This is a genomic window from Pseudomonas sp. Irchel 3E13, from assembly GCF_900187455.1.
Lineage (GTDB): Bacteria > Pseudomonadota > Gammaproteobacteria > Pseudomonadales > Pseudomonadaceae > Aquipseudomonas.
Map to the genome: position 1 here is coordinate 342,739 of NZ_FYDX01000004.1, position 57,671 is coordinate 400,409.

A 57,671-nucleotide genomic window follows, 5' to 3' on the forward strand; every position below is an offset into this window, starting at 1 on the left:
CGGCGCCTTGCCGCCCTGGCTCATCAGCGACAGGCGCAGGAACATCAGGGTCTGGTTCTCTTCCTCAGGCTGAGCGTGCACCGGCACTTCCAGGCTCAGCGGGAACTCGGTGTAGTCGACGTTCGGCTGGCGCAGCATGGAGCTGTGGGCGCTGATCAGGCGCAGCAGCGCCCAAGGGCCCTGGTACTGCCATTCGGCTTCCAGGCCGCTGACATGCAGTTGCTGTTGCGAAGGATCGTTGACCGGTCGCTGGGTGCCGTCTCGCGCCCAACGCAGGCGCAGGCTTAACGGCTGGCCAACGCTCCAGTGCAGCACTTGATCCTCGCCAGGGTGGACGATCTCGCGATTACCCGCGCCCAGCGCCCAGGTGATGACCTGATCGGCGCCGCGCTCGCTGTCGCGGTCGGTGCGCCAGCGCACTTCCATGTCGATCCCGGACAGCCCGGCGTTATCCCGCACCAGCATGGCGCCGAGCCACGGCCGCGCCCGCGCCACGCGGTCGAGGAACTCGCTGGCGGCGGCGCGATCGCGGGAAGCCAACAGGCCGAGGCCGTCGCGGGCCTGGGGCAAGCGGTTGTCGATCAGGGTCAGGAAGTACTGCACCCGCGCCGGGTCGGCGTCCGGTGCGCGCTGATCGGTAGCGAACGGGAAACGCCCGGCCAGGTACTGGTTGAAGTAGCCGGCCAGCTCGTTCCAGGCACTGGACACCGCCTGGCGCTGCAAAAACTGGCAGCGCTGCAAAGCGTTCTGCTGCAGGCTGATCCAGCGCTGGGTCAGTTGCCCGGTGGCATGCGGCGCATTGGCCGAGAGCAGGATTTTCAGGCAACTGCTCTGGTCCATGTCGTTGAAGTCGCGAACGATCAATTGGGTGATCAACGCGGGCGAACTGGACGGGTTCTGCGCCTTGTACTTGGTCATCTCCTCGCCCAGCGAATGAAAGCGCGTGACCAGTTCCGACTCGCTCAGGTTGAGGTTGGGCAACTGGGTCATCAGCCATTCCAGCGCCGGCGCGGCCTGCTCGGTAATCACCGTGATGACGCCGAACTGCTGGTCGAGGCTGCTCTTCAGGTCTTGCGCATCGACCGCGCGGAACAGTCGCAGACCGAAGTCCTTCGTGCCGTCCCACTGGTTGATGTCGGCACGGTCACGGAACACCGGTTGCTGAAACACTTCCTCGATGGCTTGCGCCACATCGGCCAGCGCGCTCTGGTTCAGCGCGGTCTGCAAGCCGCCGGCCAGCTCCGGTCGCTGCAACTGCATCAGCGCACGGTGTACCGCCACGGCCTGGTCGGTGCGGACCTGGAACGACGGCAGGCTTTCCAGTTCGCTCAGCGGGGTCTGCCGGTTGAGGCTCAGCCACATGGCATCGGCGGCGGTGTTTTCGGCGGTCTTGAGCAAGGCGTTGCGGTACACCGGCGGGATGCCCGCCATCGACTCATGGGCGTATGTCTTGTAGCTCTCGTAGTAACTCTGGGCCAGGCGCAGGCCTTCGCTGTCGACATGGCTCAACTGATCGCTGTCGCCCGTTCCGTCCTCACGCAGGGCACGGGCAACGAAGTCGCGCTTGAGCAGCAGGTTGATCGCGCTGTGCAGGTGGATGATGCGTTCCTGCAAGGCCAGTTGCCCGGTGGTGGTCTGCACCATCAGGCTTTTGCTCGACGCGCCCTGCGCCACCCACTGCTCCTTGAAATGGAACTGCATCTGCTCGGCGCGACGCTCGATTTCCTCGGCCACCGCCGGGCCCAGCACCTTGCTCTGGCGCACTTGCGCGAGCAGATCGCTGTAGCCGGCGACCAGGTCCTGGCCCTTGCCGCGGCTCCAGTTGGAGTTGGTCAGGTCGATGGAGGCTTGCAGGTCCTCGATCAGCGCGTCCATGTGCTCCAGTTCCTTGAGGGTCTGCGGCGCACCGGCCTCCAGGCGGTCAAGGTAGAGCTTGAGGTAACCAGCCGAGCTGATGAAGCCGTCGGTGCGGAAGTAATGGCCCAGCCAGCTTTCCATCAACTGGTTGAAGTTGGCGGTGATGGTGTTGCGGTGCAGCGACAGGTCCAGCGGCTTGAGCGGCGAAATGCCCTGCGCCACCAGCAGACGGTTGTAGAACCCTTCGCGCGGCAGGGTTCCGGCATTCAGGTTGAGGTCCAGGGTCTGATTGCTCAGCGGGATCAACTGGTCGAGCGGGGTTTTCGGGTTGGCCAGGGCCTGGGTGTAGAGGCTGGCGGCCTGCTCCAGGCGGTTGACCTTCTGCACCAGTTCGCGGGCCTTGAGGTAGCTCGGCCATTGCGCCGGATCGCCGTCCTGCGCCGAACTGCGGCGACTGTTGTCGTTGATCGCCAGGACATCGTTCAGGTCAGCCTGCAACAGGTCGTGGATCGGCTGACGCATATGACTCATGGACGTATGCTGCAACACCTGGTCCAGACGGTCATCCAGCGAGGAGAACCATGAGGTCGGATACGCCAGCGAGGTGAAATGCCAGCGCGGTGCGCGCTCCAGCACAGTCCAGAAGGCCTGCACGTTGTGCCGGGTCAGCTCCTTGCGGTGGCTGTCGTCGCTGAGGGCGACGTAATCGTTCTGCGCGTTCTGCAACAGCCGCGACAACTCGCCGGCATCGCGTACCGAGTCGTTCCAGACCCAGGCCATCGCCAGCACCCAGACCAGCCCCACTACCGCCGCACCGATCGCGACGACCCGCTGCCAACGCTGGCGCAGTTGCAGCAGCCGCGGGATCGGTTGGGCCAGGCCGCGCTCGGCATTGATCCGTTGCTGCCAGAGGCCATGGGCAAAGACGTTTTCCTGCAACGGCTGATCCAGCGCGGTCAACGCCTCGGCGTTGCCCTGGAACGCCTGGGCGCCAGTGAAGTACAGCCCGCGCAGAACCGGTGCCTCGCCGTGGGTATTGCCCTGGAACACCGGCCACAACAGCATCTGCAGGTTGCGGCGCAGGCCATCGATGCGCTGCGGCAGCGCGTCGAGGTCATCGTGCAATTCACCGGACAGGGTGCCCATCTGGATGATCGCCTCGGACAGCGCCTGGCTGACCTGCTGCATGGCGTCTTCGGTCCACTGCGACTGCCAGGTCGCATCGGCGGCATACGGCGACGACCAGCCCAGCATCTGCCGACGGGTTTCTTCCGGCAGGGCATTGGCCAGTTCCTGGAAGCCCGGCACGGCCTCCATGCCGGTGATCACCACATACACCGGCAGGCTCATGCCCAGCCGGTGCAGCAAGTCGATGAAGCGGCGCCGGGCGTCCAGGCCCAGGGTCGCGGCGCGGTCGGCATCCAGCAGGTCGGCGGCGGCGACGGTCCAGATCACGCCGTCCAGCGGCCGACGCGAACGCAGCCGCAGCAACAGGCCGAGCAGGGTCCACCAGCCACCGGCCTGCTTCATGCCCTCACCGGGCAGGAACACCGATTGCGGCACCACCAGCACCGCGCCGGACGGATCGGACCACCAGCGCCCGAACCAGGCCGGCTTGTCGATGGCATTGAGGTTCCAGCTCGCGCACAACTGCGCGCCCTGCACCTCGTCACCGAGCATCAGCATCCACGGTGCCTGATAGCGCCCGCCGACGCCCTGATCGTGCTCCATCTGGCGCACGGCAAAATAGAAGCTGCGCACGGCGGCGCCATTGCGGTTGCGCAGCCAGACCACCAGCAGTACCAGAAGCAGCAGGATGACGACGATGCCGATCACCCAACCCAGCGTCGACAGGCTCATGAAGTTGGCTCCTGGACCTGGAAGGGTGTCGCCAGGTGCAGCACCGGCGACAGCTCGTCGCCGATATCACGCCAGAACAGGTGACCGACGCCGATCAGCAACAAGGTGATGCCCAGCACCAGCAAGCCGAGGCGCAGGCCATCGGGCATCGACTCGCGCACCGGCAACTGCTGCGGCACGACACTGGCCGGCTCGGCCAGCAAGGCACTGACGTTGGCGTAATCCGGGTCACGCTGGCGGGTCAGGTTGAACAGCGCATGCCGCCATTTGGCATGCAGCGCTTCGCCGCCGGGGCCGCGCAGGCGGCCGTGGAAACCGAGGATCAGGCACAACAGGTAAACGTTGCCGAGGTCGCGGCTGGTGGGGGCTTGTTCGTCGAGCAGGCGCTTGATTTCCACCGGCACCCGGTCACCCGCCTGGCGGCTCGAATACAAACGCAGCTCCAGCGGCCGCTCCTGCCATTCGGGCTGGCCCGGCCAGTCGGCGAACAACAGGGTTTCGTCCACCAGCGCGACAAAGGCATAGACCATCGCCTTGATCTGCAAAGGCGCCGAGTCGCCGACGCTGGCGAACGCGGTGCGCCACAGACGGCGGGTGGCTTGGGTGGACAGCTCGACCACCTGTTCGAGCAATTGCCCGGTGTCTTCGGCGCGCTTGTCCAGCTCGTTCCAGGCTGCCAACCACTCCTGCCACGCCTCGCGAAAGGCGTTGGTCAGCGGAGCGTCCTGCACGCCGCGAAAGCGCGATACGGCAATCCCTTCTGGCATAGGTGTCCTTACCGTGTCAGGCGACTTCTTCGTGGTTGTCGTCAATCAACAAAACAATCTGCCAAGGCTTGAAGGTTTCCCCATTCCCCGGCGAAACGATCTGCAACGGCAATTGCGGGTTGAACCAGTGCTCGCCCGTATCGATCTCGAACAGCCGGGTCTCGCTACCCACGCCACTGGCGGCCTGCCGGGCCAGGTCCAGGGCGCTGTGCTTGAGGCCCGGTCGACGCTGGCGAGCGAGGTCAGCGACATTGCCGGCCGAGGCGATGATGGTCCGCCCCAGCCACAGCGAAGCGTCTGGCTCGGGTGCTCCGGGTGGCATGCGCAGGCCGACCAGCAACGGACGGGAGGGATCGAAAGACGGCAACTGGATCTCGTAGACGTTGCCCTTCTGTTCGAACGGCACGCTGCGCAGCCCTTCGCGGACTTTCTTCAGACTGCGTTCCAGCCAGTCGAGGACTTCGTCATAGCCGCGGTACAGGTCAAGAAACTCCAGCGGAGAAAACGCCGGCACGCCGTTGACCGGATCCAGCGCCGCCCAACTTCCGGCCATGCCCAACAGCAGGCCGTGCAGCGCCTGGGGTGTGGCGATGCCGCTGTAGAGCGCGCCCTCGACTTCTGGCAATCGCGCCCACAGCGCCGCCGACTGGCTGCGCAATACCCGGGCGCGGGCGGGGTCGCCTTCGAGCTCGACGCCCTGCAGGCGCACGCCGATCGACCCGCACTTTTCCCGCACCATGGCGCACAACTTCAGCACCCGCTGCCCCAGCACCGATTGCGGCGTAACCCGCGGGCTCGGCGCGACGAAGTCGGGCAAGGCCTTGTACACGCCGTTTTCCTTGCGCACGCGGATCAGCGGCAGGCACACGCTGTCGGCCTTGTCGCGGTCGGTGACCAGGCGCGGCGCGGGCTTCCAGACGGTGACGCGTTCATCGTCCAGGCCGCTGTCGAGATTGGGCACCGGCTCGCTCAGTTCCGACTGCCAACGCCCCTCCATCGGGCGCAGGCGCTGGCCTTGCCAGAGCGGGTTGAACGCCAGGTAGACAGTGACGGTGGAGGTCTCGGAATCCTTCACCGGCTTGGCCAGGTCCAGCTCAAGCTGGGTTTCCTGCGCCGCGCCGAGGCTGACCGGCATGCCGTCGGGCATGGTCGCCTCCAGGCTCAGCAGGCGCAGTTTGCCGGCCACCAGCGCGGCGGGGTCGTGTTCGAAATGCGCTACGCCCCAATACCAGGGGTTGGCAGCCAGTGCCAGGTGGGCCGCCATGGCCTCGGCCCGCAGCCCTTGCAACTGAAAATGCTGGGGCAGCAATTGCATGCCTTCGTACCAGCAGACCACATCAGGTCGCACGCTCATAAAGTCCCTTCACATCCTGTATCTGGCGTATGGCCAAGCGCGGCGGCGGCCGCGGTCAGCGTGTGTTCTGGTCGAGCAGGGTCATTTCACGGCTGTCGAATTTCAAGCGGATGCTGCGCTGGTCTTCAAGGCGCAAGCGATGGGCGCCCGGACTTTGATAATTGGCAAATACCAGAAGTCCAACCGACGGCTTTCCATCAAGCGGGAAAGTTGACGATTCAATCAACTGTCCAGGCACTAGCTCCATGCCCCAAACATGCAAGTACTGACGAAAGTCGCGCTGATATTGTTCACGCGTGGCAAACCATTGTTTTGCTGTCAGCCCGGACAACTTTCCAAGCAGGTCAACATCGTTGGCGGCCACGAAATCCACGGCGATCGGCGAATCATCGTTTGCGCGCAAAGCAACATCCAGGGTGACGCCATCGACACTAACCTTGGATCCAAACAATGAACATCCGGCCATTGCCGAGGCTGTCAAAAGTACCGCCAAAATCTTGATGGATATGAACTTTTTAAGACGCATGATGATCCAAGAAAAGTTTTATTTGCATTTCGGCATGCCTGTTATAGCATCCATGCCAATTCGCCACCATGACGAATTGAGGTGATTGCGGAAAACAGGAACCTCGACAAGAGCGTGTCCACGCCGCGGTCTAGCAAGGGATTGCGATCAGTGGGAAACCGTTGCATTGCGCCCGCCTTCTGCATCGGAGTCAGCCACTATGGTAGAAAGTATTCAGCACAAGCTGGACAGGGTCCGTCCGCCTCGCGTGCAGATCACCTATGACGTAGAAACCGGTAACGCCATCGAGAAAAAGGAATTGCCTCTGGTGGTTGGTGTTCTTGCCGATCTCTCGGGTGCCACGCAGAACCCGGCCAAGCTCAACGAGCGCCGCTTCGTCGACATCGACAGCGATAACTTCGACAAAGTCGTCGAATCCATCGCCCCCAGCGTCACCGTCAACGTCAAGAACACCCTCAACAAAGAAGGCAATCCCCTCAGCGCGAAGCTCAGCTTCAGCAAGATCGAGGACTTCGACCCCGTCAACGTGGTGAAGAAAGTCGAGCCGCTCAAGGTGCTGTTCGAAGCCCGTGAGCGCCTGCGCGACTTGCTGACCAAGCTCGACGGCAACGACAAGCTCGACGAACTGCTCAAGGAAGTGCTCAAGAGCACCGAAGCAGACCTGGAAGCGATCAAGGCCGCCCGCTCCGGCACCACCGCCAGCACTGGCGAAGTCAAGAAAGACGAGACGCCGCCCGGGACAAAAGACGATGACGTAGTGCCTGGCGAGAACACCGAGACCAAGACCGAGTAATCGGTCCAGCCCCTCCTGACTCGCACGTCTGATCCCCCCTCTGCTCCCGGAGACACCACCATGCCCGCGTCAAGCACCGAGAATCAAAGCGAAGGCAGCACCCAGACCCTCACCCTGCTGGAAAAGATCATCAAGGAAGGCCAGATCGTTCATGACGACAGTCAGAAGGTCTATGCCCAGGACATGATCGCCGAGTTCGCCAGCCAGGTTCTGGAAAAGGCCCTCGCCGCCAGCCAGGGTCAAGACACTGACACCCGCGCCCTGATCAACAACCGCATCAGCCAGATCGACAAGCTGATCAGCGACCAGCTCAACGAAATCCTCCACGACGAAGCCTTCCAGAAGCTCGAAGCGTCCTGGCGCGGCCTGCACATGCTGGTGAGCAACACCGAAACCGGCACCCGTCTGAAACTGCGCCTGCTCAACGTCTCGCAGAACGAGCTGAGCAAGGACCTGACCCGCGCCGTCGACTTCGACCAGACCGTCCTGTTCAAGAAGATCTACGAAGAGGAATACGGCACCTTCGGTGGCTACCCGTTCAGCGCCCTGGTTGGCGACTACTACTTCGGCCGTCACCCGCAGGACATCGCCCTGCTGACCAAGCTCTCCGAAGTTGCCGCCGCCGCTCACGCGCCATTCATTGCCGCCGCCAGCCCGCTGCTGTTCGACATGAAGCAGTTCAACGACCTGTCGGTTCCCAAGGACCTGGCCAAAGTCTTCGAAAGCCTGGAACTGGGCCCATGGCGTGATTTCCGCGCCACCGAGGACTCGCGCTACGTGTCCCTGGTGCTGCCGCGCTTCCTCCTGCGCCTGCCTTACGGCAAGGACACCCTGCCGGTCGACGGCATGGACTTCAACGAAGACGTCGCCGGCGCCGACGGCAAGAAATACCTCTGGGGCAACGCCGCCTGGGCCCTGGCCCAACGCCTCACCGACGCCTATGCCAAATACGGCTGGGGCGCGGCGATCCGTGGCGCTGAAAGTGGCGGTGCGGTAACCAACCTGCCGCAGCACACCTTCAAGACCGCCTCCGGCGACCTGACCTTGAAGTGCCCGACCGAAATCGCCATCACCGACCGCCGCGAGAAAGAGCTGAACGACCTCGGCTTCATCTCCCTGTGCCACAAGAAAAACACCGGCACTGCCGTGTTCTTCGGCGGCCAGACCACCAACAAGCCACGCGCCTACAACACCAACGAGGCCAACGCCAACGCGCGCGTCTCGAGCATGTTGCCGTACGTGCTGGCGTCGTCGCGCTTCGCTCATTACCTCAAGGTAATCATGCGCGACAAGGTCGGCAGCTTCATGACCCGCGACAACGTACAGACCTACCTGAACAACTGGATCGCCGACTACGTGCTGATCAACGATAACGCCCCTCAGGAAATCAAGGCCCAGTACCCGTTGCGCGAAGCCCGTGTGGATGTTTCCGAAGTGCCTGGCAAGCCAGGCGCCTACCGTGCCACCGTGTTCCTGCGTCCGCACTTCCAGCTGGAAGAACTGACCGCTTCGATCCGCCTGGTCGCGACCCTGCCGCCTTCGGCAGCCGCCTGACCGTGACTCCCGCGGGTTCGCCCGCGGGAGCCGCTCCCCCTCTTTCATTCCAAATTTCTAGCAGCAGGAGCTTTACGCGATGGATGCGATCATTCTGGACCTGGGCGACGACATCAAAGGTGACAGCCAGCTCGAAGGCTTCACGGACAAGATCGAAATCATGTCCTACAGCCACAACGTCGCCATGCAGGTCACCAACGACGTCAGTAACACCGAGCGGACCTCGGGCAAGCCGCATGTCGGCGAGTTCACCCTGACCAAGTTCGTCGACACGTCCACCCCCAACCTGAACCTGTACTGCACCTCCGGCAAGGCGATTGCCCAGGCCAAGATCACCATCGGCCGTAACGCCGCCGAAGGCAGCGGGCAGATTCTCCCGTTCATCGTCTACACCCTCGACAACGTGGTGTTCTCCAACGTCAGCGTCAGCGGCGGTACCGGTGGCAAGCCGGTGGAAACCATTTCCCTGAACTTCACCAAGATCAAGTGGGAACTGACCACGCAGAAATACGACGGCGTCAAGGAAGGCACGGCCGCCACTACCTGGGACATGAAACTCAACAAGGCAGGCAGCTAAGTCGCGGTAGTCGATCATGTCCTCCACGGGCAACCGCCCGCTGCTGTTCGAACGCCTGGCCGGGGCCGGCGACGCCGCGCCGCAACTCGACCGTCACGCCCTGGCCACGTCGGTCCGCGAAGAACTGCTGCGCCTGCTCAACAGCCGGCGCGCCGGCCCGTCGCGGACCTCGCCGCCAACGGTGCTGGACTACGGCCTCGGCGACTGGAGCGGTCTGCAGGCGAGCAACCCCGACGACCGTCGGCGCATCGCCCGGGAAATCCGTGCCGCGATCACGCACTTCGAACCGCGCCTGCAACTGGGCGAGGTGGACGTGCGGCTGGTGGCCGGGCAACCCCGCAGCCTGAGCATCCTGCTCAGCGGACTGCTGCGCCAGGGCAGCCAGCAATGGCCGGTGGCGTTCGTGGTGGACAAGACCGACACGGGTCTGGAGGTCAGCCATGAGCGACTCGATTGACCCGCTGCTTCTGGATTATTACCAACGTGAACTGACCTGGCTGCGCAACGCTGGCAGCGCCTTCGCCAACCGCTACCCCAAGGTGGCGCGGCGTCTGGAGCTGTCGCCGGGAGAAAGTCAGGACCCGCATGTCGAACGCCTGCTGGAAGGCTTCGCCCTGCTCTCGGCGCGCCTGCAACGGCGCCTCGACGACGACTACGCCGAATTCAGCGACGCCCTGCTCGAACAACTCTACCCGCTGGCCCTGCGGCCCCTGCCCTCCTGCACCATCGTGCGGATCGAACCCGCCGAGGGCAAAGGCAACCTGGACAGCGGCTACACCCTGGCGCGGGACACCTCGCTGTTCGTCACCACCACCCGCGGCGAAAGCATCTATTTCCGCACCGGCGCCGAGGTGACGTTGTGGCCGTTGAAAATCACCGATGCGGTGCTGCTCGACGGCGACGAAGCCCGCAAGCTGACCGGCCAGTACAACGCCGGTTCCGCCCTGCGCCTGCGCATCGACTATCAAGGCAAGGCGGCCTTCAACGCACTGGATGTGCGCCAGTTGCGCCTGCACCTGGACGCCTCGCCGATGGTCAACGCCACCTTGTATGACCTGCTCGGTGCCCACACCATCGGCGTGTTCAACAACGCCCCCGGCGAACGCCCGCAACGCCTGAAGCGCCCGGACAAGCAGGCCCGCCTGCCCGAGGTGGTCGGTTTCGCCGACGACCAGGCCCTGCTGCCCGAGGAAGACGGCGTGCACCCGGGCTTGCGCTTGCTCACCGAGTACTTCGCGTTCCCGGAGAAATTCCACTTCTTCGATGTGCCGCTCGACCCGTCCCGCATCGACGGCAACAGCCTTGACCTGTACCTGGTGTTCGACCGCCCGACGCCGCCGCACCTGCACCTGCAGGCCAGCGATATCGCCCTGGGCTGCGTGCCGGCGATCAACCTGTTCCGCCGCACCTCCGAGCCGCTGCGCCCGGATGGCAAGAACAGCGAGTACCGTCTGGTCGCCGATGCCCACCGCGAAAACAGCGTGGAAATCCACAGCATCCGCGGCATGCGCACCCTGTCCGCCGATGGCGTGGTGCGGCCGGTGGCGCCGTACTACGGCAGCCAGCACAGCAGCAACGCGCAGATGTACTGGCATGCGCGGCGCATCAATGGCCTGACGCCGAACCGGATCGGCAGCGACATACTGGTCAGCCTGGTCGATCCCGGCTTCAATCCGCGTAGCCAAAGCTGGGACTTCAGCCTCAGCGCCGACCTGCTATGCACCAACCGGCACCTGGCGCAGAGTCTGGCGGCCGGCACCGTGCTGGCGTTCGAGCGCCCCGGCGCGCCGGCCACTGCCCGCCTGGTCAACCCGCCCAGCTCGCAAGGCGTGCCTAACCTTGACGGCCAGTCGCGCTGGCGGCTGGTGTCGCAACTGACCCTCAATCACCTGTCGCTGGTCGAAGGCGAGCAGGCGCTCGATGCCCTGCGCGAGATGCTGACCCTGCACAACCTGCGCAACGAGGCCAGCGCCGGCCGGCAGATCGACGGGCTGAAAAGCCTGGCCTGCGAACGTATCGTCGGGCATGTCGGCAAGGACGCCTGGCGCGGCTGGCGCAAGGGCCTGGAAGTGCGGATTCAATTGGACCCGGCGCACTTCGCCGGACACAGCACCGTGCTGTTTTCCGCGGTACTGGCGCAGTTCTTCTCGCTGTACGCCACGGCCAACCGCTTTATCACCACCGTGTTGGTCGATGCCGACGATGCCACCAAGGAGATCAAGACATGGAGCCCGCAAGCCGGCATGCCGCTGTGCCTCTGAGCGAGACGTTGCGCGCACGGCCCGAAGGCTTCGAGCTGCTCCAGGCCTTGCTGATCCTCGAGCACGAGAACCAGAAAGCGACCTCGCTGGGCCGTGGCAGCGTCCCGCAGAACGAAGCGGTGCGCCTGCGCGGCCCGCTGATGCCGGTGTTTCCCGCCAGCCAGATCGAAAAGATCAGCCACGACGCCCATGATCCGCGGCCGATCCTCAGCACGCCGATCTTCGGCCTTGGCGGCCCCGACGGCCCGCTGCCCTACGCGTTCCAGGAGTGGCTGCAACAACGGGCGCTGGAGCGCGACCACGCGCCGGCGGAATTTCTCGACCTGTTCCAGCACCGCCTGCTCAGCCTGCTCTACCGCACCCTGCGCAAGCACCGGGTCGCCCTCGGCTTCGCCGAAGCCCGCGATACCCCGGTGCAACAGCAACTGCGCGCCCTGGCCGGGCTGCTGCCGGCCGGCCTGCAGGATCGCCAGAAACTGCCCGACGCCGCGCTGCTGGCGCGCACCGCGCTGATCACCGGCGGGCGGCGCTCGCTGGCCGGTTTCGCCTCGATCGTCCGCCATCATTTCAACCTGCCGCTGCGTGTCGAAGGCCATGACGGCGCCTGGTGCGACATCCCGCCGGCGAGTCGCAGCGTGCTCAAACGTGGCGGGCGCAACCTGCAACTGGGGCGCACGGCGATCGCCGGCAAACGCATGTGGGACGAGCACGCCGGCATCCGCCTGCACATCGGCCCGCTCAGCGCCGAACAGGCCAAACCGCTGCTGCCCGGTGGCGACACCCACCACCAACTGGCCGATCTTGCCGCCCTGTATTTCGGCCCCGATCTAGACTGCGCATTGACGCTGTTGATCGACGGCGCCCGGCCGATGTTCCTCATGAACGACAACCGTCCGCGGCTGAACTGGAACAACGGGTTGCAGCGCAAGAGCGACCCGACCCGCCGTCAGGTATTCAATACCCGGCTACAACAGCCGGCAGAGGTGTGAACATGGAGCTCGGCAGCCTGATCGGTTGGTTGAACAGCGACACCCACAATGCACTGGAGCGCGCCGCGCAGCGTTGCCTGCAACGCGGTCATCACTTCATCGAGATCGAGCATTTCCTGCTGGAACTGCTGGAGATTCCTGGTGGCGACCTGGCGTGCCTGTTGCCGCCGCTCAAGGTCGAGCGCGATGCCCTGAATGAACAGATCAACCGCACCCTGGAGCTGTTCAAGTCCGGCAATACCCGCACGCCGTCGCTCTCGGCGCAGACCGTCAACCTGCTCAAGGACGCCGTGCTGCAAGCCGGCGTGCGCGAAGAACAGAGCATCCGCTCGGGTCTGTTGCTGCTGGTGCTGCTGGAGCGCGAGGAATACCGCAGCCTGCTGCTCAACAGCGCCGCGCCGCTGCTGGCCATCCCGCTGGATACCCTGCGCGGCAAGTTCCAGGAATGGACCGCCGCCTCCCGCGAACAGCCCGCCGCCAATGCCCCGACCAAACGCGGCAAGGCCGCGGCGAAAAACACCGAAGACCCGGTGCTGGAGCAGTACACCCAGGACCTCACCGCCGACGCCCGGGCCGGGCGCATCGACCCGATCATCGGCCGCGAAGGCGAAATCCGCCAGTGCATCGACATCCTTCTGCGGCGGCGGCAGAACAACCCGATCCTGGTCGGCGCCCCCGGCGTCGGCAAGACCGCGCTGGTGGAAGGCCTCGCCCTGCGCATCGCCGCCGGTGACGTGCCCCCTGCCCTGCAAGACGTCTGCCTGCGGGTTCTCGACCTCGGCCTGTTGCAGGCCGGCGCCGGGGTCAAGGGCGAGTTCGAACAGCGCCTCAAAGGTGTGATCGAGGCGGTGCGCAACGCGCCCAAGCCGACCATCATGTTCATCGACGAAGCCCACACCCTGATCGGTGCCGGCGGCGCCGAGGGCGGCAGCGACGCGGCCAACCTGCTCAAGCCGGCCCTGGCCCGCGGCGAACTGCGCACCCTGGCCGCCACCACCTGGCAGGAATACAAGAAGTACTTCGAGAAAGACCCGGCCCTGGCCCGCCGCTTCCAACTGGTCCAGGTCGAAGAACCCAGCGAAGCCACCTGCGTGCAGATGCTGCGCGGCATCGCCAGCAAACTGGAACAGCACCATGGCGTGCTGGTGCTCGACGCCGCGATCCAGGACGCGGTCAAACTCTCCCATCGCTACATCTCCGGGCGACAACTGCCGGACAAGGCGATCAGCATCCTCGACACCGCCTGCGCCCGGGTCGCCCTCGGCCAGCACGACGTGCCGCCGCCGCTGGAAAACCTGCGCCATCGCCAGCACAGCCTCAACGAAGAAGTCGAACGCCTGCGCCGCGAACAAGCCACCGGCCAGGACCACCGCGACCGCATCACCCGCCTGGAATCCGAACTGACGGTCAACCAGCAGGCCATGCGCGAGCTGGAAACCCGCTGGAGCGAAGAGCGCGAGGCCGTCCGCGAGCTGCTCGACACCCGCCGCGAACTGCTCGCCCTGAGCGAGCGCGCCGACGCCGACACGGCCAAGCGCGACCCCGAGACCGACAGCCGCATCGACCACCTCGCCGCTGAACTGCTGCGCCTGGAAGCCGGGCTGGACGCCATTCGCCAGGACGACCCGCTGGTGCCGGAGCAGGTCGATTCGAAGATCGTCGCCGCGGTGATCGCCGGCTGGACCGGCATCCCGGTGGGCAAGATGCTCGCCGACGAAGCCCACGCCGTGCGCACCCTCGGCCAACGCATGGGCCAGCGGGTGATGGGCCAGAAAACCGCCCTCGACACCATCGCCCAGCGCCTGCAGGCCTACCGCGCCGGGCTGACCGACCCGCAGAAACCGGTGGGGGTGTTCCTGCTGCCCGGCCCGACCGGCGTCGGCAAGACCGAGACCGCCTACGCCCTGGCCGACGCGCTGTACGGTGGCGAGCGCAACCTGATCAGCATCAACCTCTCCGAATACCAGGAAGCCCACACCGTCAGCCAGCTCAAGGGCGCACCGCCCGGCTACGTCGGCTACGGCAGCGGCGGCGTGCTCACCGAAGCGGTGCGGCGCAAGCCCTATTCGGTGGTGCTGCTGGACGAGATCGAAAAGGCCCACCCGGACGTGCTCGAAGCCTTCTACAACGTCTTCGACAAAGGCGTGATGGAAGACGGCAGCGGCCTGATCGTCGACTTCAAGAACACCGTGATGCTCGCCACCAGCAACGTCGGCGCCGAACTGATCCTCGACACGGCCAAGGCCGAGCTGGACGGCGAAGTATTCAACGAGCGCCTGCACAAGGTCTTGCTCAAGGCCTTCCGCCCGGCGTTCCTCGCGCGCATGACCGTGGTGCCCTACCACCCGCTGGACGAGGTGACCCTGGAAGGCATCGTCCTGGCCAAGCTGGAAAAACTCCGCGAGCGCTACAAGGCTGCCACCGGCAAGCAGTTCGACTTCGACCGCGGCATCGTCAAGGCGGTGCTCGCCCAGTGCAGCGGTGCCGGCGCGCGGGACATCGAAAACGTGCTGATGAAGCAGGTCACGGGGAAACTCGCGGAATGGGCGCTGGAGTGAGCAAGACTTCTGCCCTCGCCAGCCTGTAAAGTCCGCCAAGGCCATTGATTGTTCGAGACCCCAGATGCCCCGCGCCACCGACAGCAACACCAGCCTTTCCCTCACCGCCAGCGCCCTCAGCGACCTCTATCCGGAGTCGCTCAGTGGCGGTGAGATGCTCAACGGCCTGGGGCTGCAGGTGCTGCGTGGGTACGCCGACAGCACCCTGACCCTGACCGACGCGGTCGCCAGCCACCTCACCGCCACCCTGCACAACGACAGCAAACTGCGCCCGCTGGACGGCCTGATCGCCGAGGTCCACCAGTTGCCCGCCGACGCCAGTGCGGAGCGGTACCAGGTGGTGCTGCGGCCGTGGCTGTGGTGGCTGAACCTGGCGAGCAACAACCGGGTGTTCCAGAACCTGTCCACCTCCGACATCGTCACCAGCCTGTTCGACGCCCATGGTTTCAGCGACTACAAGCTGTCCCTTACGGGCAGCTACACGCCGCGGGAATACTGCGTGCAATACGGCGAAAGCGACTTCGCCTTCGTCTGCCGCCTGCTCGAAGAAGAAGGGATTTTCTGGTTCTTCACCCATGAAGACGGCGTTCACACCCTGGTGCTGGCCGACAACAACGAAGCCTTCCCGGCCCTGCCCAACGGCGCGGCGGTGAGCTACCTCGGCCAGGGCATGGGCGGCCGCGAACTGCATGGCATCCGCTCCGGGCAACTGGTGCTGCAGGCGGTGGCCGGGGTCTATTCGGCCAGCGACTACGCCTTCACCACCCCGACCACCTCGCTGTACAGCAAGGCCGAGGCCAAGACCGGGCCGCGCACGGCGTATGAGCATCCCGGCGGCTACATCGAGAAATCCCGTGGCGATGCGCTGACCAAGCAGCGCGTCGACGGCCTGCGCACCCAGGAAAAGCGCTTTGTCGGCGATAGCGATTGCCGCTGGCTGGTGCCCGGTCATTACTTCACCCTCAGCGGCCATGACGACGCCAGCCTGAACATCGATTGGGTGGTCACCTCGGTGACCCACGACGTCAGCCACGACAGCTACCGCAACCGCTTCGAAGCGATCCCCAAGGCCACCACCTACCGCCCGCAGCGGGTCACGCCGAAACCGCGCATGCACACCCAGACCGCCACGGTGGTCGGCAAATCCGGCGAGGAAATCTGGACCGACGAATATGGCCGGATCAAGATCCAGTTCCCCTGGGACCGCGACGGCAAGAACAACGAAACCAGCTCCTGCTGGGTCCGCGTGGTACTGCCCTGGACCGGCAAGAGCTTCGGCATGCAGTTCGTACCGCGGGTCGGCCAGGAAGTGATCGTCACCTTCATCGACGGCGACCCCGACCGGCCACTGGTCAGCGGCTGCGTCTACAACGGCGACAACTCGGTGCCCTGGACCCTGCCCGACAACCAGACCCAGTCGGGGATCAAGACCAACTCCTCCAAGGGCGGCGGCGGCTTCAATGCCCTGCGCTTCGAAGACAAAAAGGACGCCGAGGAAGTCTTCCTGCAGGCGCAGAAAGACTTCAACACCAACGTCCTCAACGACGCCACCGTGACCATCGGCCACGACGAAACCCAGACCGTCCAGAACGCCCGCACCCGCACGGTCAAGGAAGGCGACGAAACCATTACCCTGGAAAAGGGCAAGCGCACCGTCGAGATCCAGACCGGCAGTGACAGCCTCGACGTCAAGGACACCCGCACCGTGACCGTCGGCGGCGACCAGACCCACAAGACCGGTGGCAACTTCACCGAGAAGATTACCGGCGACTACGCCCTGACCATCGACGGCGACCTGACCATCAAGGTGACCGGCAAGATCACCCTGCAGAGCGGCGCCAGCTTCACCGTCAAGAGCGGCGCGGACCTTGCCGTGCAGGCCAGCACCTCCATCGCGCAGAAGGCTGGCACCTCGTTCGCCAACCAGGCCGGCACCTCGCTGGAGAACAAGGCCGGCACCACCATGACCAACGATGCCGGCATCAGCCTGACCAACAAGGGCGGCGCCGAACAGACCGTGGATGGCGGCGGCATGCTGACCATCAAGGGCGGCCTGGTGAAGGTCAATTGAAGGGCCCGAACGTGACCAAGGGCGACGCCTTCCGCCTGCAGCGCGGCGACGCGCAGTTGACCGGGCGCCTGCACGAACAGGCGCTCAACGGTCCGTTGCGCATCGAAGAACATGGCCGGCCACAGGCCAACCTCAGTTACGCCGGCGGCCTGTTGCACGGCCTGAGCCAGACGTTTCACCCCAATGGCCGGCTGTCTGCGCAACTGCCCTACCAGAACGATCGCCTCGAAGGCGTTGCCAGCTTCTACTCCACCGAAGGGCAACTGCTGCGCTCGGCCACCTACCGCAAGGGCCTGTTGCAGGGTGAAGCGGTCACCTACTTCCCGGATGGCACGGTGGCCGAGCGCGAGCTGTACAACAATGGCGTCCGCGAGGGCCTGCTGCAGCGCTTTCACCCCAACGGCAAGCTGGCGTTGAAGGCGCAATACCTCAACGGCCAGTTGCTCGATCCGGGGCAGCGCTATGCCGAAGACGGCCGACCGCTGAATGCGGCGGGCAAGCCGGTGTCGCGGTTGAAGTGGTGGTGGACGAATGGAGCGGAAGAGTGAGGTTTGCGGCGCCGCAACCCCCCAAGACAATCTCAGGGAATCAACATCTGCACCTGACCCGGCATGCCAATCTTGATCACCCCTGCCCAGTTGCACATCAACATGCTGTTGGCATCCAGCGCCGGCATGCTGCCCAGCAACACCGTCGGGGCACCGGGCACCCACGGCGCGGCGGTGGCGGGAATGCACGGCATCGGCGTCAACACGCCTAGGGCCGCGGCGGTGGCGGCGGCGACCATCGGATTGGCAATGCTCATGCACGTGCCGAAGGTGGCAATGTTCACCAGCGGGATATGGTCCATGATCGTCGCCGCCGGCATTCCGCCAGCCATCACCCGATTGACCGGTAGCACATTCAGCACGCATGGCGCGGCACCGAAGCTGCATTGCAGCGTGGCGCCAGAGCAGACCTGGGGGCACGACATCCCTTTCTCCCGATAGGTTGAGTGGGGTCGACTTTAGCTGATTTGTAGGAAATTTCCCTAGCTCTTGATGCGCGATAAACACAGGCCGCGCCGCGCCACCCGCGCACCCATTGGCTGCTGCATCACATATTTCTAATTCGAATAAATTTATCTTTATTAAGAATTGGACTGAATATGCATCCCACTCTAAAAATCCCCCGCATCCCGAACAGTGTTCACCCGACAACTGTTCACCCACCAACACTGAATCAACAGTTGCGGCGCCCCGGCAACACAACAGCCGCCTTGAAAATCGCTCAACACCTTGATTCACAACGAATTCAAGAAACTGGAACGGCTCTTGCTCCACCCAGGCATCTCACTCCGCCAAGGAACCTGAATCATGAGCACCGCTTTCAACATCGTCGCTGTTTCCGGTGGGGCCTGGCGCCCTTCCCGCACCCTGGTCCTGACCGAGGCGCTGATCGCCGCGCTGGGCCAGCACCTGGATTTCAACGTGCAGGTCATCGAGCTGGGTGATATCGCCCGTCCGGTCGGTGGTGCCCTGTCCCGCGCCGAGTTGCCGGCTGATGTGGAAGCGCAGTTGCTGGCCATCGAACAGGCCGACCTGTTGATCGTCGCCGCCCCGGTCTATCGCGGTTCGTATCCGGGCCAGTTCAAGCACCTGTTCGACCTGATCGGCCAGGATGCGTTGATCGACACCCCCGTGCTGCTGGCCGCCACCGGCGGCAGCGAACGCCATGCGCTGGTCATCGATCATCAACTGCGCCCGCTGTTCAGCTTCTTCCAGGCCCTGACCCTGCCCATCGGCGTGTACGCCGCCCAGGCCGATTTCACCGACTACCAGATCACCAGCCCGGCGCTGCAGGCGCGTATCGCCCTGGCCGCTGAGCGTGCCGCCGCGACACTGGCCGGCGTGGTCACCGACAGCGCCCTGCGCAAGATCGCCTGAGGCAGATGTCGACCATGAACCTGCCTTCGCGCAACACCCTGCAAACCCCTGTGCAAATCGCCCGCGAGCTGGCCGCGCAATTCGCCGAAACCGCCGTCGAGCGCGATGCCCGTGGCGGCACGCCCAAGGCCGAACGTGACGCGCTGCGCGCCAGCGGCCTGTTGGGCCTGGTGATCCCGACCCAATATGGCGGCCTCGGCGCCACCTGGAGCGAAACCTTCGACGTGGTGCGCCAGTTCGCCCGGGTCGACAGCTCCATCGCCCATGTCTTCGGCTTCCAGCACCTGATGCTCGCCACCGTGCGCCTGTTCTCCCGTCCCGAGCAGTGGGAGCCGTGGTTCGAACTGACCGCGCGCAAGGACTGGTTCTGGGGCAACGCGCTCAATCCGCTGGACACCCGCACCGTGGTCAAGCGCTTCGACGGCTGGTGCGAGTTCTCCGGCAAGAAGAGCTTCTGCTCCGGCGCCAGCGACTCGGAAATGCTGATCGCCTCGGCGGTTGATGAAAGCGCCGGCGGCAAGCTGCTGATCGCCGCCATCCCCAGCGGCCGCACCGGCATCACCCTGCACGGCGACTGGGACAATATCGGCCAGCGCCAGACCGACAGCGGCAGCGCCACCTTCGAGCGCGTACGTGTCGAACACAGCGAACTGCTGCTCGACCCGGGCCCGCTGAGCACGCCGTTCGCCTGCCTGCGGCCGCTGATTGCGCAACTGCATTTCGCCAACATGTTCCTCGGCATCACCGAAGGCGCCTTCGAAGAAGCCCGCCAGTACACCCTCAACGAAAGCCGTCCGTGGTTCCGCTCCACGGCCCGGCACAGCGGCGAAGACCCGCATGTATTGCGCCATTACGGCGAGTTCTGGGTCGGCCTGGAAAGCGTGCGCCTGCTGATCGAACGCGCCGCCGACCTGCTCGACCGCGCCTGGGCCAAGGAACACGCCCTCGGCGCCGAGGAGCGCGCGCAACTGGCGCTGGCCATCGGCACCGCCAAGGTCGCCGCCACCCGCCATGGCCTGGATATCTGCAACCGCCTGTTCGAAGTCACCGGCGCCCGCGCCACCCATGCCTCGCTACGTTTCGACCGGCACTGGCGCAACCTGCGCACCCAGACCCTGCACGACCCGCTGGATTACCGCATCCACGAACTGGGCGAGTGGGCGCTGAACGGTACGCGCCCTACCCCGACCTTCTACTCATAAGGCCCGTCCATGCAACTGCTGACCCTGCCCCCGTCCCCGGCCCTGGCCACCTCGATCCGCGCCACCGCGCAGGTCTTCGAAGACCCGCACTCGCAGGCGCTGCTCGCCCACCTGCAACAAGTCGCGCCCAGCGAAGCCAGCGTGCTGATCATCGGTGAGACCGGGACCGGCAAGGAATTGGTCGCACGGCACATCCACAACCTCAGCGGGCGGCGCAACGGTCCGTTCATGGCGGTCAACTGCGGCGCGTTTTCCGAATCGCTGGTGGAGGCCGAGCTGTTCGGGCATGAGAAAGGCGCCTTCACCGGCGCCCTGGCGGCCAAGGCCGGCTGGTTCGAGGAAGCCAACGGCGGCACCTTGTTCCTCGACGAGATCGGCGACCTGCCGATGCCGATCCAGGTCAAGCTGCTGCGGGTCCTGCAGGAACGTGAAGTGGTGCGCCTGGGCTCGCGCAAAAGCATCCCGATCAACGTGCGGGTGCTGGCGGCGACCAACGTGCACCTGGAAAAGGCCATCAACGCCGGGCATTTCCGCGAAGACCTGTACTACCGGCTCAACGTGGTCAGTCTGCAACTGCACCCGCTGCGCGACCGCCCCGGCGACATCCTGCCGCTGGCCCGCCACTTCATCGCCGAATACAGCCGGCGTCTCGGCTATACCGACGTCAGCCTCAGCGAGGAAGCCCGCCAGCGCCTGGCCAGCTACGACTGGCCGGGGAATATCCGCGAGCTGGAAAACGTCATCCACCACACCCTGCTGATCTGCCGCGACAAGGTGATCCGCGCCGAAGACCTGCACCTGTCCAACCTGCGCATCGAGCGCGAGGCCAGCAACCGCCCACGCGAGGAAAGCGCCGATGAACTGCTGCAACGGGCGCTGCTGCGACTGTTCGAGGAACAGGGTGAAGGGCTGCACGAAAAGGTCGAGGACGCCCTGCTGCGCGCGGCCTACCGCTTCTGTCACTACAACCAGGTCCACACCGCGCAACTGCTGGGCCTGTCGCGCAACATCACCCGCACCCACCTGATCCGCATCGGCGAACTGGTGGTGAACAAGCGTCGTGCCGCCCCGGGCGGCTTCGATGGCCGGGTGATCAACCTGTCGATCTGAATTCCTAGAAACACCGCTGCCACGCGTGCCCCTATCAACGATGGCAATGAGGACAATTTGATGAGTCTCGATATTTTCTGGTTCCTGCCGACTTCCGGCGACACCCGCTACCTCGGTCACTCGGCCAGTGGCCGGCCGGCGACCAACGCCTACATGCGGCAGATCGCCGTGGCCGCCGACCAGCTCGGCTACGACGGCCTGCTGATTCCCACCGGCGCCAGTTGCCTGGACCCGTGGGTCACCGCCGCCAGCCTGGTGCCGGTGACCCAGCGGATCAAACTGCTGGTGGCCCTGCGCACTTCGCTGGGCAACCCCACCGCCTCGGCGCGCCAGGCCGCGAGCCTGGACCAGGCCAGCAACGGCCGCCTGCTGCTCAACGTGGTGCCCGGCGGTGACGCCACCGAGCTGGCCGCCGACGGCGTGTTCCTCAAGCACGACGAGCGCTACGAAGCCTCGGACGAATTCCTGACCATCTGGCGCCGTTTGCTGGAAGGCGAGAACGTCGATTTCGAAGGCAAGCACCTCAAGGTGGAAGGCGCACAGAACTTCTTCCCGCCCGTGCAGAAACCCTACCCGCCGCTGTATTTCGGCGGTTCCTCGCCGGCGGCGCATGAACTGGCGGCCAAGCATGTCGATGCCTACCTGACCTGGGGCGAGCCGCCGGCAGCGGTGGCCGAGAAGATCGCCGATGTCCGCGCCCGCGCCGCCAAACATGGCCGCACCGTGCGCTTCGGTGTGCGCCTGCACGTCATCGTGCGGGAAACCAACGAAGCCGCCTGGGCCGCCGCCGACGAACTGATCAGCCACCTGGACGAAGACACCATCGCCGCGGCACAGGCCAACTACGCCAAGATGGACTCCGAAGGCCAGCGGCGCATGGCCGCGCTGCACGGCGGCGACCGCAACAAACTGGAAGTGGCGCCGAACCTCTGGGCTGGAGTCGGCCTGGTCCGTGGCGGTGCCGGCACCGCGCTGGTCGGCGACCCGGAAACCGTCGCCGCACGCCTGCTCGAATACGCCGACCTGGGCGTGGACAGCTTCGTGCTCTCCGGCTACCCGCACCTGGAAGAAGCCTACCGCTTCGCCGAGCTGGTGTTCCCGCTGCTGCCGGGCAAGGGCAAGGTCACCGTGGACGGCGCCTTCACCGGCGGCGCGTTCGATGTCCGCGCCGGCAAAGGCAAGGAGCAGGCGGCATGAAGATCATCGACCTGCGCTGCCGACCGGCGTTTCTCCACCCGTTCTTCGGCGGCGTACCCGGCTCGCCGGAACACGACACCGCACGCTGGCTGAACCGCCGCGTCGGCACCCGTGGCGCGGACAACCACTTCGAACGCTCACTGACCCACGAAGGCTTCCTCGGCGAGGTGCGCGAGGCCGGGCTGTACAAGGCTGCGGTGGTGGGTCGGCACACGCCGTCCCAGCACCTGTCCAACGACCTGATCCACAGCGTGGTGAACGGCCACGCCGAACTGATCGGTGTGGGCGCGGTAGAGCCGGTGCTGCAAGGTATCGAAGGCGCGATCGCCGAGATCGACCGCGCCATCGACGTCCTCGGCCTGCTGGCCATCGACCTCGAGCCGGGCTTCGCTGAACCGGCGCGGCAGGCCGATGACCCGTTGTACTGGCCGATCTACGAACACCTGCAAACGCGCGGCGTGCCGCTGTTCATCATGAGCGGCCCGACCACCCCGGACCCGGCCTACAACGACCCGGGCCGCCTGGCCGCGGTGGCCCGGGCGTTTCCTGAACTGAAGATCGTCGCCAGCCATGGCTACTGGCCGAACGTACAACAGGCGATTGGCGTGGCGTTCCGCTACGAGAACATCCACCTGCTGCCGGACATGTACCTGTTCCAGGCGGGTAGCGAAGCGTATGTGCAAGCGGCCAATGGCTTTCTGGCGGACCAGTTACTGTTCGGCTCCTCGTACACCTTCCGCCCGATCGGGCAGAGCATCGAGGATGCGCAGCGGCTCGGGTTCAAGGATGACGTGGTGGAGAAGTTCTTCTACCGCAATGCGGCCAGGGTTTTGAATCTGGTGTGACAGGCCTTCGCGAGCAAGCTCGCTCCTACAGGAATTTGTGCCACCTGCCTGTAGGAGCGAGCTTGCTCGCGATGCGCCCGGTCAGATTCGTTCTACCCGGTCCGCCAACGCGCTGAGTTTTTCCAGGTCCACATTGCCAACCGCCACCCGCAACCGCCCCAGCGCCCGCCCCTGAATCCGCTCCACCCCGCCCTGCACCAGGCGCAATCCCGGCAACGCCGCCGACAACGCCGCAAGATCCGGCTCCAGCCCACGCGCTCCGGTGTAATGCAGATCCAGCAACACCTCACCCTCGGCGCCCCGTGCGCTGTCGTCGCGATGCTCGGAGCCGGCCAGCAGAATCCGGCTGACTTCATGTTTCGGATCACCGAACACCCGCCACACCTCCCCCTGCTCGACCACTTGTCCGCGCTCCAGCACCGCCACGCGGTGGCAGAGGTCGCGGATGACTTCCATCTCATGGGTGATGAGCACGATGGTCAGGCCCAGGCGGCGGTTGATGTCGCGCAACAGTTGCAGGATCGCCTGGGTGCTTTCCGGGTCGAGCGCCGAGGTGGCTTCGTCGCACAGCAGAATCTGCGGTTCCAGCACCAACGCGCGGGCGATGCCGACTCGCTGTTTCTGTCCGCCAGACAATTGCGCCGGGTAGGCGTCGCGGCGCTCGACCAGGCCCACCAGTTGCAGCAGTTCATCGACCCGGCGTAACCGCTCCGGCGGCGGCACGCCGGCCATGCGCAGCGGCAGTTCGATGTTCTCGGCGACGGTGCGGGTGGCCATGAGGTTGAAGTGCTGGAAGATCATCGCCACCTGCCGGCGCAGTGGACGCAGTTGCGTGGTGGTCAGGGCGGCAATGTCCTGGCCGTTGATCAGCACCTGGCCTTCGCTGGGGGTTTCGAGGCGGTTGATCAGGCGCAGCAGCGAGGATTTGCCGGCGCCGCTGCGGCCGATGATGCCGAAGATTTCACCGCGCTGGACGCTGAGGTCGATGTCCTGGAGCGCGGTGAGGTCGCCGTAGCGTTTGCCAATCCCGCGTAGTTGCAGAGGAATGACGGAGGCGAGGATTTCCTGGGAGAAGCGGGTCACGGTCTGAACACCTGATTAGTTGAGCACCATGGGGGGGCTGATGGCCTTTCGCGAGCAAGCTCGCTCCTACAGTAATGTGGAATTCTGTAGGAGCGAGCTTGCTCGCGATGTGCCCCGAAAGATCAGAAGCCCGGCGCAATCTGGCCCTTGTAACGGGTCAGGATGAAGTTGCGCACTTCAGGGGTGTTCAGCGCCTTGGCCAGTTTCTGGATACCCGGGTCTTGCAGGTTGTCCGGCCGCGCCACCAGGTACTCGACGTAGAGGTCCTTGCCCTTCTCGACGATCAGCGCGCTGTTGGTGTCGATCCCGGCTTCCAGGGCGTAGTTGGCGAACACGAACGCCAGGTCCACCTGGTTCACCGCACGGGCCAGCAAGGCGCCTTCGAGTTCGCGGATCTTCAGTTTTTTCGGGTTCTCGGCGATGTCGCGCTGGGTCGCCAGGGTGTTGCTCGGGTCCTTGAGTTTGATCAGCCCGGCCTCGTGCAACAGCACCAGGGCGCGACCGGTGTTTACCGGGTCATTGGGAATCGCCACGCTGGCGCCGTCGGGCAGGTCCTTGAGGTCTTTGATCTTGGTCGAATACGCGCCGAACGGTTCGATGTGCACCCCCACCACCGGCACCAGGTCGGTGTGGCGGCTTTTGTTGAAGTCATCGAGGAACGGCCGGTACTGGTAGTAGTTGGCGTCGAGGTTTTTCTCGGCCAGTTGCAGGTTGGGCTGGATGAAGTCGGTGAAGACCTTGATGTCGAGGTCCACGCCTTCCTTGGCCAGCGCCGGTTTGACGAATTCGAGGATCTCGGCGTGGGGCACCGGGGTGGCGCCGACGACGAGTTTTTCGTTGGCATGGGCCGACAGGCTGATGATTGCGGCGGCCAGGACCGCCAGAGACTGCTTGAACATGGTGTGCTCCTTTGGGATGGGATTGGCCGTCGTCGGGCGAACGTGGGGCCGGGTTGGGCAAAACGGTGTTTCAGCGGCGGGTGAAGTGCCGCACCAGGCGGTCGCCGCTCATTTGCAGGGCCTGCACCAGCAGGATCAGCAAGAGCACGGTGACCACCATTACATCGGTCTGGAAACGCTGGTAACCGAAGCGGATCGCCAGGTCACCCAGGCCGCCGCCACCGATCACCCCGGCCATCGCGGTGTAGTCCACCAGCACGATGGCGGTCACGGTGACCGCGGCGATCAGCCCGGTGCGCGACTCCGGCAACAGCGTGTAGCGGATGATCTGCCAGGTGCTGCCGCCCATCGCCTGACTGGCTTCCACCAGTCCGCGATCGACCTCGCGCAGCGCGGTTTCCACCAGCCGGGCGAAGAACGGCGTACAGCCCACCACCAGCGGCGGGATGGTGCCGCGTACCCCCAGCGAGGTGCCGGTGATCAGCGTGGTGACCGGGATCAGCACGATCAGCAGGATGATGAACGGCAGCGAACGCAGCACGTTCGCCACCAGCGACAAACAGCGGTACAACAGCGGGCTGGACAACAACTGGCGCTGCCCGGTGAGGTACAGCAGCACCCCCAGCGGCAGGCCGAGCAGCACGGTGAAGGCCAGCGCCGCGCCGAGCATGCTCAGGGTTTCCAGGCTGGCCTGGCCGACCTCGCCCCAGTTCAGGTTGACCAGCAACTCATTCATTTGCCGGCCTCCCGACGCAGCGCAGCAACCGGGTGCGGCGCACGCAGGCGGTCGCCCTGGCCGAACAGCTTGTTGCGCAAGGTGCCTTCGGCGTATTCGCGCTTGAACAGGCCGCGGGCCTGCAACTCCGGCACCAGCAGATCGACCACGGCGACGAAGGTTTCCGGGGCGACCACGCTGGCCAGGTTGAAGCCATCGACACCGGTTGCCTCGACCCACTCCTGCAACTGGTCGGCGACGGTCTGCGCCGAGCCCACCAGCACCGGGCCGTCGCCACCGATGGCGCAGTAATCGGCAATTTCGGCGGTGGTCCAGGTGCGGCTCGGGTCGGCGCGGGTGAAGGCTTCCACCGCCGACTGGATGGCGTCGCTCGGCACTTCACGCAGCACCTGTTCCGGGTCGTAGCGGGAAAAGTCGATCCCGGTCCAGCCCGACATCAAGGTCAGCGCGCCCGTGGCGCTGGCGTACTCGCGGTACTCGCGCAGGCGGGCCAGGGCCGCCTCGTCGGTCTCGGCGACGATCACCGTGAGCTGTTCGAGGATGACGATATCGTCCGCCGCACGTCCGGCGGCCACTGCGGCGGCGCGGAACTCGTCCACCTGTTTCTTCAGCACCGCCTTGCTCGGCGCGGCGACGAACACGCATTCGGCATTGGCCGCGGCGAATGCCCGGCCACGGCTCGACGCGCCGGCCTGGTAGAGCACCGGGGTGCGCTGCGGCGACGGCTCGCAGAGGTGGAAACCGGGCACCTTGAAGTAGGTGCCATCGTGGTCGATGCCGTGGACCTTGGCCGGATCGGCGTACACGCCGCTGTCGCGGTCGGCGCGCACGGCGTCCTCGTCCCAACTGCTTTCCCACAGCTTGTAGCAGACCTGCAGGTATTCCTCGGCCAGCGCATAACGCTGGTCGTGGGACAGTTGCTCACGCTGGCCGAGGTTGCGCGCGCCACTGCTCAGGTACGAGGTGACGATGTTCCAGCCGGCGCGGCCCTGGGTCAGGTGATCGAGGGTGGACATGCGCCGGGCGAACGGAAACGGGTGCTCGAACGACACCGAAGCGGTGACGCCGAAGCCCAGGTGCTCGGTGGCCGCGGCCATGGCCGGTACCAGTTGCAACGGGTCATTGACCGGCACCTGGGCGCCGCTGCTCAGGGCCGCGTCGGCGTTGCCGCCATAGACGTCATAGACCCCCAGCACATCGGCGATAAACAGGCCGTCGATACGGCCGCGCTCCAGGTTTTTCGCCAGCTCGACCCAGTAATGGATATCGGTGTAGCGCCGCGACTGGTCGCGGGGGTGCCGCCAGAGACCGGGCGACAGGTGCCCGACGGTGTTCATGGCAAAGGCGTTGAGACGAATCTGCTTGGACATGGCCGCACCCTAGTTCCAGTCGTGACGCGGCGGCTTGATGCCGTTCAGCGCCCAGTTGCCGACCAGGTGGTACTTCCAGCGCACCGGGTCGTGCAGGGTGTGCACCCGGGCGTTGCGCCAGTGGCGGTCGAAGTTGTGTTTGGCCAGCGACGAGCGGGTGCCGCCCAGTTCGAACAAGCGGTTGGTGGCTTCGATAGCGGCTTCAGTGGTCAGCACCTTGGCCTTGGCCACGGCCACCGAGGCGGCGGCGACGTTGTCTTCGTCCGGCGCCGGCTTGGCCGCGTCGAGCACCCAGCCGGCCCGTTCCAGCAAGGCTTCGGCGGCTTCCTGGCGGATCTCCAGCGAGCCGACCTGAATGATGGTCAGCGGGTCGTCGCCGGCTTTTTCCACCTGAGCATCGACCCACGGACGGGCGTGCTCGCGGACGAAGGTGATGGTGTCGTCCAGCGCGGCGCGGCCGATGCCGGCGTCGATGGCGGCGGTGGTCAATTGGGCGAACGGCCCGGCCAGGGTCGGGCTTTCATAGGACCGGTAGCTGGCGAACAGGTGGAAGGCCGGCACCCGCAGGCCGTCGGCGATCACCGTGCCGCTGGAGGTGGTGCGCTGGCCGACGCTGTCCCAGTCATCCACCACCACCAGACCCGGCGTGCCGCGCTGGACGAACGCCAGTTGGGCGCGGTCCTGATCGTCCAGGGCCAGCACGCCGATCCAGTGGGCGTAGAGCGAGCCGGTGCAATAGCCCTTGCGCCCGTCGATGCGGTAGCCGTCGCCTTCAGCGACCAGGCGGGTGCGGATGTCCTGGACCGTCTTGCCGCCGGTTTCCGACAGCGCATTGGCGAAACGATGGCCCTTGAGCACCAGATCGAAGAAGAAGCGCTTCTGCTCTTCGCTGCCTTGCAGGCGGATGTCTTCCAGCAGGCAGTAATGGTTCTGCGGGATCTGGCCGAGGGACGGGTCGGCGGCGGAGACGATGGCGATCACCTTGGCCAGCGTCGCGAACGACACCTCGGCACCGCCGTAGGTGCGCGGCACGGTGATGCCCCACAGGCCGCTGTTGGAAAACGCATCGACCACATCCGCCGGCACCTGCCGCGTGCGGTCACGCTCGGAGGCGCCTTCGCGCAGCAGCGCGGCGATACGGTGAGCGACGGCGATGGCTTCGGCGTCGTCGCGGATAAGGTGCGCATCCGGCTGGCGAATGTCGTAGAGGGCGGAAACGGCAGGTGTGGACATGGATGTTCCTTGGTCCTGAGTACATGGATACCCAGGGCTAGAGCACAAGCCATGCCAACGGCTTAAGTCCTTTGTTTTCAGCCGGTTAGGAAATATTCAAGACAGCCGGAAAGGACTGCCGGACAGCAAAGTGTTGGCCAGGTGTTGGTGGGTGAACAGTTGGGTGGGGGACATCATCAGATACATGGCGGCGATGGTCAGGCGCGCATGCCGTGGTTTTTGCGGTGCCCATGAATCGCTGGCAAGCCCGCTCCTACAGGGATCAATGCTATCAAGGCTTGCGCCGGACCGGTGGGAGCCGGCTTGCCGGCGATGGGCGGCTACCCGGGCATCCGCCACGACCGTACGGCGCCTGGCAAGGACAAACACTGAACGTCTGGAAAAACCGCTGTCTCCAATGTTCAGGACCCTCGCGCACCGGGCGCGAACAGGAGACTGCCGCCATGAAAGCTCATTTCGTCAAACTCATGACTCACCCGGATTACGCCTGGGTGGATATCCGCAGCGAAGAAGAACGCCAACCCCGCCACTACCTGCCGCACCTGCTGCTGTGGGCGTTGTTGCCGGCGGTGTGTCTGTTCATCGGCGTGACCTGGACCGGCTGGAGCCTGGCCGACGCCGACCGGGTACGGGTCAGCGTCGCCAGCGGCCTGCAACTGAGCGTGCTGCTTTACGTCACCACCCTGCTCGGCACCATGATCATGGGCGGGTTCATCCGCTGGATGTCGCGCACTTTCGACGCCCGGCCGACGCTGAACCAGTGCATCGGTTTCGTCGCCTACACCACCACGCCGTACTTCCTCGCCGGCATCGCCGGGCTTTATCCCAATCGCTGGCTGGCGGTGGCGGCGCTCGGCGCGGCCGGGGCCTACGCCACCTACTTGCTGTTCGTCGGCCTGCCCAAGTTCATGCGCCTGACCCAGGACCGCGGCTTCCTCTACGCCGCCTCGGTCTGGGGCGTTGGCCTGCTGGTGCTGGTGACCATTCTGGTGAACATGATCCTGTTCTGGTTCAACGTGCTGGAGCCCGAGTACCTGCGCCCGGCGACGTTGCCGTAGGAGCGAGCTTGCTCGCGAAGCTCGCGCCTGCATCGCCTGCCTACCTCACCCCTTGCTCGATGCTGTAGTGAAAGGTGTTTTTCACGCCGGGCACTTCCACGGCCCGGCCATCGACTACCCGGGGCTGGTACTTGAACGTCCTGGCTGCCTGCAACGAGGGTTGGGCGAACCACGGGTGGCAACCGTCCAGCACGCGCGGATCGCGGACCCGGCCCGAGGTGTCGACGGTGTAGCTGACCGTGCAATCGCCCTGCACGCCCTTGTCCAGCGCGCGCTGCGGATAGTCCGGGGCCTGCTTGCTGATGGGCAGGTACTGTGAACTGGCAGCCGCGGCGCGGGCACGTTCATCCGCGGCACGCCGTTCAGTGGCCAGACGCTGCGTCTCCCGCGCCTCGGCCGCCTCGCGCGCCGCTTGCTCCTGTTGCACTCGCGCCTGTTCCTCATGCTGCCGGGTTTCGTCGCGACGGCGTTGCTGCTCGGCGACACGTTCCTGGCGGCGCACGTCGGCTTCGCGCTGCTGCTCACGCTTGAAGGCCAGTTCGGCCGCGCTGGGCGGCACCGGGGCTGGCGGCGTCAGCACTTGCGGCGGCGGTGGTGGCGGCTCGATCGCGGCGGCGGGCTCGGGCACGGCCACTGCGGGCACCACAGCTTCAACCGGCTCAACTGGCGCCGACGGCGGCAGGCTGACCAACTGGGTGGTGATCACCGGCACCACCGGCGTCGGCAAGCGCGGCGTGTAGTCATGCCCCAGCAAGACCACCGCCAGAGCCGCATGCAGGGCGACGGCAATGCCCGCCGCGCCGACATGGCCGCGCCAGCGCGGCAGGTTGAAGGACGGCGCGCTGACCGGCAGCGCAAGGCTCAGGCTGCTCATGCTCAAGGCTCCTCGGTGATCAGCCCGAGGCTGGTCACACCCCCGCGCTGCAATTCGGCAATGCCCGCCACCACCCGGCCATAGTCGGCGCCATGGTCGGCGCGCACATAGACCTGGGTATCGCCACGCCGGGCGATGATCTGGCCGACCTTGTCGCGCATTTCCTCAAGGCTCACGGCGCTGTCGCTCTGGCCCTCGATCTTCAGGTCGGGGCCAATGTTCCAGTAGAAGCTGCCGTCGTTTTTCACCGAGAGGGTCAGCACTTGCCGCTCGCTGTCGGCCGGCAGCGCCTGGGCGGCGACCTTGGGCAAGTCGAGCTTGACGCCCTGCACCAGCATCGGCGCGGTGACCATGAAAATCACCAGCAAAACCAGCATCACGTCGATATAGGGCACTACGTTCATTTCCGCCTTGGCGGCGTGTTTGCGCTGGGGTTTGACCAACATGGGGACGCTCCTTTCAGGCCACCGCGGCGATGTTCGCGGTGCAGTGCAGGCGTTTGTGCAAGCGCGCCTGCAATTCGTTGGCAAAGCTGTACTGGCGCGCGCTGAGGGTCTGGCCGCGGGCGCTGAAGCGGTTGTAGGCCATCACCGCTGGAATCGCCGCGAACAAGCCGATAGCGGTGGCGATCAGCGCTTCGGCAATGCCCGGCGCCACGGTGTTGAGGGTCGCCTGCTGCACTTGGGACAGGCCGAGGAAGGCATTCATGATTCCCCACACCGTGCCGAACAGGCCGATATACGGGCTGACCGAACCGACCGTGGCGAGAAACGCCAGGCCCTGGTCGAGGCGCTCGTCCTGTTCGGCGAGCGACACGTACAGGCTGCGTTCGACGCCTTCGAGCACGCTGTCGCTGGCGATCTGCGGCTGACGCTGCAACTGCGAGAACGCCTGGTAGCCATCGAGGAAGATCCGCTGCAGCGGCGTTTCTTCTTCGCCATCGCGGCCCTTGGCCTGGCTTTCGCGGTACAGCAGGGCCAGGTCGCCACTGGCGCGGAAACGCTGGAGAAACGCGTCGGACTGCCGCTCGCTGCGACGCAGGCTGACCCCGCGCTGGACGATCAGGTACCAGCTCAGCAACGAGGCCAGCACCAGGCACAGCATCACGGCCTGCACCACCAGGCTGGCGTCGCTGACCAGGCCCCAGATGCTCATGTGTTCGGTTGCAGCTTGCATGTCTTGCTCCTTGGCCCCGCGTCGGCGGGGCGATCACTCGATTTGATGTCCGGCGTGTTGCCGGCTGATGACAGTCGCTCAGTCGAGCTTCAGGGCCTCGGCGACCTGGCTCCAGCCGATGTACTTGAAGTTCTGCCGGCCTTCGGGCATACGCTTGCGCCCGTCCTGCACCACCAGCAGGCCCTGGCTCCAGGGGCCGCCGAGGTTGACCGAGGTCAGGTCGAGGCCGTCAGTCTGCGAGGCGCCGTCGATGCCGAGCCCGGCATTGAGGCCGATGCTGAACGCCCCGCGCAGGCGGTACGGCGGGCTGGCTTCGACCACCACGTAGCGGTCGTTGCCCTGGCTGGAAATCACCAGGTAGTCGCGCTGCTTGCCCTGATAGAAGCCCAGCCCTTCGATATCGGCCTTGATCGGGCCACCGACGCCGATCACTTTCTCCAGCGTGGCGGGCGCGTCGGCGCGGGCGTCCAGGGCCCAGACTGCCTTGTCTTCCTCGCCGATAAACAGGCGCTGGCCACGGTCGTCGGCAACGCAGCCTTCCGGTTGCGAGGCGGTGGCGAAGCGGCGCACCAGTTCGCCGCGCAACTCGCCCCCCAGGGCACTCAGGCGGTACTGGAGGAAGCTGCCGTCCTTGTCGTTGGCGATGGCGTACAGGGCGCCGCCGCTGTCCTTGAACATGCACAGGCCGTAGATGTCCTTGAGCGGCGTGGCGACCTCGCCGAGCACGCTGACCTCGCCGGTCTTCGGCTCGATGGCGAAGACGTGCAGGCTGTTGTTGTCACGGTTGCTGGCCACCGCCAAGTCCACCTCGCGTTCGCCAAGGTGGAAACCGTTGCGCACATCGACGTTGTTGACCCGGCCGATACGCAGGTCCTGCAGTTGCCGGCCTTGCAGGTCATAGACCAGCAACCCGCCCTTCTTGTCGGTGCCCAGCACCCGGCTGAGTGCCGGGTCGGCGGCGTTGACCCAGATCGCCGGGTCGTCGGCGGCGTCGCCAAAGCTCGGCACCGGTTCGGTCTGTACTTGCGCCGGCAATACCGGGATGGCCGCTGCCGGCGTGACGGCGGGCAAGGTCCAGTCGAGGCGCGCGCGGCGTTGGCCTTCGTCATCGACGATCAACAGTTCCAGGCCCTTGGCATCAGGGCGCACGCTCAGTTGCTCGGGCGTTTTCAGTTCCGCCAGCGGCAGCACCGCCTCGGTCTGCCAGGTGATGCCGGTCTGGCGGTACAGGTGCAGGGTCGCGCTCACCGGGTCCAGCGCCAACAGGCCGCCCGGCACCAGGGCCATGCCGGCGCTGCGCTTGCCGATCCCGCCGAAAGGCGCGCGCAGGTCCACCGGGCGGCGCTGCAACGGCGCTTCGGCGGCGGCGCCATAGCGCCACAGGCCGAGGTTTTCTTCGTTGACGTAGAGGCTGTCGCTGGTGTCGTCGCTCTGGCAGTACTCGCTCAGGGGCGGCAGGCTCAGACCCCGCACGCGCTGCGCGGCGGCCAATGGCTGGTCAGCGCTTGCCACCAGCCACTGCTCGCCGACGCCCTCGGCACCGAGCAGGAAGACGAAGCTGTTGCGCGCGCTGTCGCGGTACAGGCACAGGCCCTCGATGGCGAAATCGCGCTTGGGCAGGTACAGCGGCGTGCTCCAGCCCGTGTCGCGCTGAAGCCGGACCAGCAACGCCTGCTGGCGTTTAGTGTCGAGGCTGGCGACCAGCAGGCCAGTGTTGTCGAGGCGCTGGTCCAGCCCTTTGAAGCGGCCTTCCAGTTGGCTCAGCACCTGGCCGTCGGCTTTCAGCAGTTGCAGGCCGTGCTTGCCGGCCACAAGGCGGTCGGCACCGGGCCAGAACACATCGTTGGCCAGCAGCCGGGCATTTTCCGGGCTGCCGGGCAGGCGCTCGCCGAGGCTCAGCGCCGGTTGCGCCGAGGCCTGGGCCACGGCCATCGTCAGCAACAGGCCGCTCAACAGGGTGTAGGGTCGTGCGTTGAACATGTGCGGTTCTCATGGGCAGCCCGCACCACTGCCCATCAGGGCAGCGGCGCGGGCGAAGCGGTCAGAAGTGGGTCAGGGTCAGGCCGAGCTTGTAGGTCGGGCCGTACTCTTCGTACTGGGAATTGAACGAGCGGCGTCCGGTGTAGGTGTAATAGGACTCGTCGGTGATGTTCTGCGCTTCGAAGGTCAGTTGCAGGTCCGGGGTGAGGAAGTAGCCGGCCTTGAAGTCGACGAACAACTGGTCGTCGGCGTACAGGTCATGGGCCTTGTCATCCACCGCGGCCACTTCGGCCAGGAAGCTGGATTTGTAGTTGGCCGCGAGGCGCAAACTGAGCTTGTCGTCTTCCCAGCCGAGGGTCAGGTTGCCGACGGTGTCGGACTGGTTCGGCAGGTCGATGCGCCGGCTCAGGCCTTGGCCGTCGATCTCGGCGCGGGATTTACTCAGGGTCAGGTTGCCGCCCAGCAGCAGGCCGTTCCACGGCGCCGGCAGCCAGTCGAACTTCTGCGAGTAGGCCAGCTCAAGACCGTAGAGTTTCGCGCTCTGGCCGTTGGCGTAGGTCTTGGCTTCGTCGAAGTCGACCCACTCGCCGCTGCCGGCCAGGTCGGTGTTGTAGACGAAGTTGTCGATGTCCTTGTAGAACACGTAGGCCGAGAGCACGCCGGCGCGGCCCAGGTAATGCTCGATGCCGAGGTCGAGGTTCATCGACTCCAGCGGCTTGAGGTCCGGGTTGCCGAAGCTCGCCTCGCCTTCGCTGTCATCGATCATGAAGCCCGGCGCCAACTGGCCGAAGGTCGGGCGCACCACGCTGTGGGTCCAGGCCGCGCGCAACTGGGTCTGCGGGGTGAACTGGTAGCGGGCGTGCAGCCCCGGCAGCCAGTGGTCATAGCGCTTGCGACTTTGCGTCGGGCTGTATTCGCCGTCGCGCAGGCCGGTGCCCTTGGCCTCGAACTCGGTGCCTTCGTAGCGAACCCCGGCGATGAAGCGCCAGGCGTCCACATCGAGGGTGTTCATCAGGTAGGCGGCGTTGATGTCTTCGCTCATCTGGAAATCGTTGATGCGCGACTCTTCTTCGTCGTAGAAGGCGTTGCGGTCGAGGCCGCCGATCAGGTCCTTGATCGCGCCCGCGCTGATGCCGTTGCCGAAGTTGCCAAAGGCGTAATCGACCTTGCCGCTCTGGAAGCCGTCGAGGGTGATGTCGTCGAAGTCGTCGTAGACCCAGACGTCGGTGTCGCTGCGCTTGTCGCGGCGGCTGGCCTTGGCGCCGAACTTGACCTGGGCGCTGTTGCCGCTCAGTTCATAGTCGCGGGCCAGGTCGAAGCGGATGTTCTTTTCCTCGTCGCTGGAGTTGGCTTTCTCCCACTCCACCTTGTCGAGGCTGAACGCCTGCGGGTCGTAGAAGGCCGAGCCGGTGCTGAGGCGCGGCTTGCGCGTGCCGTCGAATCCGACGTCGGCGAAGTCGCCTTCGAACTTGGCGTTGGCGATGCCGCCCGGGTCGTTCTCGCTGGACTTGCTGTAGCCGACCTGGCCGCTGAGGGTCCAGGCGTCGATCAGGCGTTCGCCGCCGAAAACGTAGGACTGGATTTCCTGGGTGTCTTCGCGGGACTTCAGCGCCCGCCAGCCTTCGCCGTCGCCGCGCTCGCCGGACAGTTGCGGGTCTTCGAACTCGATGCCGGCGGCGTTGCGCGTCTCGGTGTCCTTGAAGCGGCTGTAGAGGGTGCGCAGGTAATAGCTGGAGAAATCGTCCGGCCGGTAATCGAAGTTGAGCCCGGCACCGGTGCGCTCGCGGCGGATGCGATAGTCGCGCTGCTCGGCTTCTTCCAGGCGCGGCTGGCCGTCGTCGAAGTCCCAGGCGCCGCTGGTTTCAACGTTGTCCGAGCCGAAATCGCGTTGCTGCCAACTGAAGGCCGCGGCCACGCCGAAGTTGTCGATGCCGTCGCCGAGGCTGAACTTGTTGCTGAAGGCGCCGGAGAATTTCGGGCTGTCCTGGCGGGTGTTCTTGTCGTGGCTGGCTTCGCCGCTGAAGGTGTAGAACAGCCCCGGATGGTCGTAGGCCGAGAGGCTTTCCACCTCGATGGTGCCGCCGAGCGAGTTGGCGTCCATGTCCGGGGTCAGGGTCTTGACCACCGACAGCGACTGCACCAGCTCGGTGGGCAGCACGTCCAGCGCCACGGCGCGGCGATCGCCTTCCGGGGCCGGCAACAGGGTGCCGTTGATGGTCACGCTGTTGAGGTCCGGGCCGATGCCACGCACGCTGACGAAGCGGCCTTCGCCCTGGTCGCGCTCCACCGACAGGCCGGGAATGCGCTGCAAGGCTTCGGCGGCGTTGTCGTCGGGCAACTGGCCGACGGCGTCGGCGTGGACCACGCTACGCACGGTGTCGGAGGCTTTCTGCTCCTTGAGCGCCTGGTCCATGCTGGCGGCCTGACCGACCACATTGACGTGCTCGACCTTGTCTTCGGCGAAGGCCGGCAGGCTGGCGCCAATGGCCAGGCTCAACAGGCTGATCTTGAATCGCCGACGGTTGTCTGCGGGCTTGACGGTAACCACGATAACGCTCCCCCTGAAGTCCATCCGCCACGTCGGGGCGGAAACTGCAGGGCACGCTAGGGGTGGTGTGTGGCAGATCTGTGACAGGGATTTTCGTGGCGGTCGGATCGGGGCTTTTTTACCGGATTTTGCCGGTGTTCTGGGCTGAAATGACCTCCTTGGGGAACAGCGCTTCATCGATGGCACGCCAGCTCCCTCACGGTACGGGCATGCTCAGAACCCTGTGGGCGCTGGCTCGCCAGCGATGAGGCCCGAACAGATCCCGCAAAAAACCAACATATTTTTCACATCTGCCACCACCCAAATAGACCCCCTCCCCTGTAACCCAACCGTCATTCGCCTTTGTTTCCTTGGCCGCCAATACCCATCGATCAAGGATCTTTCATGTCCCGCTTGAGCCTGCTGGCCCTCGCCCTCGCCACCTGCCTCGGCCACGCCGTTGCCGACCCGCTGCCCCACTCCCCCGGCGCGCCCTATGCCGCCAGCGGCCTGGCCGACCGGATCGTGCTGACTCCCGGCGCCAACCCGGCGCGGGAAATGGCCGTGACCTTCCGTACCGACACCCGCCAGGACGTCAGCCAGTTGCAACTGGCGCCGGCGCTGGACGGCCCGCAACTGGAGAAACGCGCCCGCCTGCTGGAAGGCAACAGCCAGGCGCTGGACACCGAGAACGGCGCGGCGCTCTACCACCAGATTCGCCTGACCGACCTGCAACCGGACAGCGCCTATGCCTATCGGGTCAAGGGCGCCGAGGGCTGGAGCGAGTGGCTGCAGTTCCGCACCGCCGCCGAAGGCTTCAAGCCGTTCCGTTTCATCTACCTCGGCGACACCCAGAACGACATCCTGTCCATCGCCTCGCGCAGCGTCCGCCAGGCCCTGCACGCCACCGCCAGCCCGGCGCTGGTGGTGCATGCCGGCGACCTCACCTCGCAGCGCGACGACCTGGTGCATGACGATGAATGGGGCGAATGGAACCAGGCCGGTGGCTTTCACTACGCCGGCGTCCCGCAGGTGGTGGCCGCCGGTAACCACGAGTACCTCGACAGCCTCAACCCCGACGGCAGCGAAGGCCGCACCCTCGGCCCGCACTGGGCCAAACAGTTCGCCCTGCCGAACAACGGCGTGGCCGGGCTGGAAAGCACCACCTACGTCACCGACTACCAGGGCGTGCGCTTTATCGTCCTCGACGGCACCGCCGCCCTCGACCTGAACACCCTCGACCAGCAAAGCCAGTGGCTGGAACAGCGCCTCAAGGAAAGCAAGGCGCGCTGGAAGGTGGTGGTCACCCATCAACCGATCTTCACCTGCGCCCGGCCGCAAGACACCGAACCGCTGAAAGCCGCGTGGAAACCGCTGTTCGAACGCTATTCGGTGGACCTCGTGCTGCAAGGCCACGACCACTGCTACAGCCGCCTGAGCAACGAAAACGGTCGCGCCGCGGCGAAACAGGCACGCGCCGCCGGCAAGGTGCAGGGGCCGGTGTACATGGTCTCGGTGGCCGGTTCGAAGATGTACGGCGTCAACGACCGCGCACGTAAACAGCCGGACCGCAGCGCCGAGGAAACCCAGCTCTACCAGACCGTCGAAGTCGGCGCCTCGCGCCTGGAAGTGCGCAGCTTCACCGCCAGCGGGCGGCTGTATGACGCCTTCGACCTGACCCGCGACAAGCAGGGCCGCAACCGCCTGAGCGAGCCGGCCAGACAACTGCCGGCGGAGCGCTTCTGCAACGGCGCACAAGGCCCGGACCAATTGCCGTGCAAGTCGCGGGACAAGAGTCTGTAACAGCGTTGTGATATCGGTCGGGCACGCTGGGCGGGCCCGGCCCGGAGACCTTCATGAAATCACTGCTGAAACTGCACACCCTCACCTTCGTCGGCCTCGCCGTCGCGGCCAACCTCGGCCTGCAGCTTTACCTGGCCTTCGGCGAGGTAAAACCGTGGGACCAGATCAACTGGATGGACGTGATCGGCGAAGGCGGCTCGGGACTGATCTGGCTGATCTGGCTGGTGATGCTGATGCGCAGCCGCCCCGCCGGGCGGGTCACCCGCATGCTCGCCGTGGGCATGGCTTGCGTATGTTTTTCCTGGTGGATGGACGTGCTCGACGAGTTCATCCGCCTGGCTCCCGGCGCGGTCTGGGACAACTGGCTGGAAACCGCGCCGATGCCGGTGGGCCTGGTGCTGGTGACCTTCGGCATCTATCACCTGCATCAGGAACAACAGGCGATCAACGCGCAGATGAGCAAACGCGAGGGGCTGTTTCGCGAGCATTTGCTGTTCGACAAACTCACCCCGCTGGGCGGCGCCCAGTACCTGCGCCAGCACGTGCAACGGGCGCTGGAGCAGGCCGGTCGCGAGGAACAGCCTCTGTCGCTGGTGGTGCTGGATATCGACGATTTCAGCGCGGTGAACCTGCTCCACGGCGAAGCCGAGGGCGATCACCTGCTGCAAGTGCTGGCGCAACTGCTGCTGCTCAACCTGCGCCAGCAAGACGTGCTGTGCCGCCTGGCCGGCGACCGCTTCGTGGTGGTGATGCCCAACACCGGCGAAACCCAGGCGCGTTGGCTGGCCGATGAGCTGCAACAAGCGGTGGCGAGCCTGGCCCACAAGACCCGCCGCCACGGCGAGCGCCTGCACCTGCGCGCCAGTGTGGCGGTGGCCATGGCTTATGAAGACGATGTGGAAAGCCTGCTCAAACGGGTCAACCTGGGCATTGCCAAAGCCAAGCGGCAGACGCCGCGCAAGGGGGCGGCATGAGCGGCTACGAGCGTGACCAGCGCTTTATCGTCGGCCACTTCCAGCCCGCGGCGCTGATCGACCTGGCGCTGTCCCGGGGTATCGACAGCCACCGCCTGCTGCGCGGTTGCGAAGTGTTCTACGAGGACATCAGCCAGGGCCGGGCGAAGTTCAGCCAGGAGCAATTCCTGACCCTGATCGACAACGCCCGGCGCCTGCTGGATGCCGACGACAGCGCCTTCCTGTTCGGCCAGCGCCTGCTTCCCGGTCATTACGGCGAAGCCAGCCAGACCCTGCTGCACGCCCGCGACCTGTACCAGGCGCTGGAAAACCTCTGCGAATTCCACAGCCTGCTCAGCCCGTTGCTGACGCCGCGGCTGTTGCTGGAAGAACACTATCTGCACCTGTACTGGCAGGACGGTTGCGGTGCCGGCAACCAAGGGCAGTTTCTCGGCGAAGCCTGCCTGAGCGCGGTGCTGGCGATGAGTCGACGGCTGACTGGCGAACACCTGCCGTGGCGCATCCAGTGCGCCTGGAGCGAACCGCGGCATATCGAACAGTACTGGGTGTACCTCGGCGAAGAGGTGCGTTTCGATGCGCAACTGACGTTGTTGTCACTGCCGCGCGAATACCTGCATCGGCCACTGCCCGACGTCGCCACCACCCCGGGGCTGGTGGCGCGCCAAGCCTGCCTGGAGCAACTGGCTGCGCTGGAGGGCGGCGCGAGCTTTCTCGACCGCCTGTACGATCACCTGCACAGCCATATCCACGAACCGATCAACCTTGATCGCGTGGCGGCGGCGTTCGGCATGAGCCCCACCACCCTCAAGCGCAAACTGCACAAGCACGGCACCCATTTCCAGCAGCAACTGGACCTGGTGCGCCGGCATGTGGCGTTGTACCTGTACCAGATGAAGGGCTATACCAACGAAGAGGTGTGCAACTACCTGAGGTTCAGCGACACCACCAATTTCCGGCGCTCGTTCAAGCGCTGGACGGGATTGACGCCGAGCGGGTTGGCGCGGTGGTTTGGGTGACGGCGGATCAGGCTGCCTCATCGTTCCTTGCAGGACTGCTCGACGAAGAACCCTGGACAGCACGCCCCCCGACAACTCGTAAGACCAGGCCTCGAAGGTGAAGCTTTCTCCGGTCAGCCGATCATGCAAGCCCCTCCTGACCATGAACCACAATATCCAGCCCCTCACCCACCGCAGGCGCCTGGAAATGCCGGGTGATCAGCTCGAATTCAGCATCGGTGGCTGCAAAGTCGTGCTCGCCATGCGCATTGCGCGCATGCAGGCGGGTGCGGCAGGTGGCGTCGTCCTGTTCGAGGTAGTGCAAGGTGTGATGGACGCCCGCTGTCCGCGCCAGGCTCAGCAACCAACTGCGGTCAGCGACGGTGTTGGCGGGAAAATCCAGAACCACCGTGACACCCGTCCGCAACAGGTCGATGACCAGCGGCCCCAGTACCGCGCGAATCCGTCGGGCGCGGTCGAGGTAGTCGGTTACCGAACGGATCTCGTCGGGATACAAACGCGAAAGCCAGTGATCTTCGCTGATCAGCAGCGCGCTGTGCTCTGCCACGAGGTGTTTGGCGAGGGTGGATTTGCCAGAGGCGATCTTGCCGCACAGTAGGTGAAGGTGCGTCGAGGACATGGGCACGGCTCCTTGTGTCGAGCCAGTGATGATGCACAAGGCCGGCCGGGTGGGCAAACCCGGCCGGCCTCGTTCCGGCATTACAACGCCGGACGCACCTTCTGCACCCACTCCTGCACGCTCGGCCGCTGCCACTGACGCGCCGCGTACTCCTTCAGCCCAGCCGGCACCGGGTCGCCATTGAGGATCAGGCGGTTGAGCATCACCGCCAGTTCGACATCAGCAATCGACCACTCGCCGCACAGGTATTCGGCACCTTCCGCCAGCAAGGTTTCCGCCACGTTGATCAGTTTCTTCGCCGCCGCGACGCCCTCCGGCGACAGCGGCCCGGCCTTGACGCCATAGAACACCACCAGCGTCGAACGCTCCTGGCGGATCGGCAGCAGGTCGCTGCGCAGCCACGCCTGGACTTGCCGCGCCCTCGCCCGCTGCGCGGTGTCTTTCGGGTAGACCGCGATCTGCGGATGGCGCTCTTCCAGGTACTCGGTGATGGCCGAGGACTCGGACAGGGCGAAGCCTTCGTCGATCAGCGTCGGCACGCGCTGGGTCAGCGACAGGCGGGTGTAGTCGTCCGAGAGGTTCTCGGACCAGTCGAGATCGACCAGCGCCGTTTCGAACTCAAGGCCCTTCTCCCGCAGCGTCACATAGGCGGACATGGCGTAAGGACTGGTGAAGCGGGCGTCAACGAAGAGCTGTAGCGGCGAGCGAGACATGACAGGAACTCCTTCTGCGATGCGCTCACGCTAGGGGGTTCGCCGGCAAAAATAAAATTCAAGATATTCATGGGGGCATTCCTCGCTGGAATGCAAGGGCGGTACAGTGCGCGCGTTGTCTGGCTCGAACGCGTTTATCAGCGTTTCAGACCGACAACACCGGTGCTCAAACCCAACAAGGAACAGCGCGAATGGACGTCGAACACAACCTGCCCCTCATCATCGCCGCAGCCCTCAGCCTGCTCGCCGCCATGCTCCATTTGGGGGTGATCATCGCCGGGCCCGCCGGTTACCGCCTGGCCGGCGCGGGGCAGCGGTTTGTTCGCGCCGCCGAGAAAGGCTATCGGTTTCCGGCCATCGTCACCCTGGGTATCGCCCTGGTTCTGGCCAGTTGGGCGGCCTACGCCCTGGCCGGCGCGGGGGTGATCGGCGCGCTGCCGCTGCTGCGGCCGGCGCTGTGCGTCATCACCCTGGTTTATCTGTTCCGCGGGTTGGTGGGGCCGTTCGTGCTGCTCAACGATGGCCGCAGCCTGCGCTTCGTCATTATCAGTTCGGCCCTCTGCACCGGCATCGGCCTGGTGCATGCCATCGGGCTGGTGCAGGTGTGGGGACAGATCAGTTAACTAGCGGGGTTCCTGCTGGCTCTTCCAGCGCTCCAGATTTTCCGTCACCCACTGCTCCGGCAGCGGTCCGGCAACGATTTCGCGCATTTTCTGCGCCAGCCGCGCGCGCAGTTCCGGGCGATTGCACGGCGAGTCATGGGACAGCGCCAGGTACAGCCCTTCGCTGGAAACCGGCGGGTCGAGCACCTTGAGTTTGTCTTCCATGCCCAGGGTGCGGCTCAGCGCCATGCCGGGATACTGCTCGTAGATCACGTAGTCGTTGCGCTTGAGCAGCAGTTTCTGGAAGGCCTGGCTGGCGCCGGGCACCGCTTCGAGGTTGAGGTGGTCCCTGGCGTAGTCATCGAACTGCTGACCATGGCTGTTGCTGACCAGCGTCCCGCCCTTGCGCCCCTTGAGGTCCTCCCAGGTGCGATAGACAAAGCCGTCATCCTGACGCACCCAGACCACGCTCGGCGTGTACAGGAACGCGGGCTTGATGAAGTCCATGCTTTGCTGGCGCACTTCGGTGAGGAAATAGCCGGCCAGCAGGTCGACACGGCCGGTGCGCGCCTCTTCCTGGGCGCGGGACCAGGGACCGGTGTAGCGGACGTCCACTTCCAGTCCCAACTCGCTGGCCACCTGCTTGAGCAGGTCGGCATTGGCGCCGATCAGTTGTCCCGGGTTGTCGGGATCACGCCAGAGATAGGGGGGATATTCGGGGTTACCCGTGGCAGTGAGGTGCTGGCACTGATCCGCGGCCATCGCGGCCGCGGACATCAGCAACAGCACCAGCGACAGCCACAAGGAGCGGCGGTATCGACGCTCGATCATTCACGACCCTCGGCACAGGTGAAATTCGGCGGTTTTCACAGTCTGGGCCAGATATGGCCAGATGCCAGAGTAGCAGTGTGGATCGGCGATAGATTGTCGTATGGCAACAAATGTTTCGGTGAACCATCCTTTTGCGGGCCAGAGGGTGGCCCGCAAAATTGACCACGGCGAAGGGCTTAGCCCTTCAGGCCCGCCGCCTTGGCCCGTGCTGCGTGCAGTTTCTTGTAGCTGTCGATCAGGCGCAGGTGACGGTCCAGCCCTTCCAGCTTCATGCTGGTCGGCGTCAGGCCGTGGAAGCGCAGGCTGCCTTCGACCGAGGCGATTACCGCGTCCATCCGCTCGTTGCCGAACATGCGGCGGAAATTGACTTCGTAGTCGCTCAGTTCCAGCTCGTTGTCCAGTTCCACTTCCAGCACCACGTTCAGCGCCTGGTAGAACAGGCCGCGCTCGACGGTGTTGTCGTTGAATTGCAGGAACATCTCCACCAGTTCCTTGGCGTCGTCGAACTTGCGCAAGGCGACCTGGATCAGGATCTTCAGCTCGAGAATGGTCAACTGGCCCCAGACGGTGTTGTCGTCGAACTCGACGCCGATCAGCGTCTTGATCTCGGTGTACTCGTCCAGCTCGGATTCCAGCAGGCGCTCCAGCAGCGCTTCCAGCGCGTCGTCATCGAGGTGGTGCAGGTTGAGGATGTCTTCGCGGAAGAACAGCGCCTTGTTGGTGTTGTCCCAGACCAGGTCGTCCACCGGGTAGATTTCCGAATAGCCCGGCACCAGGATGCGGCAGGCGGTGGCGCCGAGGTCGTCATACACGGCCATGTACGCTTCCTTGCCCATGCCTTCGAGGATGCCGAACAGGGTCGCGGCTTCGTCGGCGTTGGAGTCTTCGCCCTGGCCGGAGAAGTCCCACTCGACAAATTCGAAATCGGATTTGGCACTGAAGAAGCGCCACGACACCACACCGCTGGAGTCGATGAAGTGCTCGACGAAGTTGTTCGGCTCCATCAGCGCATGGCTTTCGAAGGTCGGCTGCGGCAGGTCGTTCAGGCCCTCGAAGCTGCGGCCCTGGAGCAGTTCGGTCAGGCTGCGCTCCACCGCCACTTCGAAGCTCGGGTGGGCGCCGAACGAGGCGAACACGCCGCCGGTGCGCGGGTTCATCAGGGTCACGCACATTACCGGGAATTCACCGCCCAGCGACGCGTCCTTGACCAGCACCGGGAAGCCTTGTTCTTCCAGGCCCTGGATGCCGGCGACGATGCCCGGGTACTTGGCCAGCACCTCTTGCGGCACATCCGGCAGGGCCAGTTCGCCTTCGAGGATTTCCCGCTTCACGGCGCGCTCGAAGATTTCCGAGAGGCACTGCACCTGCGCTTCGGCCAGGGTGTTGCCGGCGCTCATGCCGTTGCTCAGGTAAAGGTTTTCGATCAGGTTCGACGGGAAGTACACCACTTCGCCGTCGGACTGGCGCACGAACGGCAGCGAGCAGATGCCGCGCTCGATATTGCCGGAGTTGGTGTCGTAGAGATGGGTGCCCAGCAGCTCGCCGTCCGGGTTATAGATCGCGCGGGTGTAGTCGTCGAGGATTTCCTTCGGCAGCGCGTCCTTGCGGCCCGGCTGGAACCAGCGCTCGTTCGGGTAGTGGACGAATTCGGCGTTGGCGATGTCCTCGCCCCAGAACTGGTCGTTGTAGAAGAAGTTGCAGTTCAGCCGCTCGATGAACTCGCCCAGCGCCGAGGCCAGTGCACCTTCCTTGGTCGCACCCTTGCCGTTGGTGAAGCACATCGGCGATTGCGCATCGCGGATATGCAGCGACCAGACATTCGGCACGATATTGCGCCACGAGGCGATTTCGATCTTCATCCCCAGGTCAGCGAGGATGGCCGACATATTGGCGATGGTGTCTTCCAGCGGCAGGTCCTTGCCGAGAATGCGAGTGCTGCTGCCCGCCGCCGCGGCCGGCATCAACAGGGCCTGGGCATCGGCGTCGAGGTTGTCGACTTCCTCGATGATGAACTCGGGGCCGGTCTGCACCACCTTCTTCACCGTGCAGCGGTCGATGGAGCGCAGGATGCCCTGGCGGTCCTTGGCGGAAATGTCCGCCGGCAGCTCGACCTGGATCTTGAAGATCTGGTTGTAGCGGTTTTCCGGGTCGACGATGTTGTTCTGCGACAGACGAATGTTGTCGGTGGGGATATCCCGCGTCTGGCAGTACAGCTTTACGAAGTACGCCGCGCACAGCGCCGAAGACGCCAGGAAATAGTCGAACGGTCCAGGGGCCGAGCCATCGCCCTTGTAGCGGATGGGCTGGTCGGCCACCACCGTGAAGTCATCGAACTTGGCTTCGAGTCGGAGGTTGTCGAGAAAGTTGACCTTGATTTCCATGCGGGATTACCAGAACGGGCTAAACGAAATGGTCGCCAGTATCCGGTTTTTTCCGCGGGAAGCCAGAGAGGATCGTCGGATCAGTGCTCCTTGATGCGCTCCCAGAGGTCCGCGACCTCCTCGACACTGGCGCATTTGACCCGGGCCAGGTCGGTCGGGTAGCTCACGCCGGGGTTCTCGCAAAAGCGCGTGGCGCTGAACTGGCCGTTGCTGGCCCGCAGGATCAGGCCGCTGTCCTGGCACAGCGCGCTGGCCAGATAGAGCACGCCCGGGGTGACCCATTCCGGCTTGAGGTTTTCCGGCGGCTGGCTGATGCCCCACATGCGCGTCTTGGCCACCGGCGACACGGCGTTGACCAGAATGCCGTGCTCGCGGCCTTCCATGCTCAGCGCGTTCATGATGCCGATCTGCGCCATCTTGCCGGCGGCGTAGGCGGTCAGCCCGACCTGGGCGTATTGCGCGTACATGGCGCGGTCGGAGGTGGTCAGCACCACCCTCGCCGCGCCGGAGCGCTTGAGGTGCGGCCAGGCGTGCTTGGCCAGCCAGATCGGCGCGTGGACGTTGATTCCCAGCGAGCGCTCGAGGAACGTCGCGTCCTGCTCCTCGATGGGCTGGTAGCCGACCCAGCCGGCGTTGTGGATCAAAATATCCAGCGCGCCGAAGTGCTCGACGGCCAGTTCCACCAGCGCCTTGCACCCCGCTTCCTCGTCGAGGCGGCCCGCGTGCGCCAGCACCTGCGCGCCATCGGCCTGCAAGGCGCGCACGGCGGCGCTGGCCACCGTTTCGTCGCTGCCCGCGCCGGTGCGATCGGTGCCCAGGTCACTGATGACCACTTTGGCGCCGCGCTCGAGCAACGCTCTGGCATAAGCGAGTCCCAACCCCTGGCCCGCGCCGGTGACGATGGCAACCTTGTCTTTGAACAGCATGTTCCAGTCCTTTGGTAGGTGATTTCTGACTACAGAAACAGATTCGTCCGCTTGTGCAAAGCAGCTTTTACCGATGAAGGCACCGCATCACCCCACGAGAAGAGCCAATTGCGCTGCCTCTCGTCCCACGGGTAGTATTGAGAACGATTCACACTAACATCGGAAACACCGACCCGTGCAATCTCCTCCGTCCGGCAAGCTGGGACGACCCCACCACCGAAGGCTCGCACTCCTACGCCGCCCGCGCCGTGACCATCGGCAAGGGCACCCACGCCCTGAAGGAAATCCCGCAGTCGATCAGCGTGATGACCCGCCAGCAAATGGACGACCAGGGCCTGACCGACCTCAAGGACGCGGCCAACATGACCACCGGCATGGTCGGCGTGCAGGGCGTGGGCAAGGGCATGATCCTCACCTCGCGGGGTTTCCAGATCGATGACTGGCAGTACGACGGCGTGCCCGTCGTGCGCAACACCTATGCGCTGGGCAACTGGGCGACCCAGGACCTGATCTTCTTCGACCGCCTGGAAGTGCTGCGCGGCGCGCGACTACCCGTTCAGCGGCGACTGGAGCCGGGTCAGCACCGGTCTTGGCTTCACCAGCCAGAGCCATACGCTGGGCTACGAACGCTCCTTCGACGTGCCGGGCTACACCGTATGGAATGCTCGCGTCGGCTACCAGCTCACGCCGGAAATCGGCCTGGCGCTGAACGCCAACCACCTGTTCGACAAGCACTACTACACCGCCGGCTACAACCAGCTCGACGGCAACAACAACTTCGGTGATCCGCGCAATGTGATGTTCAGCGTGAAGTACACGCCGGTGTTCTAGAGGCCCGCTGACGCGCTCCCGATCTGCCGATACCCGCCTTGCCGGAATCCAGGATCGGGGGCCGTTCTTCACCGGGGCTCACCCGCCCCGGCTGCGCCCGGACGATGCGGTAATCAATTCAGATCCGTCGCCACGCGGCTGATCGCTTCGACCACCTGCCTGGCCCGCTGCTGGATATCCAGCATGGCCAGACTGGACTGCCCGGCCAGATCCAGGACCTTGCTCGTATGGTCGTGGCTGCGCTGGATCTGGTCCAGGGCATCATCGGCCAACGCGCGGTTCTGCTTGACCACCTCGACGATCTCGCCGGTGGCCTGGGTAGTCCGTGCCGCAAGCTTGCGCACTTCATCGGCGACCACCGCGAACCCGCGCCCCTGTTCACCCGCACGGGCCGCTTCGATGGCGGCGTTGAGCGCCAGCAGATTGGTCTGGGATGCAATCGCGCCGATGGTCTGCACGATTGAGCCGATCACCAGCGACTGCGCCTCCAGCGCCTTCATGGTGGTGGTAACCGACCCCATCTGCTGCGCAATGCTCTCTATGGCCTGGTTCGACTCGGCAAAGATCGTCATCCCCTGATCTGCGCGCTGACCGGTGCTCAGTGATACCTGGTAAGCGAGTTCTGCCGCCTGCTTCACCTGGTTGGCCTTCTCCACCTGGGCGGTGACGAGATTGGCGAACTTGGCGACTTTGTAGACGCGACCACGCACATCCTCGATCGGATTGTAGGTAGCTTCCAGCCAGACAAGCTGCCCGCGGCTGTCGAGACGGCGGAAACGCCCGGCAACGAAGCGGCCTTTATTGAGTGACTTCCAGAATTCCGTGTATTCCGGCGACGCTGCGTCTTCGGCCAGGCAGAACAAACGATGATGCCGCCCCTGGATCTGCGCCAGTGTGTAGCCCATGGCCTTGAGAAACTGCTCATTGGCATCCAGCACCGTGCCGTCGAGTTTGAACTGAATGATCGCGGTCGAGCGCGTCAGTGCGCGAAACATCTCCAGGCCGTCCTTGTCCTGGCGCGGTAACCCGGGTGCAACCGTTCCGTAGCCCTGGAACACGCTATTGCGCTCACGTACCCAGAAAAGGTTCATGACCACGGGCAAGCCGTTGGCACTTCGGCAACGCAGCGGCTGCTCCTGCTCCGCGATGACCAGGGTTGCGCAGCCGGGTTCGAGCAACTCGCTCAAACGCTTGCCGGCCAGGGCCTGTGGCGAGTAACCCAGGGCCTCGGCAAACGCGGGGTTGACCCCGATGAGCACGCCCGATTCATCCACGCGGGCCGATACCAGCCTCTGCTCGAACTGCTCGAACATATCCCGCAGACCCTCGAGTTCTTCTTTGCATTTGAGCAGCGCCTGCTCGCAACGATGATTGAACACAGTACCTCCAGTCCGAACGGGTTTGAAAATCAGGGGGAGCTGGCTTGCACGCGGTTTTTTCCAGCGTGCTTGGCCTTGTACAGATTGCGGTCGGCATGGGTGAGGATGCCCGACGGATCTTCATCCCTGAAAAAAGGCACCAGCCCGGCGCTGAAGGTGAACATGGCCGGTGCCGCGTCACAGCCGCGAACCGCTTCGAGCAGGCGCTCGGCATACGCCTGCGCCTGGTCCGGGTCGACAGTATCGATCACCACCCCGAACTCCTCACCGCCGAGCCGGCCGCTGCAGTAGCTGCCGGGGACGGCGCGCAGGCAATCAGCCAGCGCACACAGCACCTGATCTCCGACACCATGCCCGTAACGATCATTGATCCGTTTGAAATCATCCATGTCGATCATCAAAAAGAAACCGCCAGGACGGGAGGCGACAAACGCTTCGAAGCGCTCCATCAATGCACGCCGGTTCAGCAGTGATGTCAGGTGATCGGTCTCGGCGAGCCGGCGGTAGTGCCGTTCGATATCCAGGCTGGTTTGCAGGGCCTTGATGTAACTGCGGTTGTTGACCCAACCCAGGCACAGCGAGAACACCACGAACAGCTCCAGGTACCACAGGCCGGTCCCCTGCCCTTGAAATCCCGTTGCCGGCCAGATCAGCACCCAGGTCAGGACGCCGCTCACCAGATAGTCCAGCGGCCCGCGGATCAGCAAGGAGGCACCGACCACCGTCAGCACGGCGAACGGCAAGGCGTATTGGGCGTGCAGTAGCGGGTACTCCTCGAAGAGCCGCATGTAACCAAGCACGAAAACCAGCAGGAACATCAGCCCCGTATACCGCCAGACCCGATCGGATTCGGTGAAGGTATGGAGCAGAAACAAGGCCACCAGCCCAGACAACGTACCCCAGGGCGCAGCGCTGCCCAAACGCTCGTTCAAGATCAGGTGGATCGCTAGCCAACTGCCGATTGCCAGCAACTCGGCGGCCACCACGCCGGTGCGCAGCAACAGGCGGATACGCTGGTCATGGTTGGTATGGCAGTCCGCAGCAAGCACAGGAAGCTCAGGATTGCGTGGCATCTTCACCCAGCTCCATGCTGATCCTCGCAACGGCAAAATTGATTGCCATGGTTTGCCTGACCAACGTGGTGAAACCCGGGCACAGCTCCACCAGGTTGCCATAGGTCTTGAAGTAGCCCTTGCTCTCGCCTTCCCTGACCAGGCGCATGACATGAGTGCTGGAAACGCACAACCGGGACGACAATTGCGCATAGGTCGACGACTTGTAGCCCTTGCTCGTCGAGCGAGACTTCAAGGCATCGACATACAGCGCCAACATCGGCAGATGGCCGCCATCCTTGTTGATGATCCATTTCGCCTCAGGCTGCAGGGCGTCGAGCAGGATGTTGGCGTCCAGCAACCTGCGCAGGCCGCGGAAGAAGCAGCGGATGATTTCATCGTCTGTTTTTTTGAAAAGCTCAACAGCGCCCGGCGCCAACGACATGGCAGGGTGCAGGTAACTCTTGATCAGTCGAGCTGCCTCGAACGAGGCCATTTCAGTCGGTGCGTAAGTGCGTTGACGGGCATCCTCCGGGTGAGCCTGCACGTTCATATAACCGGAGATAAAGAAGAACGAAAAATAAGAATCAAGGCTGTTGCGTGACAAATACCCCCTCGCCTCGCAGAACTGCTTGACTTTGGATAACGGCACCAGGTTATCGCTGTAATAAAAACTACACAGCGATAACACAACCATCAGCCGGTCATACTTCAACAGCGCTTTGTAAAAGAAGGGTTTTCTCCGATAGTTCTCAATGATCAGCTCCAGGTGAAGAACGATGGCGTCATCGATATCGGCCTCGACCATGCTGGAAATCGTGTTGTCCAGGTATTCCAGCAGCTCGGTTTTTATCATCAATATTCAGACACCCCTCGGATGATTACATAAAGCCATCGTTCAATAAGGTTTTGAGTATAAATGCTTTTCCGAGTGGCCCACTTTCTCCCCAAAAATGTTCCAGACGCATCCAGACTAATTATTCACCCCGATAAATCAGTACGATTAATACGGTCATAATTATCTGTCACGAGTTGTACCCGATACCGCTGCACACTCACTTTTCGTAAAACTAGGCTTTTCATACAGAGCCTAGGGCGTCCAGTCCACCCCATGCTCCTCCAGATAAACGTCCACCGCCGCGCCCACCGTGGGCTGGAACACATCGCTGCCGATGTGCGCCAGCACTTCCAGGCGCCGCAGCTTGTCCTTCACCGGGTCCTTCATTTCGGCAAAACGCAGCTCAATGCCCGCAGAACGCAAGTACTGCTCAAGCTCGATCAACATGTCCGCCGAGGTGACGTCCACGCTGGTAACCGGCTCCGCGGCGATGACGATCCGGCGGACCTGTGTCGGTGACTGTTCGATGGCCTGCAGCACGCAACTCTGGAACTGCTCGGCATTGGCGAAGAACAGCGGCGCGTCCCAGCGGAACAGCACCAGGCCCGGTACCCGGCGAGCATCGGGATAGCGGCTGATGTCGTGGTAGCCGCGAATCCCGGCGACCCGCCCGAGCACCGCGTAATGCGGGCGCCAGCCGTCCCAGAGAAACTCGATCACGGCGATCACCACCGCTAGGCCGATCCCCGGCACGGCCCCCAGCACCACCACGCCGACAAAGCAGACGATCGACAGCCAGAACTCCCATTGCTGGATACGGTAGATGCGCCGCAGGTCGCGGAATTCGAACAGGCCAATGGCGGCGGCGATAACTACCGCAGCCAGGGCGCTGACGGGCAGATGGCGCAGCAGGTCGGGCGCAAACAGCAACAACAGGCCCACGCCAAGAGCGCCGAACACGCCGGTGAGTTGGCTGCGCGCGCCAGCGGCTTCGGCCACCGGAGTCCGCGATGAACTGCTGCTGACGGGAATGCCCTGGAACAGGCTGGTGACGAGGTTGGCCATGCCCAGGCCGATCATTTCCTGGTTGGGGTCGGCCGGCGAACGAGTCCGGGCGGCGTAGGTGCGCGACAGCACGCTGGTGTCGGCGAATGACACCAGCGCCACGGCGAAGCCACCAATCAATACAGTGGTCAGTTCGTTCAACCCGATCAGCGGAATGGAAAAACCTGGCAAGCCCTGTGGCAGCGACCCAACCACTTGCACGCCCTCGGCTTCCAGCGCGAACCCCCACGCCGCCAGGGTGGCGAGCACCACAGCAATGAGGATGCCCGGTACCCGCTCGAAACGCTTGAGCAGCAGGATGATCGCCAGGCTGCCGCCACCGATGGCGAAGGCGTGCCAGTTGGCCTTGCCGGCGAACAGCGCCTGGAACAGGCCCGGTATGTCGTGCAACGGCCCGGCGCTGTCGAGGGAGATGCCGAAGAGCTTCGGCGTCTGGCTGATCAGCACGGTGAAAGCGATGCCGTTCATGTAGCCGTAGCGGATCGGCTTGGACAGCAGTTCGGTGATAAAGCCCAGCCGCAGCAAGCCAGCGGCGGCGCACACCAGGCCAGACACCAGCGCCATGGCGCTGGCCAGGGTGATGGCGCTCGCGGGATCACCCGCGGACAGCGGCAAGACCACCGCCAGGATGATCGCCACCAGCGCCGAGTCCGGGCCGAGCACCAGGAAGCGGCTGGGCCCGAACAGCGCGTAGACCAGCAGCGGAATGATGGTCGCGTACAGCCCGTAGATGCCCGGAACCCCCGAGGCCTGGGCGTAGGCGATGCCGACCGGCACCAGCATGGCGGTCAGCACGAGCCCGGCGAGCAGGTCCTTCGGCAGCCAGGCCAGCGGGTAATTGCGCAGCATCTCCAGCCCCGGCATCCAGCGCTGCCAGCCGGAGCGAAGGGACGCGGGCGTGCGGGGTAACGGCCGTGGCCGGGCGGGTGTTGCGGCAGGTGGCTGGTCCATGGGGGGTGGTGGCTTCCGTGCGAGATGGGCCGTCGAGCCTAATGTTCAGCGGGCGGCCTGTCACCCATGTCCGGACAATCCAATGCCAGTCAGGGTTCGTCGCGAGCAAACGCGTTCGTCGATTTTGTAGGAGCGAGCTTGCTCGCGAAGAGCCCCAATTGATTTAACTGACTGGCACTATCCAACTTATCCTGCAATTAACGCTGGCGACTATAACGCTCGGCATTCGACGCCCGGGATATATCCGGGCGTTCTTTCTCGGGTTGTTGCGGTTCTACGTCTATATAGTCATCACGGTCCTCGGCGCCAGCAGGCTCGGTGCTTTCAGCGTCTTCGCCCTCATCAGCCTCCTCGGCCGGCAGCCATTCCTGGCCTTCCGTGGGTTCAACATCGGAACTGCCCTCTTCCCGGCCTTTTTCATCGCTGAACATAATCACCTCTCAAGTGCCCGGAAGTATCCGGGCTGAACGAAGTATGCGCCGTGGCCTATAAATAGAATCTTATATCGGACCATCGGCGAGTTTATTTAAGTTACCCGGCACGCTGTGCGGGAAAGTTGCCGCCCTGCGCGGAAACGTCACGGTAAAGGTCGTGCCTTCACGCTCCGTTGAAATGACCCTCACCTCGCCACCATGGGCCCGCGCGATCTGTCTGACGATATACAGCCCGAACCCGGCATTGCGCATGGCCGGATGTTGCTGGCGGCCACGCACCATGGGGTCGAACAGTTGCTTGAGCTGGCTGGCGGGAATCGGCGCGCCCAGGTTGTGCACGCTGACCGTCGCCTGGGTTTCATCGAGGCGCGAGGTCACGGTGACCACGCTATGGCGGTCGCCATACGCGAGCGCATTGCTGACCAGGTTGCCGATGAGTTGATAGAGCCGGTCCTTGTCGAACACCGCGCAACCGTCGCCGAGGTGTTCATAGGCCAGTTGCCGCTGGGGAAAGGTCAGCCTCAGTTCTTCCAGGCAGCCGGCCACGGCTTCGCGCAGGTCCAGCACCGCGGGCTGGATGGACAGGCCCCGCCCCGAGCGGATCACGGTGAAGTCCAGAAGGTCTTCGACCAGGCGCTGGGCACGCGCCGCACAATGGGTAATGTGTTCGAGCAATTCCTGGCTCTCGGCAGACTGTTGCCGCCGGCCCAACAGCTCGGCCGCCATGCTGATGGCCAGGAGCGGCGTGCGCAAATCATGGCTGACGACGCCCAGCATTCGTTCGGCGAACACGGCGCGGTGTTCAACCACTGTCTTGATGAAAAACACCCGGCCCGGCGGGGGCTGGTGACGTGGGGGTCGATAGGACGGTGGCGCGACGAGGTTCAAGGTTCAGCCTCCCTCTCGGACAACATGGGGGTCTCTGCGATTCGCGGCGCAGCGATAGCGTGTGTGCTTGCAGGGTGGGCGCAGCGGCGCGGCGGGTCTGTTCGCTACCGAACAGACCCGCCGGTTGCCGACGCCGCAGACTGGATGTCTGACCGATCCGACCGGCAAGGACACCATGGACAACCCCTGGCTTCGCGCACTCGCCTTTTTTCGACGCTTGCCCGGGCTCGCCCGACGCTGGCGTTCGCCGCCCCGCTCGTTCACCTACGAAAACCTGCTGCGTTCCGAGCTGTACAGCACCGAACAGATGGCCGAGCACGGAAGCTGGCTCGCCCGCCAGCACCGCCTGAGCCAACTGCCCGCCGACGATGCGCTGCTCGACCGCCTGGCCGACAACGAACAGACCCTTTCCAGCAGTTGCGCCGCCCTCGCCGGCGTCCTGCCCGGCTCGCGGCCGACCATGCCGGCGGTGCAGTGGCTGCTCGACAACTTCTATCTGGTCGAAGCGCATATCCGCATCGCCAAGCGCCACCTGCCCAGCGGCTACAGCCTGCAACTGCCGCGCCTGGACAACGGCCCTTCGGCGGGGCTGCCGCGGGTTTACGACATCGCCCTGGAGACCATCTCCCACGGTGACGGCCGGGTCGACGCGCACAGCTTGAGCCGCTTCGTCGAGGCCTATCAGCAGGTGCACACGCTGACCCTCGGCGAGCTGTGGGCGATCCCGATCATGCTGCGCCTGGCGCTGATCGAGAACCTGCGCCGGGTCGCGGCGCGGGTCATGGCCAACTGGGCCGACCGCGACCTGGCCAACCTCTGGGCCGATCGCCTCGGCGAGATTGCCGAGCGCGATGCCAAGAGCGTGGTGCTGGTGGTGGCGGACATGGCCCGTTCGGCGCCGCCGATGACCGCTGCCTTCGTCGCCGAACTGGCGCGGCGACTGCACGGCCAGAGCGCCACGCTGACCCAGCCGCTGGCCTGGATCGAACAGATGCTTGGCGAGTCGGCGCTGAGCATCGAACGCCTGGTGCAGCTTGACGCCCAGCAGCAGGCCATCGACCAGGTGTCGATCAGCAACAGCATCGGCAGCCTGCGCCTGCTGTCGAGCACGGACTGGCGGGATTTCGTCGAGCACCTGAGCCAGGTCGAACGGATCCTCGGCGAGGACCCGGCGGCGGTCTATCAGGCCATGGACTTCGCCAGCCGCGATCACTACCGCCATGCCGTCGAACGGCTGGCGCGCCACTGCCTCGCCAGCGAATCGACCGTGGCGCGGCTGGCGGTCGAGCTTGCGCAATCGACGCAGGCCGCGCCGGATGAGCCCTCCGCGCATGTCGGCTATTACCTGACAGGCGCGGGCCGGCCGCTGCTGGAGCAGCGAATTCACGCCTGGGTGCCCATCGGCGAACGCTGGCAGCGTCTGCTGCACCGGGCGCCGTTGGCGTTCTATCTGGTTCCCGCCGCGCTGCTCTCGTGCCTGCTGGGGTGGTATTTCCTACGCGCCATTCAGGTCGATGGCTGGCCGGTGGCGGTCGTTGTCGCGATGGCCATTCCGGTCCTGCTGACCACCAGCCGCCTCGCCCTCGACCTGATCAACTGGCTGGTGACCCTGACGGTGAAACCGTCGTTCCTGCCGCGCCTGGATTACACCCTGGGCATCCCCGCCGAGGCCCGCACGCTGGTGGTGGTGCCGACCCTGCTGGCCACGGCCGGCGATGTCGAGGAGTTGCTCGAAGGCCTGGAGGTGCGCTTTCTCGCCAACCGCGATGAACACCTGCACTTCGCCTTGCTCAGTGACTTCATGGACGCCCGCCAGCAGACCCAGCCCGAAGACGGCGAACTGCTCGACCTGGCCAGCGCCGGCATCCAGGCGCTGAACCGCAAACACCCTGGCGTCGACAGCGAACGCTTCTTCCTGCTGCATCGCCCACGGCAGTGGAACGTCGCCGAGCAGCGCTGGATGGGCCACGAGCGCAAACGCGGCAAGCTCGCCGACCTCAATGCCCTGCTGCGCGGCCACGGACGCGAACGGTTCATCGCCATCGTCGGCGACGTCGAACGCCTGCGCGACGTTCGCTACGTCATCACCCTGGACACCGACACCCAGTTACCCCGCGATGCCGCCCGGCAGTTCGTCGGCACCCTGCAACACCCGCTGAACCGCCCGCGCTTCGATGAAGCCAGCGGGCGCATCCAGTCCGGCTACGCGATCCTGCAACCGCGCGTCGGCATCAGCCTGCCCAGCGCCTCGCGCTCGGCCTATACCCGGCTGTTCGGCAGCGATGCCGGGGTCGATCCGTATACCCAGGCGGTGTCGGACGTCTATCAGGACCTGTTCCTCAGCGGCTCGTTCATCGGTAAGGGCATCTATGACCTCGACGCCTTCGAGCGGGCGCTGGACGGCTGCTTCGCCGACAACCGCGTGCTCAGCCATGACCTGATCGAAGGCTGCTATGCCCACGCTGGCCTGCTCAGCGATGTGCAGTTGTTCGAGACCTATCCGCCGCGCTACAGCGCCGACATCAAGCGGCGGCATCGCTGGATACGCGGCGACTGGCAGTTGCTGCCCTGGCTGCTGCCGTGGATGCACACCGGCAGCGACGACCCGGCGCACTGCCGGCTCAGCGCGCTGTCGCGCTGGAAGATCGTCGATAACCTACGCCGCAGCCTGGAACCGGCCGCCCTGCTGACCGTGCTGGCGTGGGGTTGGCTGGCCGCCGCGGCGCCGCTGACCTGGACCCTCGCGGTGCTCGGCCTGGCGCTGACCCGGCCGCTGCTCGACAGCCTGCTGGACCTGCGCCACAAAACCACCGATGTGCCGCTCGGCCAGCACCTGCTGGCGGCCCTGCGCACCTCCGGCAGCGGCTTCGCCCGCGCCGGCCTGGCCCTGGCCTGGCTGCCGTTCGAGGCGTGCAACAGCCTCGATGCCATCACCCGCACCCTGTGGCGGCTGTTCGTCAGCAAGCGGCGCTTGTTGCAATGGAATCCTTCGCGGGAGGAGGAACGCAGCGGGGTCAATACGCTCCGGGCGCTGTACCAAGCGATGTGGGTTGCGCCGACGATTGCGCTGCTGCTGGCAGTTGCGCTGTGGCCGCAGCCCGCCACCCTGCTGCTCGCCTCGCCGCTGCTGCTGGCCTGGTTGCTCGGCCCGGCACTGGCCTGGTGGCTGAGCCGCCCCCACAGCCGCGCCGCGTTCGCGCCGCAGGCCGAAGACCTGCGCTTCCTGCACCGCCTCGCCCGCGCCAACTGGGCGTTCTTCGACCAGCATGTCGGCCCCGCGGACAACTGGCTGCCACCGGACAATATCCAGGAGCCGCCCTTCGCCAGCATCGCCCACCGCACCTCGCCGACCAATATCGGCATGGCGCTGCTCTCGCACCTCGCGGCCCACGACTTCGGCTACCTCAGCGCGGAGCGGCTGTTCGAACGGCTTGGCCGGATATTCGACAGCCTCGACCGCCTTGAACGCTACAAAGGCCATTTCTACAACTGGTACGACACCCAGACCCTGCTGCCGCTGTCGCCGCTGTATGTCTCGGCGGTGGACAGCGGCAACCTCGCCGGGCTGCTGCTGACCTTGCGCCCCGGCCTGCTGGCGATGGCCGATGCGCCCGTGCACGACCAGCGCGTGACCGCGGGGCTGCTGGACTGCTTCGACAGCCTGATCGAAGCTTTCGCCGCCGCCGGGCGTGGCACGGAGGAAATCCAGGCCCTGCGCGATCAAGTCCAGGCCGCTCATGAGCGCGCGGACGCCTCGGCGACGGCCCTGTTGCCGATGGTGAGCGAGCGCCTGCAAACGCTGATCGAGCAGGACCCGGACGAAACCAGCGACGCGGGATTCTGGTTGCGGGCCCTGCATCGGCAGGCAGTGGACCTGTCCGCCGAACTGACCCGCCTGCAACCGCCGCCCGGCACCGCCGCGCCGCTCGCGCCGTCACTGAGCTGGCGCCAACTGGCCCAGATGCCGGCTGAACAATGGCCGCACG

General features: G+C 65.0%; 46 protein-coding genes and 3 pseudogenes (2 of these 49 only partly in view). 22 read left to right on the top strand and 27 right to left on the bottom strand.

Annotated elements, in window-relative coordinates; all coding sequences use genetic code 11:
- The 4 genes in view from CKW37_RS08425 to CKW37_RS08440 are tightly spaced (at most 55 nt apart) and all read right to left on the bottom strand, a layout consistent with a single transcriptional unit that may run on beyond the window.
- Positions 1 to 3,717, bottom strand: partial view of a type VI secretion protein IcmF/TssM N-terminal domain-containing protein gene (locus tag CKW37_RS08425; RefSeq protein ID WP_095155229.1) — the 5' portion only. Its footprint begins 90 nt before the window's first position; the window shows 3,717 of its 3,807 coding nt (coding positions 1–3,717); it begins with the start codon at positions 3,715 to 3,717; its stop codon lies off the left edge, out of view.
- Complete coding sequence (locus CKW37_RS08430; RefSeq protein WP_095155230.1) at positions 3,714 to 4,484, bottom strand: DotU family type IV/VI secretion system protein; 771 nt, start codon at positions 4,482 to 4,484, stop codon at positions 3,714 to 3,716. Before CKW37_RS08430 ends, CKW37_RS08425 begins: the two co-directional genes overlap by 4 nt.
- A gap of 16 nt (positions 4,485 to 4,500) precedes the next feature.
- Positions 4,501 to 5,838: a type VI secretion system baseplate subunit TssK gene (tssK, locus tag CKW37_RS08435; RefSeq protein ID WP_095155231.1), complete on the bottom strand. Its 1,338-nt coding sequence runs from the start codon at positions 5,836 to 5,838 to the stop codon at positions 4,501 to 4,503.
- Between the two features lie 55 nt (positions 5,839 to 5,893).
- Positions 5,894 to 6,364: a type VI secretion protein gene (locus CKW37_RS08440; RefSeq protein ID WP_095155232.1), complete on the bottom strand. Its 471-nt coding sequence runs from the start codon at positions 6,362 to 6,364 to the stop codon at positions 5,894 to 5,896.
- Positions 6,365 to 6,563: 199 nt separating this feature from the next.
- On the opposite strand from CKW37_RS08440, the gene tssB reads away from it, so the two are divergent.
- From tssB to CKW37_RS08485, 9 genes are all read left to right on the top strand, one after another.
- A complete protein-coding gene (tssB, locus tag CKW37_RS08445; protein ID WP_095155233.1) occupies positions 6,564 to 7,157 on the top strand; it encodes a type VI secretion system contractile sheath small subunit in 594 nt (197 codons plus the stop codon).
- Positions 7,158 to 7,217: 60 nt separating this feature from the next.
- Positions 7,218 to 8,711 (top strand): type VI secretion system contractile sheath large subunit, encoded by a 1,494-nt coding sequence (gene tssC, locus CKW37_RS08450; protein ID WP_095155234.1) that lies wholly within the window; start codon positions 7,218 to 7,220, stop codon positions 8,709 to 8,711.
- A 79-nt stretch (positions 8,712 to 8,790) separates the two neighbouring features.
- Positions 8,791 to 9,288: an Hcp family type VI secretion system effector gene (locus CKW37_RS08455; protein WP_095155235.1), complete on the top strand. Its 498-nt coding sequence runs from the start codon at positions 8,791 to 8,793 to the stop codon at positions 9,286 to 9,288.
- Between the two features lie 16 nt (positions 9,289 to 9,304).
- Positions 9,305 to 9,745, top strand: a complete 441-nt coding sequence (gene tssE / locus CKW37_RS08460) for a type VI secretion system baseplate subunit TssE (RefSeq protein WP_095155236.1) — start codon at positions 9,305 to 9,307, stop codon at positions 9,743 to 9,745.
- Positions 9,729 to 11,549 (top strand): type VI secretion system baseplate subunit TssF, encoded by a 1,821-nt coding sequence (gene tssF / locus CKW37_RS08465; RefSeq protein WP_095155237.1) that lies wholly within the window; start codon positions 9,729 to 9,731, stop codon positions 11,547 to 11,549. The genes tssE and tssF overlap by 17 nt, the downstream gene beginning before the upstream one ends.
- Positions 11,513 to 12,538 carry a type VI secretion system baseplate subunit TssG gene (tssG, locus tag CKW37_RS08470; protein WP_095155238.1) on the top strand — a complete coding sequence of 342 codons (1,026 nt, stop codon included), beginning with the start codon at positions 11,513 to 11,515 and terminating at the stop codon, positions 12,536 to 12,538. Before tssF ends, tssG begins: the two co-directional genes overlap by 37 nt.
- Before the next feature lie 2 nt (positions 12,539 to 12,540).
- A complete protein-coding gene (tssH, locus tag CKW37_RS08475) occupies positions 12,541 to 15,096 on the top strand; it encodes a type VI secretion system ATPase TssH (RefSeq protein ID WP_095155239.1) in 2,556 nt (851 codons plus the stop codon).
- Between the two features lie 64 nt (positions 15,097 to 15,160).
- Positions 15,161 to 17,167 carry a type VI secretion system tip protein VgrG gene (gene tssI / locus CKW37_RS08480; protein WP_095155240.1) on the top strand — a complete coding sequence of 669 codons (2,007 nt, stop codon included), beginning with the start codon at positions 15,161 to 15,163 and terminating at the stop codon, positions 17,165 to 17,167.
- Between the two features lie 11 nt (positions 17,168 to 17,178).
- On the top strand, positions 17,179 to 17,715 hold the full coding sequence (locus tag CKW37_RS08485) for a toxin-antitoxin system YwqK family antitoxin (RefSeq protein ID WP_095155354.1): 537 nt from the start codon (positions 17,179 to 17,181) through the stop codon (positions 17,713 to 17,715).
- Positions 17,716 to 17,747: 32 nt separating this feature from the next.
- On the opposite strand, the gene CKW37_RS08490 is transcribed toward CKW37_RS08485, so the two are convergent.
- Entirely contained in the window at positions 17,748 to 18,140 is a 393-nt protein-coding gene (locus tag CKW37_RS08490; RefSeq protein WP_095155241.1) for a DUF4280 domain-containing protein, read from the bottom strand.
- A 382-nt stretch (positions 18,141 to 18,522) separates the two neighbouring features.
- Between CKW37_RS08490 and msuE the strand changes: the two genes are divergently transcribed.
- The 5 genes from msuE to CKW37_RS08515 are packed head-to-tail and all read left to right on the top strand — an operon-like array spanning position 18,523 to position 23,446.
- Positions 18,523 to 19,092, top strand: coding sequence for an FMN reductase (gene msuE / locus CKW37_RS08495; protein ID WP_095155242.1), 570 nt, complete (start codon positions 18,523 to 18,525; stop codon positions 19,090 to 19,092).
- A 14-nt stretch (positions 19,093 to 19,106) separates the two neighbouring features.
- Positions 19,107 to 20,294, top strand: a complete 1,188-nt coding sequence (locus CKW37_RS08500; RefSeq protein ID WP_095155355.1) for an acyl-CoA dehydrogenase family protein — start codon at positions 19,107 to 19,109, stop codon at positions 20,292 to 20,294.
- Positions 20,295 to 20,303: 9 nt separating this feature from the next.
- Complete coding sequence (locus CKW37_RS08505; protein WP_095155243.1) at positions 20,304 to 21,404, top strand: sigma-54-dependent Fis family transcriptional regulator; 1,101 nt, start codon at positions 20,304 to 20,306, stop codon at positions 21,402 to 21,404.
- Between the two features lie 60 nt (positions 21,405 to 21,464).
- A complete protein-coding gene (ssuD, locus tag CKW37_RS08510; protein WP_095155244.1) occupies positions 21,465 to 22,601 on the top strand; it encodes an FMNH2-dependent alkanesulfonate monooxygenase in 1,137 nt (378 codons plus the stop codon).
- Positions 22,598 to 23,446 (top strand): amidohydrolase family protein, encoded by an 849-nt coding sequence (locus CKW37_RS08515; RefSeq protein ID WP_095155245.1) that lies wholly within the window; start codon positions 22,598 to 22,600, stop codon positions 23,444 to 23,446. Before ssuD ends, CKW37_RS08515 begins: the two co-directional genes overlap by 4 nt.
- Before the next feature lie 81 nt (positions 23,447 to 23,527).
- Here the strand turns inward: CKW37_RS08515 and CKW37_RS08520 are convergent, their stop codons facing one another.
- The 5 genes from CKW37_RS08520 to CKW37_RS08540 all read right to left on the bottom strand — a co-directional run bounded on the left by CKW37_RS08520 (position 23,528) and on the right by CKW37_RS08540 (position 28,767).
- Positions 23,528 to 24,529, bottom strand: a complete 1,002-nt coding sequence (locus tag CKW37_RS08520) for a methionine ABC transporter ATP-binding protein (RefSeq protein ID WP_095155246.1) — start codon at positions 24,527 to 24,529, stop codon at positions 23,528 to 23,530.
- Between the two features lie 122 nt (positions 24,530 to 24,651).
- Complete coding sequence (locus CKW37_RS08525) at positions 24,652 to 25,428, bottom strand: MetQ/NlpA family ABC transporter substrate-binding protein (RefSeq protein WP_095155247.1); 777 nt, start codon at positions 25,426 to 25,428, stop codon at positions 24,652 to 24,654.
- A gap of 70 nt (positions 25,429 to 25,498) precedes the next feature.
- Entirely contained in the window at positions 25,499 to 26,164 is a 666-nt protein-coding gene (locus tag CKW37_RS08530; protein ID WP_095155248.1) for a methionine ABC transporter permease, read from the bottom strand.
- Positions 26,161 to 27,534, bottom strand: coding sequence for an LLM class flavin-dependent oxidoreductase (locus tag CKW37_RS08535; RefSeq protein ID WP_095155249.1), 1,374 nt, complete (start codon positions 27,532 to 27,534; stop codon positions 26,161 to 26,163). The genes CKW37_RS08530 and CKW37_RS08535 overlap by 4 nt, the downstream gene beginning before the upstream one ends.
- A 9-nt stretch (positions 27,535 to 27,543) precedes the next feature.
- The gene (locus CKW37_RS08540) at positions 27,544 to 28,767 is read right to left on the bottom strand and encodes an SfnB family sulfur acquisition oxidoreductase (protein ID WP_095155250.1); all 1,224 of its coding nucleotides are present in this window, start codon (positions 28,765 to 28,767) and stop codon (positions 27,544 to 27,546) included.
- A 443-nt stretch (positions 28,768 to 29,210) separates the two neighbouring features.
- Between CKW37_RS08540 and CKW37_RS08545 the strand changes: the two genes are divergently transcribed.
- Positions 29,211 to 29,825 carry a Yip1 family protein gene (locus tag CKW37_RS08545; RefSeq protein WP_095155251.1) on the top strand — a complete coding sequence of 205 codons (615 nt, stop codon included), beginning with the start codon at positions 29,211 to 29,213 and terminating at the stop codon, positions 29,823 to 29,825.
- Between the two features lie 40 nt (positions 29,826 to 29,865).
- Here the strand turns inward: CKW37_RS08545 and CKW37_RS08550 are convergent, their stop codons facing one another.
- From CKW37_RS08550 to CKW37_RS08570, 5 genes are all read right to left on the bottom strand, one after another.
- The gene (locus CKW37_RS08550; protein ID WP_095155252.1) at positions 29,866 to 30,699 is read right to left on the bottom strand and encodes an energy transducer TonB; all 834 of its coding nucleotides are present in this window, start codon (positions 30,697 to 30,699) and stop codon (positions 29,866 to 29,868) included.
- A 2-nt stretch (positions 30,700 to 30,701) separates the two neighbouring features.
- Complete coding sequence (gene tolR, locus CKW37_RS08555; protein ID WP_095155253.1) at positions 30,702 to 31,145, bottom strand: protein TolR; 444 nt, start codon at positions 31,143 to 31,145, stop codon at positions 30,702 to 30,704.
- A 13-nt stretch (positions 31,146 to 31,158) separates the two neighbouring features.
- On the bottom strand, positions 31,159 to 31,875 hold the full coding sequence (tolQ, locus tag CKW37_RS08560; protein ID WP_095155254.1) for a protein TolQ: 717 nt from the start codon (positions 31,873 to 31,875) through the stop codon (positions 31,159 to 31,161).
- Between the two features lie 78 nt (positions 31,876 to 31,953).
- Complete coding sequence (locus CKW37_RS08565) at positions 31,954 to 33,855, bottom strand: phytase (RefSeq protein ID WP_095155255.1); 1,902 nt, start codon at positions 33,853 to 33,855, stop codon at positions 31,954 to 31,956.
- A gap of 61 nt (positions 33,856 to 33,916) precedes the next feature.
- Complete coding sequence (locus CKW37_RS08570; protein ID WP_256587711.1) at positions 33,917 to 36,403, bottom strand: TonB-dependent receptor; 2,487 nt, start codon at positions 36,401 to 36,403, stop codon at positions 33,917 to 33,919.
- Positions 36,404 to 36,787: 384 nt separating this feature from the next.
- Between CKW37_RS08570 and CKW37_RS08575 the strand changes: the two genes are divergently transcribed.
- The 3 genes from CKW37_RS08575 to CKW37_RS08585 are packed head-to-tail and all read left to right on the top strand — an operon-like array spanning position 36,788 to position 40,175.
- A complete protein-coding gene (locus tag CKW37_RS08575) occupies positions 36,788 to 38,185 on the top strand; it encodes a metallophosphoesterase family protein (RefSeq protein ID WP_095155257.1) in 1,398 nt (465 codons plus the stop codon).
- A 53-nt stretch (positions 38,186 to 38,238) separates the two neighbouring features.
- Positions 38,239 to 39,159 carry a GGDEF domain-containing protein gene (locus CKW37_RS08580; RefSeq protein ID WP_095155258.1) on the top strand — a complete coding sequence of 307 codons (921 nt, stop codon included), beginning with the start codon at positions 38,239 to 38,241 and terminating at the stop codon, positions 39,157 to 39,159.
- Positions 39,156 to 40,175 carry an AraC family transcriptional regulator gene (locus CKW37_RS08585; protein ID WP_095155259.1) on the top strand — a complete coding sequence of 340 codons (1,020 nt, stop codon included), beginning with the start codon at positions 39,156 to 39,158 and terminating at the stop codon, positions 40,173 to 40,175. Before CKW37_RS08580 ends, CKW37_RS08585 begins: the two co-directional genes overlap by 4 nt.
- Positions 40,176 to 40,296: 121 nt before the next feature.
- Here CKW37_RS08585 and CKW37_RS08590 read toward each other — a convergent pair whose 3' ends face one another.
- On the bottom strand, positions 40,297 to 40,794 hold the full coding sequence (locus tag CKW37_RS08590) for an ATP-binding protein (protein WP_095155260.1): 498 nt from the start codon (positions 40,792 to 40,794) through the stop codon (positions 40,297 to 40,299).
- 80 nt (positions 40,795 to 40,874) lie between these two features.
- Positions 40,875 to 41,507, bottom strand: a complete 633-nt coding sequence (gene yfcF / locus CKW37_RS08595) for a glutathione transferase (protein ID WP_095155261.1) — start codon at positions 41,505 to 41,507, stop codon at positions 40,875 to 40,877.
- A 191-nt stretch (positions 41,508 to 41,698) separates the two neighbouring features.
- On the opposite strand from yfcF, the gene CKW37_RS08600 reads away from it, so the two are divergent.
- Positions 41,699 to 42,130: a hypothetical protein gene (locus CKW37_RS08600; protein WP_095155262.1), complete on the top strand. Its 432-nt coding sequence runs from the start codon at positions 41,699 to 41,701 to the stop codon at positions 42,128 to 42,130.
- Here CKW37_RS08600 and CKW37_RS08605 read toward each other — a convergent pair whose 3' ends face one another.
- From CKW37_RS08605 to CKW37_RS08615, 3 genes are all read right to left on the bottom strand, one after another.
- The gene (locus CKW37_RS08605; protein WP_095155263.1) at positions 42,131 to 42,940 is read right to left on the bottom strand and encodes an ABC transporter substrate-binding protein; all 810 of its coding nucleotides are present in this window, start codon (positions 42,938 to 42,940) and stop codon (positions 42,131 to 42,133) included.
- 176 nt (positions 42,941 to 43,116) lie between these two features.
- Positions 43,117 to 45,321 (bottom strand): OsmC domain/YcaO domain-containing protein, encoded by a 2,205-nt coding sequence (locus CKW37_RS08610; RefSeq protein ID WP_095155264.1) that lies wholly within the window; start codon positions 45,319 to 45,321, stop codon positions 43,117 to 43,119.
- A gap of 80 nt (positions 45,322 to 45,401) precedes the next feature.
- The gene (locus tag CKW37_RS08615) at positions 45,402 to 46,247 is read right to left on the bottom strand and encodes an SDR family NAD(P)-dependent oxidoreductase (protein WP_095155265.1); all 846 of its coding nucleotides are present in this window, start codon (positions 46,245 to 46,247) and stop codon (positions 45,402 to 45,404) included.
- 206 nt (positions 46,248 to 46,453) lie between these two features.
- Between CKW37_RS08615 and CKW37_RS08620 the strand changes: the two are divergent.
- Together CKW37_RS08620 and CKW37_RS32365 are read left to right on the top strand one after the other, a co-directional pair.
- Positions 46,454 to 46,799 (top strand): annotated as a pseudogene (locus tag CKW37_RS08620) (TonB-dependent receptor plug domain-containing protein); the annotation flags it as partial.
- Positions 46,800 to 46,886: 87 nt separating this feature from the next.
- Complete coding sequence (locus CKW37_RS32365; protein ID WP_371864279.1) at positions 46,887 to 47,078, top strand: hypothetical protein; 192 nt, start codon at positions 46,887 to 46,889, stop codon at positions 47,076 to 47,078.
- 113 nt (positions 47,079 to 47,191) lie between these two features.
- Here the strand turns inward: CKW37_RS32365 and CKW37_RS33570 are convergent.
- The 7 genes and pseudogenes from CKW37_RS33570 to CKW37_RS08650 form a co-directional block, all read right to left on the bottom strand.
- A pseudogene (locus CKW37_RS33570) lies at positions 47,192 to 47,551 on the bottom strand (methyl-accepting chemotaxis protein); the annotation flags it as partial.
- A gap of 198 nt (positions 47,552 to 47,749) precedes the next feature.
- Positions 47,750 to 48,457: pseudogene (locus tag CKW37_RS33575) on the bottom strand (PAS domain S-box protein); the annotation flags it as partial.
- A 29-nt stretch (positions 48,458 to 48,486) separates the two neighbouring features.
- Positions 48,487 to 49,458, bottom strand: a complete 972-nt coding sequence (locus tag CKW37_RS08630; RefSeq protein WP_159985246.1) for a diguanylate cyclase — start codon at positions 49,456 to 49,458, stop codon at positions 48,487 to 48,489.
- Positions 49,459 to 49,513: 55 nt separating this feature from the next.
- The gene (locus CKW37_RS08635) at positions 49,514 to 50,365 is read right to left on the bottom strand and encodes a hypothetical protein (protein WP_095155268.1); all 852 of its coding nucleotides are present in this window, start codon (positions 50,363 to 50,365) and stop codon (positions 49,514 to 49,516) included.
- A gap of 234 nt (positions 50,366 to 50,599) precedes the next feature.
- Positions 50,600 to 52,276: a SulP family inorganic anion transporter gene (locus CKW37_RS08640; RefSeq protein ID WP_256587717.1), complete on the bottom strand. Its 1,677-nt coding sequence runs from the start codon at positions 52,274 to 52,276 to the stop codon at positions 50,600 to 50,602.
- A 284-nt stretch (positions 52,277 to 52,560) separates the two neighbouring features.
- Positions 52,561 to 52,794, bottom strand: coding sequence for a hypothetical protein (locus CKW37_RS08645; protein WP_095155270.1), 234 nt, complete (start codon positions 52,792 to 52,794; stop codon positions 52,561 to 52,563).
- Between the two features lie 69 nt (positions 52,795 to 52,863).
- The gene (locus CKW37_RS08650) at positions 52,864 to 53,685 is read right to left on the bottom strand and encodes a sensor histidine kinase KdpD (RefSeq protein ID WP_256587712.1); all 822 of its coding nucleotides are present in this window, start codon (positions 53,683 to 53,685) and stop codon (positions 52,864 to 52,866) included.
- A 175-nt stretch (positions 53,686 to 53,860) separates the two neighbouring features.
- Here CKW37_RS08650 and CKW37_RS08655 point away from each other — a divergent pair, with 175 nt between their 5' ends.
- On the top strand, positions 53,861 to 57,671 hold the 5' portion of the coding sequence (locus tag CKW37_RS08655; protein WP_095155357.1) for a GH36-type glycosyl hydrolase domain-containing protein. Its footprint extends 4,817 nt past the window's final position; only the first 3,811 of its 8,628 coding nucleotides appear in the window; the start codon lies at positions 53,861 to 53,863; its stop codon lies beyond the right edge, outside the window.

What these genes read in the sequence shown, in the direction of transcription:
- CKW37_RS08430 (WP_095155230.1), bottom strand. Translation starts at nt 4,484, where the DNA reads ATGCCAGAAGGGATTGCCGTATCGCGCTTTCGCGGCGTGCAGGACGCT.
- tssK (WP_095155231.1), bottom strand. Translation starts at nt 5,838, where the DNA reads ATGAGCGTGCGACCTGATGTGGTCTGCTGGTACGAAGGCATGCAATTG.
- CKW37_RS08440 (WP_095155232.1), bottom strand. Translation starts at nt 6,364, where the DNA reads ATGCGTCTTAAAAAGTTCATATCCATCAAGATTTTGGCGGTACTTTTG.
- tssB (WP_095155233.1), top strand. Translation starts at nt 6,564, where the DNA reads ATGGTAGAAAGTATTCAGCACAAGCTGGACAGGGTCCGTCCGCCTCGC.
- tssC (WP_095155234.1), top strand. Translation starts at nt 7,218, where the DNA reads ATGCCCGCGTCAAGCACCGAGAATCAAAGCGAAGGCAGCACCCAGACC.
- CKW37_RS08455 (WP_095155235.1), top strand. Translation starts at nt 8,791, where the DNA reads ATGGATGCGATCATTCTGGACCTGGGCGACGACATCAAAGGTGACAGC.
- tssE (WP_095155236.1), top strand. Translation starts at nt 9,305, where the DNA reads ATGTCCTCCACGGGCAACCGCCCGCTGCTGTTCGAACGCCTGGCCGGG.
- tssF (WP_095155237.1), top strand. Translation starts at nt 9,729, where the DNA reads ATGAGCGACTCGATTGACCCGCTGCTTCTGGATTATTACCAACGTGAA.
- tssG (WP_095155238.1), top strand. Translation starts at nt 11,513, where the DNA reads ATGGAGCCCGCAAGCCGGCATGCCGCTGTGCCTCTGAGCGAGACGTTG.
- tssH (WP_095155239.1), top strand. Translation starts at nt 12,541, where the DNA reads ATGGAGCTCGGCAGCCTGATCGGTTGGTTGAACAGCGACACCCACAAT.
- tssI (WP_095155240.1), top strand. Translation starts at nt 15,161, where the DNA reads ATGCCCCGCGCCACCGACAGCAACACCAGCCTTTCCCTCACCGCCAGC.
- CKW37_RS08490 (WP_095155241.1), bottom strand. Translation starts at nt 18,140, where the DNA reads ATGTCGTGCCCCCAGGTCTGCTCTGGCGCCACGCTGCAATGCAGCTTC.
- msuE (WP_095155242.1), top strand. Translation starts at nt 18,523, where the DNA reads ATGAGCACCGCTTTCAACATCGTCGCTGTTTCCGGTGGGGCCTGGCGC.
- CKW37_RS08500 (WP_095155355.1), top strand. Translation starts at nt 19,107, where the DNA reads ATGAACCTGCCTTCGCGCAACACCCTGCAAACCCCTGTGCAAATCGCC.
- CKW37_RS08505 (WP_095155243.1), top strand. Translation starts at nt 20,304, where the DNA reads ATGCAACTGCTGACCCTGCCCCCGTCCCCGGCCCTGGCCACCTCGATC.
- ssuD (WP_095155244.1), top strand. Translation starts at nt 21,465, where the DNA reads ATGAGTCTCGATATTTTCTGGTTCCTGCCGACTTCCGGCGACACCCGC.
- CKW37_RS08515 (WP_095155245.1), top strand. Translation starts at nt 22,598, where the DNA reads ATGAAGATCATCGACCTGCGCTGCCGACCGGCGTTTCTCCACCCGTTC.
- CKW37_RS08525 (WP_095155247.1), bottom strand. Translation starts at nt 25,428, where the DNA reads ATGTTCAAGCAGTCTCTGGCGGTCCTGGCCGCCGCAATCATCAGCCTG.
- CKW37_RS08530 (WP_095155248.1), bottom strand. Translation starts at nt 26,164, where the DNA reads ATGAATGAGTTGCTGGTCAACCTGAACTGGGGCGAGGTCGGCCAGGCC.
- CKW37_RS08535 (WP_095155249.1), bottom strand. Translation starts at nt 27,534, where the DNA reads ATGTCCAAGCAGATTCGTCTCAACGCCTTTGCCATGAACACCGTCGGG.
- CKW37_RS08540 (WP_095155250.1), bottom strand. Translation starts at nt 28,767, where the DNA reads ATGTCCACACCTGCCGTTTCCGCCCTCTACGACATTCGCCAGCCGGAT.
- CKW37_RS08545 (WP_095155251.1), top strand. Translation starts at nt 29,211, where the DNA reads ATGAAAGCTCATTTCGTCAAACTCATGACTCACCCGGATTACGCCTGG.
- CKW37_RS08550 (WP_095155252.1), bottom strand. Translation starts at nt 30,699, where the DNA reads ATGAGCAGCCTGAGCCTTGCGCTGCCGGTCAGCGCGCCGTCCTTCAAC.
- tolR (WP_095155253.1), bottom strand. Translation starts at nt 31,145, where the DNA reads ATGTTGGTCAAACCCCAGCGCAAACACGCCGCCAAGGCGGAAATGAAC.
- tolQ (WP_095155254.1), bottom strand. Translation starts at nt 31,875, where the DNA reads ATGCAAGCTGCAACCGAACACATGAGCATCTGGGGCCTGGTCAGCGAC.
- CKW37_RS08565 (WP_095155255.1), bottom strand. Translation starts at nt 33,855, where the DNA reads ATGTTCAACGCACGACCCTACACCCTGTTGAGCGGCCTGTTGCTGACG.
- CKW37_RS08575 (WP_095155257.1), top strand. Translation starts at nt 36,788, where the DNA reads ATGTCCCGCTTGAGCCTGCTGGCCCTCGCCCTCGCCACCTGCCTCGGC.
- CKW37_RS08580 (WP_095155258.1), top strand. Translation starts at nt 38,239, where the DNA reads ATGAAATCACTGCTGAAACTGCACACCCTCACCTTCGTCGGCCTCGCC.
- CKW37_RS08585 (WP_095155259.1), top strand. Translation starts at nt 39,156, where the DNA reads ATGAGCGGCTACGAGCGTGACCAGCGCTTTATCGTCGGCCACTTCCAG.
- CKW37_RS08590 (WP_095155260.1), bottom strand. Translation starts at nt 40,794, where the DNA reads ATGTCCTCGACGCACCTTCACCTACTGTGCGGCAAGATCGCCTCTGGC.
- yfcF (WP_095155261.1), bottom strand. Translation starts at nt 41,507, where the DNA reads ATGTCTCGCTCGCCGCTACAGCTCTTCGTTGACGCCCGCTTCACCAGT.
- CKW37_RS08600 (WP_095155262.1), top strand. Translation starts at nt 41,699, where the DNA reads ATGGACGTCGAACACAACCTGCCCCTCATCATCGCCGCAGCCCTCAGC.
- CKW37_RS08605 (WP_095155263.1), bottom strand. Translation starts at nt 42,940, where the DNA reads ATGATCGAGCGTCGATACCGCCGCTCCTTGTGGCTGTCGCTGGTGCTG.
- CKW37_RS08610 (WP_095155264.1), bottom strand. Translation starts at nt 45,321, where the DNA reads ATGGAAATCAAGGTCAACTTTCTCGACAACCTCCGACTCGAAGCCAAG.
- CKW37_RS08615 (WP_095155265.1), bottom strand. Translation starts at nt 46,247, where the DNA reads ATGCTGTTCAAAGACAAGGTTGCCATCGTCACCGGCGCGGGCCAGGGG.
- CKW37_RS08635 (WP_095155268.1), bottom strand. Translation starts at nt 50,365, where the DNA reads ATGATAAAAACCGAGCTGCTGGAATACCTGGACAACACGATTTCCAGC.
- CKW37_RS08640 (WP_256587717.1), bottom strand. Translation starts at nt 52,276, where the DNA reads ATGCCGGGGCTGGAGATGCTGCGCAATTACCCGCTGGCCTGGCTGCCG.
- CKW37_RS08645 (WP_095155270.1), bottom strand. Translation starts at nt 52,794, where the DNA reads ATGTTCAGCGATGAAAAAGGCCGGGAAGAGGGCAGTTCCGATGTTGAA.